Annotated in this window: 35 protein-coding genes, 1 pseudogene and 5 CRISPR repeat arrays (2 of these 41 only partly in view); of the genes and pseudogenes, 17 read left to right on the top strand and 19 right to left on the bottom strand. The window is 49.2% G+C overall.

Going from position 1 to position 57,671, the window contains the following annotated elements; genetic code table 11:
* The 12 genes from addB to cas2 all read left to right on the top strand — a co-directional run.
* Positions 1-16: the 3' end of a helicase-exonuclease AddAB subunit AddB gene (addB, locus tag MGLY_RS08590; RefSeq protein ID WP_156273066.1), read on the top strand. The gene continues 3,446 nt to the left of window position 1, outside the view; the window shows 16 of its 3,462 coding nt (coding positions 3,447-3,462); the start codon falls outside the window, past its left edge; the stop codon is at positions 14-16.
* Positions 17-28: 12 nt separating this feature from the next.
* Positions 29-4,099, top strand: coding sequence for a UvrD-helicase domain-containing protein (locus MGLY_RS08595; protein ID WP_156273068.1), 4,071 nt, complete (start codon positions 29-31; stop codon positions 4,097-4,099).
* Positions 4,100-4,135: 36 nt separating this feature from the next.
* The gene (locus MGLY_RS08600; RefSeq protein WP_156273070.1) at positions 4,136-5,554 is read left to right on the top strand and encodes an N-acyl-D-amino-acid deacylase family protein; all 1,419 of its coding nucleotides are present in this window, start codon (positions 4,136-4,138) and stop codon (positions 5,552-5,554) included.
* Positions 5,555-5,890: 336 nt separating this feature from the next.
* Positions 5,891-6,634 carry a CRISPR-associated endoribonuclease Cas6 gene (gene cas6, locus MGLY_RS08605; RefSeq protein ID WP_246187481.1) on the top strand — a complete coding sequence of 248 codons (744 nt, stop codon included), beginning with the start codon at positions 5,891-5,893 and terminating at the stop codon, positions 6,632-6,634.
* Positions 6,635-6,677: 43 nt separating this feature from the next.
* Positions 6,678-8,831 carry a TM1802 family CRISPR-associated protein gene (locus MGLY_RS08610; protein ID WP_170290987.1) on the top strand — a complete coding sequence of 718 codons (2,154 nt, stop codon included), beginning with the start codon at positions 6,678-6,680 and terminating at the stop codon, positions 8,829-8,831.
* 138 nt (positions 8,832-8,969) lie between these two features.
* On the top strand, positions 8,970-10,190 hold the full coding sequence (locus MGLY_RS08615) for an ISL3 family transposase (protein WP_156273076.1): 1,221 nt from the start codon (positions 8,970-8,972) through the stop codon (positions 10,188-10,190).
* 43 nt (positions 10,191-10,233) lie between these two features.
* Positions 10,234-11,205 carry a CRISPR-associated protein gene (locus MGLY_RS08620; protein WP_156273078.1) on the top strand — a complete coding sequence of 324 codons (972 nt, stop codon included), beginning with the start codon at positions 10,234-10,236 and terminating at the stop codon, positions 11,203-11,205.
* Positions 11,206-11,233: 28 nt separating this feature from the next.
* Positions 11,234-11,968 (top strand): CRISPR-associated protein Cas5, encoded by a 735-nt coding sequence (gene cas5, locus MGLY_RS08625; RefSeq protein WP_170290988.1) that lies wholly within the window; start codon positions 11,234-11,236, stop codon positions 11,966-11,968.
* Complete coding sequence (gene cas3 / locus MGLY_RS08630) at positions 11,962-14,385, top strand: CRISPR-associated helicase Cas3' (protein ID WP_246187482.1); 2,424 nt, start codon at positions 11,962-11,964, stop codon at positions 14,383-14,385. Before cas5 ends, cas3 begins: the two co-directional genes overlap by 7 nt.
* A 71-nt stretch (positions 14,386-14,456) precedes the next feature.
* Positions 14,457-14,963 carry a CRISPR-associated protein Cas4 gene (cas4, locus tag MGLY_RS08635; protein ID WP_156276321.1) on the top strand — a complete coding sequence of 169 codons (507 nt, stop codon included), beginning with the start codon at positions 14,457-14,459 and terminating at the stop codon, positions 14,961-14,963.
* A gap of 32 nt (positions 14,964-14,995) precedes the next feature.
* Positions 14,996-15,991 carry a type I-B CRISPR-associated endonuclease Cas1b gene (cas1b, locus tag MGLY_RS08640; RefSeq protein ID WP_156273084.1) on the top strand — a complete coding sequence of 332 codons (996 nt, stop codon included), beginning with the start codon at positions 14,996-14,998 and terminating at the stop codon, positions 15,989-15,991.
* 14 nt (positions 15,992-16,005) lie between these two features.
* Positions 16,006-16,269 (top strand): CRISPR-associated endonuclease Cas2, encoded by a 264-nt coding sequence (cas2, locus tag MGLY_RS08645; RefSeq protein WP_156273086.1) that lies wholly within the window; start codon positions 16,006-16,008, stop codon positions 16,267-16,269.
* Positions 16,270-16,559: 290 nt separating this feature from the next.
* Here cas2 and MGLY_RS08650 read toward each other — a convergent pair.
* From MGLY_RS08650 to MGLY_RS18790, 10 genes and pseudogenes are all read right to left on the bottom strand, one after another.
* Positions 16,560-17,806: pseudogene (locus tag MGLY_RS08650) on the bottom strand (IS110 family RNA-guided transposase).
* Positions 17,807-18,115: 309 nt separating this feature from the next.
* Positions 18,116-19,279: a CRISPR direct-repeat array (repeat unit 30 nt; unit sequence GTTACCATCCTACCTATGAGGCATTGAAAC).
* Between the two features lie 185 nt (positions 19,280-19,464).
* Complete coding sequence (locus tag MGLY_RS08655; RefSeq protein ID WP_156273088.1) at positions 19,465-19,767, bottom strand: hypothetical protein; 303 nt, start codon at positions 19,765-19,767, stop codon at positions 19,465-19,467.
* Positions 19,768-19,778: 11 nt separating this feature from the next.
* Positions 19,779-20,579, bottom strand: coding sequence for an ExeA family protein (locus tag MGLY_RS08660; RefSeq protein ID WP_156273090.1), 801 nt, complete (start codon positions 20,577-20,579; stop codon positions 19,779-19,781).
* Between the two features lies 1 nt (position 20,580).
* Entirely contained in the window at positions 20,581-21,837 is a 1,257-nt protein-coding gene (locus tag MGLY_RS08665; protein ID WP_156271578.1) for a helix-turn-helix domain-containing protein, read from the bottom strand.
* A gap of 142 nt (positions 21,838-21,979) precedes the next feature.
* Entirely contained in the window at positions 21,980-22,510 is a 531-nt protein-coding gene (locus MGLY_RS18785; protein ID WP_422880088.1) for a DUF6431 domain-containing protein, read from the bottom strand.
* 141 nt (positions 22,511-22,651) lie between these two features.
* Positions 22,652-32,818: a CRISPR direct-repeat array (repeat unit 30 nt; unit sequence GTTACCATCCTACCTATGAGGCATTGAAAC).
* A 454-nt stretch (positions 32,819-33,272) separates the two neighbouring features.
* Positions 33,273-34,703: an ISLre2 family transposase gene (locus MGLY_RS08675; protein WP_156272057.1), complete on the bottom strand. Its 1,431-nt coding sequence runs from the start codon at positions 34,701-34,703 to the stop codon at positions 33,273-33,275.
* Positions 34,704-34,792: 89 nt separating this feature from the next.
* Positions 34,793-35,005, bottom strand: coding sequence for a hypothetical protein (locus tag MGLY_RS08680; protein WP_156273092.1), 213 nt, complete (start codon positions 35,003-35,005; stop codon positions 34,793-34,795).
* 11 nt (positions 35,006-35,016) lie between these two features.
* Positions 35,017-35,817, bottom strand: coding sequence for an ExeA family protein (locus MGLY_RS08685; RefSeq protein ID WP_156273094.1), 801 nt, complete (start codon positions 35,815-35,817; stop codon positions 35,017-35,019).
* Position 35,818: 1 nt separating this feature from the next.
* Positions 35,819-37,075, bottom strand: coding sequence for a helix-turn-helix domain-containing protein (locus MGLY_RS08690; protein ID WP_156271578.1), 1,257 nt, complete (start codon positions 37,073-37,075; stop codon positions 35,819-35,821).
* A gap of 142 nt (positions 37,076-37,217) precedes the next feature.
* Entirely contained in the window at positions 37,218-37,748 is a 531-nt protein-coding gene (locus tag MGLY_RS18790) for a DUF6431 domain-containing protein (protein WP_422880088.1), read from the bottom strand.
* A gap of 138 nt (positions 37,749-37,886) precedes the next feature.
* A CRISPR array of direct repeats spans positions 37,887-40,774; the repeat unit is 30 nt; unit sequence GTTACCATCCTACCTATGAGGCATTGAAAC.
* Positions 40,775-41,055: 281 nt separating this feature from the next.
* Between MGLY_RS18790 and MGLY_RS08700 the strand changes: the two genes are divergently transcribed.
* Entirely contained in the window at positions 41,056-42,870 is a 1,815-nt protein-coding gene (locus MGLY_RS08700; RefSeq protein ID WP_156272643.1) for an IS1634 family transposase, read from the top strand.
* 203 nt (positions 42,871-43,073) lie between these two features.
* Here MGLY_RS08700 and MGLY_RS08705 read toward each other — a convergent pair whose 3' ends face one another.
* The 8 genes from MGLY_RS08705 to MGLY_RS08740 all read right to left on the bottom strand — a co-directional run bounded on the left by MGLY_RS08705 (position 43,074) and on the right by MGLY_RS08740 (position 51,575).
* Positions 43,074-43,376 carry a hypothetical protein gene (locus MGLY_RS08705; protein ID WP_156273096.1) on the bottom strand — a complete coding sequence of 101 codons (303 nt, stop codon included), beginning with the start codon at positions 43,374-43,376 and terminating at the stop codon, positions 43,074-43,076.
* A gap of 11 nt (positions 43,377-43,387) precedes the next feature.
* Positions 43,388-44,188 carry an ExeA family protein gene (locus MGLY_RS08710; RefSeq protein WP_156273098.1) on the bottom strand — a complete coding sequence of 267 codons (801 nt, stop codon included), beginning with the start codon at positions 44,186-44,188 and terminating at the stop codon, positions 43,388-43,390.
* A 1-nt stretch (position 44,189) separates the two neighbouring features.
* A complete protein-coding gene (locus MGLY_RS08715) occupies positions 44,190-45,446 on the bottom strand; it encodes a helix-turn-helix domain-containing protein (RefSeq protein ID WP_156271578.1) in 1,257 nt (418 codons plus the stop codon).
* Positions 45,447-45,588: 142 nt separating this feature from the next.
* Positions 45,589-46,119, bottom strand: coding sequence for a DUF6431 domain-containing protein (locus MGLY_RS18795; RefSeq protein WP_422880089.1), 531 nt, complete (start codon positions 46,117-46,119; stop codon positions 45,589-45,591).
* A 178-nt stretch (positions 46,120-46,297) separates the two neighbouring features.
* Positions 46,298-47,210: direct repeats of the CRISPR family, unit length 30 nt; unit sequence GTTACCATCCTACCTATGAGGCATTGAAAC.
* A 131-nt stretch (positions 47,211-47,341) separates the two neighbouring features.
* Entirely contained in the window at positions 47,342-48,100 is a 759-nt protein-coding gene (gene istB / locus MGLY_RS08725; protein ID WP_156273102.1) for an IS21-like element helper ATPase IstB, read from the bottom strand.
* Positions 48,097-49,218 (bottom strand): Mu transposase domain-containing protein, encoded by a 1,122-nt coding sequence (locus MGLY_RS08730; RefSeq protein WP_246187293.1) that lies wholly within the window; start codon positions 49,216-49,218, stop codon positions 48,097-48,099. The genes istB and MGLY_RS08730 overlap by 4 nt, the downstream gene beginning before the upstream one ends.
* Before the next feature lie 89 nt (positions 49,219-49,307).
* Complete coding sequence (locus MGLY_RS08735; RefSeq protein WP_156271558.1) at positions 49,308-50,954, bottom strand: IS1634 family transposase; 1,647 nt, start codon at positions 50,952-50,954, stop codon at positions 49,308-49,310.
* A gap of 159 nt (positions 50,955-51,113) precedes the next feature.
* Positions 51,114-51,575, bottom strand: a complete 462-nt coding sequence (locus tag MGLY_RS08740; protein ID WP_246187483.1) for a helix-turn-helix domain-containing protein — start codon at positions 51,573-51,575, stop codon at positions 51,114-51,116.
* Between the two features lie 131 nt (positions 51,576-51,706).
* A CRISPR array of direct repeats spans positions 51,707-52,333; the repeat unit is 30 nt; unit sequence GTTACCATCCTACCTATGAGGCATTGAAAC.
* 160 nt (positions 52,334-52,493) lie between these two features.
* Here MGLY_RS08740 and MGLY_RS08745 point away from each other — a divergent pair.
* Positions 52,494-54,206, top strand: coding sequence for an IS1634 family transposase (locus tag MGLY_RS08745; RefSeq protein WP_422880110.1), 1,713 nt, complete (start codon positions 52,494-52,496; stop codon positions 54,204-54,206).
* A 209-nt stretch (positions 54,207-54,415) separates the two neighbouring features.
* Here MGLY_RS08745 and MGLY_RS18800 read toward each other — a convergent pair whose 3' ends face one another.
* Complete coding sequence (locus tag MGLY_RS18800) at positions 54,416-54,970, bottom strand: DUF6431 domain-containing protein (RefSeq protein WP_422880111.1); 555 nt, start codon at positions 54,968-54,970, stop codon at positions 54,416-54,418.
* A gap of 700 nt (positions 54,971-55,670) precedes the next feature.
* Here MGLY_RS18800 and MGLY_RS18485 point away from each other — a divergent pair.
* The 3 genes from MGLY_RS18485 to MGLY_RS08755 form a co-directional block, all read left to right on the top strand.
* Positions 55,671-56,354, top strand: a complete 684-nt coding sequence (locus tag MGLY_RS18485) for a helix-turn-helix transcriptional regulator (RefSeq protein WP_170290989.1) — start codon at positions 55,671-55,673, stop codon at positions 56,352-56,354.
* Positions 56,312-56,695: a WYL domain-containing protein gene (locus tag MGLY_RS18490; RefSeq protein ID WP_170290990.1), complete on the top strand. Its 384-nt coding sequence runs from the start codon at positions 56,312-56,314 to the stop codon at positions 56,693-56,695. Before MGLY_RS18485 ends, MGLY_RS18490 begins: the two co-directional genes overlap by 43 nt.
* Before the next feature lie 152 nt (positions 56,696-56,847).
* Positions 56,848-57,671, top strand: partial view of a long-chain-fatty-acid--CoA ligase gene (locus MGLY_RS08755; protein ID WP_156273106.1) — the 5' portion only. Its footprint extends 652 nt past the window's final position; the window shows 824 of its 1,476 coding nt (coding positions 1-824); the start codon lies at positions 56,848-56,850; its stop codon lies off the right edge, out of view.

Consider the following 57,671-nt stretch of genomic DNA (forward strand, 5'->3'; position numbering starts at 1 on the left):
TTCGAAAAGCAGATAGAAGGTGAACCTGATGACCAGTGCAGGCGAGAAGCGCCGCTGGACGGAGGAACAGCTGGCCGCCATCCGGGCGCGCCGGGCCAACCTCCTGGTGGCTGCCGCCGCCGGGGCCGGCAAGACGGCCGTCCTGGTGGAACGCATTATCCAGCGCCTGACGGATCCGGAAGCACCCGTCAGCCTGGAAAACCTGCTGGTGGTAACCTTTACCGAGGCCGCCGCTGCCGAGATGCGCCAGCGGATAGGGGCCGCCCTGGAAGCGGCCGTCGCCCGGCAGCCGGAAAATGAGGCCCTGCGGCGCCAGCTCCTGCTGTTGAACCGCGCCCATATCAGCACCATCCACTCCTTTTGCCTCTGGGTCGTGCGTACCTATTTTTACCGCCTGGACCTCGACCCGGGCTTCCGGGTCATGGACCCGGCCGAGGCCGACCTCCTGCAGTTGGAGGTAATGGACCAGGTACTGGAAGAATGCTTTGCCGCTGAGCCCGGGGGTGGACCCATTACCGGCCTGGCCGATAGTTTAGGCGGCCGCGGCGATGCCAACCTGGTGGAGCTGGTGTTAAAGGTCTGGGAGTTTACCAGGAGCCTCCCCTGGCCGGAGGCCTGGCTGGAGGAAGCGGTGGCAGCCTATCGTGTGCCTGCCGGTACTCCCCTGGAATCTCTCCCCTGGTACCGGGAAATCAAAGAAGTAATTGCCTTGCGGCTGCAGGAAACGGCCTTTTACCTCCGTGAGGCCATGAGGTTGTCCGCCAGCCCCAGCGGCCCGGCCATCTACCTGGACAACCTGGAAAGGGAGGAAAGCCAGGTGGCCGGCCTCCTGGCCGGGCTGGACTGCCTTACATGGAACCAGGTGTGTGAGCGCCTGACGGCCTTTAGTTTCGGCAGGCTGAAGGCCGTCCGGGGCGGGAGCGTGGATGAAAGGCTGAAGGAAAAGGCCACCGGGTACCGGGACCAGGCGAAAAAGCTGCTCAAAGAGTTGCAGGAAGAATTCTGCCGTGATGAAGCTGCCATCAGGGCCGAACTGGATCGTGTAAGGGAACTGGTGACGGCCCTGGTGGAGGTGGTCCGCCGCTTTGACGCGGCCTTCAGGGAGTTGAAACGCCGCCGCGGCCTGGTGGACTTCGGCGACCTGGAGCACCTGTGCCTGCAGGTCCTCCTGGACCCGGAAGCCCGGCCCGGCGAGCTGCGGCCTTCGGCATTAGCCCTGGAACTGCGCCAGCGTTTTGAAGAGGTACTGGTGGATGAGTACCAGGACATAAACAGCATCCAGGACGCCATCCTGGCCCTGGTTTCCCGCCAGGAAGTAATCTCCCCCTGTGACGGCCCTGGCCAGGCTTCCGGCCAGGGGACAGCCCTGCCGGTTGCCGGGGCCCCCAATCTCTTCATGGTAGGCGATGTCAAGCAGAGCATTTACCGCTTCCGCCTGGCCAACCCGGAGCTTTTCCTGGCTAAATACCGCCAGTACCAGGAAAGGGAAGGGGAGTTAAATCGCCGCATCCTCCTTAAGGCCAATTTCCGCAGCCGCCAGGGGATAATTGACGGGGTAAACTTTATCTTCCGCCAGGTCTTTTCTCCTTTGGTGGGGGAACTGGATTATGACGCCGCTGCGGCCTTAGTTAGCCGGGCCGGCTACCCGGAGCACCCGGCGGCCGCAACGCCGGCGATAGAAGTTTACCTCCAGGAGAGACAGCTGGAAGGAGAGGCCGGGGCAGACCCTGAAGAGGATACGGCTGGCGCCGGGGAAGGGGCGGTGGAACCGGCAGGTGCGGCGGCCGGGCAAATGGACCCGGAAGATTTAACGGCCCTGGAGCGGGAGGCGTGGCTCGTGGCCCGGCGCATCCGGCAGCTGGTCCAGGGAACACCGGAACGGCCCGGGCCGGAATGCCAGGTCTGGGACCCGGAAAGGCAGGCCTACCGGGATGTAACCTATCGGGATATAGTCATCCTGCTGCGGGCCACGCAGGACCGGGCGCCGGTATTTATAGAAGCCCTGCAGCAGTATGATATACCGGCCTACGCCGACCTGGGCAGCGGTTACTTTGCCGCCACGGAAGTTGAAACCATCCTCTCCCTGCTGCGTGTGATCGACAACCCTCACCAGGATATCCCCCTGGCGGCTGTGCTGCGTTCCCCCCTGGTGGGACTGACGGCCGGGGAACTGGCCCGCATCCGCCTGGCGACCCCGGGGGAAGATTTCTTTACCGCCGTCATGAACGCCGCCGGGGTTGGGGAGGAGCAGCGTGTGACGGCTGGTGACTGCTCTGGAGATTCTGGCCTGGGTTCAGGGGCTATTTCTCCGTATGCCAGCGAATTGCCCGGCCGGAACTCCTGTTCCCCGGCAGGTGGTGTCCAGCCTCCCTGTACCTCAGCAGGAGGGGACCTGCCTCCTTCTTCCAGGGCAGAAAGGGAAGAGGGAGATGCCGCCCGGGAAAAGGACCTGGCCGCCCGCCTGCGCGGCTTTTTAGCCCGCCTGGACAGGTGGCGGACCATGGCCCGCCGCCAGCCCCTGGGGGATCTCGTCTGGCAGCTGTACCGGGAAACGGGGTACCTGGAGTTTGCCGGCGGCCTGCCGGGAGGCGCCCAGCGCCAGGCGAACTTGCGCGCCCTCCTGGACAGGGCGCGCCAGTTTGAGGGCTTTGCCCGCCACGGCCTGTTTCGCTTTTTGCGTTTTATCGAACGGCTGCAGCAGAATGAAGGCGACCTGGGTACGGCCCGCCCCCTGGGAGAAAATGAAGACGTCGTCCGGGTCATGAGCATTCATAAAGCCAAGGGGCTGGAGTTCCCGGTGGTGATTGTGGCTGACCTGGGTAAAGGCTTTAACTTCCAGGATCTTTCCGGGGATGTTCTCCTCCACGGCAAGCTGGGCCTGGCGCCTCTCTACCTGGATGCTGCCGCCGGCATTAAGTATCCGACTTTGCCCTACCTGGCGGCAGCCCACCGCCTGCGCCTGGAAGCCTTAAGCGAAGAGGTCCGCATCCTCTATGTCGCCATGACCAGGGCGCGGGAGAAACTCATCCTGGTGGGTTCGGCCCGGGATTTGCCCAAACAGGCAGAAAACTGGTGCGCCGGTTTGTTTGTTGATGAAGAACAGCTTCCTCCCATGCTCACGGCCCGGGCGAGAAGCCCCCTGGACTGGCTGGCTGCCGCCCTGGCCCGTCATACCCACGGCGCGCCTCTGCGGCAGCTGGCGGGGATAGAGGAAGGCTGTCTCCTGGATGACCCGTCTTGCTGGCAGGTAGAAGTGGTAAAGGCACCGGCCCTCCCTGCCGTTACGGGCGAGGTACCTTGGGAACCTGCCGCAGTTCCAGGATACAGCCCGGGAAATTCTCCCGGCATGGATGAGCAAGCACCCGGGGGAGAAGCTGACCACGCCCGGCTGCGGCAGGAGGTAGACCGGCGCCTTTCCTGGGTATACCCGTGGCAGCCCATGACAGCCCTGCCGGTTAAACTGGCCGTCACCGACCTGAAGCGGCGCTTTGATGTCTTTAATGAGGGCGATACCCCCGTACGACCTGGCGGCAACGGCTTTACCCGCCGGCCCCTTTTCCTCCAGGCCAGCCAGGGCCTGACGGCAGCCGAGCGTGGCACCGCCACCCACCTGGTCCTGCAGCACGTCGACTTGAGCAAACCGGTAACGGGGGAAAGCCTGGCCGGGTTGTTGCAGGAAATGGTAGGGCGGGAGATCCTGACGCCGGAGCAGGCGGCCGCCGTCGATACCAGCGCCATTGTCACCTTTTTTGCCGGTCCCCTGGGCCGGCGCCTCCTGGCACGCCCGGAGAAGGTAAAGCGGGAACTGCCCTTTTCCCTGGCCGTGCCCGCCGCCGGGCTCTACCCCGGCCTACCGGCGGAAGCGGCTGCAGACGAAATCATCCTGGTCCAGGGCATCATCGACTGCCTGGTCGACGAGGAAGACGGCTTTTTGCTCCTGGACTTCAAGACGGGCCGGATCCCCCCCGACCCCCTGGCCGCCTACCGGGAGCAGGTGCAATTGTACGCCCGGGCAGTATCAATTATCTTTAAACGTGATGTCAAGGAAGCCTACCTTTATTTCCTTGATGGAGGTGTAGAATTTAAGGTAATCGGGTAGGAATTTTGCCTGCTGGCGTCGAATACTCGCTTTACTATGAGCAAGCAAATATCCAGGCGCCAGTTTTTATTAGGTACCGGTTCCCTGATGGCCCTGGGCTACCTATCCTGGCTGGGGTTGATACCAGGGGCAATGCCGGCTACTGGCAATAAACCTCAGCCCGCGGAGCCAGCCCCGACCGGGCAGGCCCCGCCTTTACCGGAGCCAGTAGTCTGCGATTATGTTTTCCGCCACGGCCTGATCATCGATGGCAGCGGAGATAAAGCCTACCCCGGCGATCTTGGTATCAAAGGCAAGCAAATCGCGGCCGTGGGGGATTTCCAGGCCGCACCAGGGGCGGTAGAAATAGATGCCCGGGGGCTGGTCCTTAGCCCCGGCTTTATTGATCTCCATACCCATACAGAAGCTTATCTGGGCAGCGGGGGTAGGGGAGAAATGTTCCTTCTCCAGGGGGTAACGACCCACCTGGGCGGCAACTGCGGCACTTCGGTGGCCAGGGTCGGCGACTTTCTGGCCGGTATTAACAAGCTGGCCCTTAACCTGGGGATCCTGGCGGGGTACAAAAACTTGAGCCAGGCAACAGTAGCCAGGGAAGGGCGGCCCGCCAGGGCCAGAGAAGTGGCAGCAATGCAGCAAAAACTGGCTACGGCCCTGCAGGAAGGAGCCTTTGGCCTGTCAGTGGGTCTGGAATACTGGCCCCAGTCCCTGGCCACGACGCAGGAGCTAATTGACCTGTGCCAGGTGCTGAAGGAATACGGCGGTTTTTATGCCACCCATATTCGCAGCGAAGGGGACCAGGTCTTCAAAGCTGTAGAAGAAGCAATAGAGATCGGGCAGCAAGCAGGTATACCGGTACAGTATTCCCATATCAAAACTGCCGGCCGGCGCAACTGGGGTAAAATGAAACAGGTCTTAAGCCTGCTAGATGGTGCCCGGCAGGGAGGCCTGGATATTACCGCTGATGTATATGGCTATACCTTTTCCAGCTGGGATGTGGGCAGCAGCCGAAATTCTATCCATGAAGAAGACCTGCTGCTGGCCTTGCAGCACCCATCGGTAATGATTGGCAGCGACAGCGGGCTGGATCCCCGGGGGCGGGCCATCCACCCGCGGGCATACGGCAACTACTCGCATATCCTGCGGCACTACTGTTTAGAGAAGGGAGTTATCACACTGGAAGAAGCTATCCACAAAATGACCCTCATGCCGGCCCGGCGTATGGGTCTAAAGGACCGCGGCCTACTGGCACCCGGCTACAAAGCCGATGTGGTAGCCTTCGACGCGGGAACCATTGCCTCCCGGGCCACTCGGGCTAACCCCAACCAGCTGGCTACCGGGGTACGCTGGGTTCTGGTAAACGGCCAGGTAGCAGTAAAAGATGGACAGGCTACAGGGTGTTTAGCGGGTGAGGTATTGAGGCGGCAGGTCAGGAACCAAGCTCTGGGGGTGGCTTGAGTTGCAAGGATGTGTAACCTGCTGGCTCGGTTTAAACTGGATATTGATTTGGCACATGATTAAACATGTTGTCGGGGGCATTACCTGCCCCCCATTTTATAAGTAAAATTTCCCATACGGGTAGGAATTATTTCCCTTGGTGTCGAATTACTATTTTACCACGACCATACAGGCACACCTAATTTCCGTTATTCCAGAAAAATGAATTTACTAGGGAGACTTTTTTAGTGTGGCAATAAAAATTTTAAAAATGAACATATGTACCGACAGTATTTTGCGGTCGAGGGTAGGAAAATAAAGATCAAGGACGGGCGGGGTGATATTTTGCGATTGCAAGTGACTTTAGCACCACAACATGGTAGCATAACTGAAGTTATGCCCAACTATAACCATTTTTTACAATCGGCTATTTATGCTAACTTATCGCCGGCCCTGGCCAATTACTTGCATACACGCGGCTTTCGCCACGGGGAGAGGGCATTTAAGCTTTTTACCTTTTCACGTCTCATGGGAAAAAGGCTGAAAGGATTGGATAATGGCAAGTTAGTTTTTGAAGGGAAATTAAATTTAGTTATATCATCTCCTATAGATGAGTTTATCAGTGACCTGGGGTTTAATTTGCTTTGCAATGGTAAATTAAAGCTCGGGACAATTGATCTGGCTATCGAGGGGATAGAAGCCAGGCAAGAAGAAATTAAAGGCAAGGAATTAATAGTACATACTTTATCTCCAGTTGTTACTTGTAGTACCTTAATTAAGCCTGGTGGAGGGAAATATACCTGCTATTACCAGCCCGGTGAAGGGGAATTTCTCCAGCAAATTACAATGAATTTGCTGAAAAAATACTATCTATGGCAAGGTGATGTCATTAATCCAAAAGAAGCCAACCTTGAAATCAAGGCGATGGGCCCATCACGGCAGATTATTACTACTTTTAAAGGCATAATCATTAAAGGTTACATGTGCCGATTAAGGATAAAGGGTCCTATTAATTTGCTTCATTTAGCTATAGATGCAGGTTTGGGGGCAAAAAACAGTATGGGATTTGGTTGCCTGGAGGTGGAAAGGAACTGGAGGTAACTGAAGTAAATTCCTGAAATCCTTTGAGTGGGAGGTGAATTATTTGTTTATAGAAAGGCTTGTAGCCCAGGGACGGCCTTTTTTAAACTGCGATCTTAAACCTTCTGAAACTTTAAGGTTAATTTCTGATGTAGCCGGAGAAAGCCGTTGTTTAGAAAATATCATTATAATTGAGGCGGAAAAGGAAGATGATTTTAAAGCTGTTTTATTACCTCTTCAGACTTGGGGGGATTATATAGAAGAAGGTGATAGTAATAAAAGAAAGAAGAAAATTACCTTTATCCCGGATATAGAACGGGGTCTGGGTTTACCTTTTATTAAACCCGGTACTGGTAACCCTACAGCACCCCAGGGTAAGTACGGTGTTCCTGTGTACCTTATATTCCCCAAACAAGTATCAGAGTTCATAACAAATGAAAGCAAAGTCAAGGCCTTCTGGCGCGGGCGCCTGGAAAGAACTCTGGCTTTACCATGGCAACTTTCTGATACAGATGTCTTTATCCTTGGTAATCTTTTAAAAGTAGCGGCGGGACAAGTAGAAGCAAGGATTAAAGAGAAGCAAAGCCAGGGCTATGGGTTAGTGAGTCTGGTTTTTCCTAATACCAGTGGTCCCTATCGTTATAGTGATAAGAGACCGGTGAAAGGTGATCCTGACCATATCTTGGTAGGAGAAAGTGTTCTGAAACCAGGCAAGTTTATTGTAGCCCATTTACCAACGGTAGCAGAATTATTTTGGTTTTCCAAGATAGAGGAAGGTGCGGAAGAAGGAAAAAGAACAAAATGTAGTTTTTGCGGGAAAAATGGGGAAGCAGTTTCCGTTTATAGTAAGGCCTGGTCATGGCTTGCCTACACCTGGGATTGCCCACTCTCTGAAGAACTAAAAACAAAAAAAAGAGAGATTAACCTCGCTCAAGCTATTGGCGCTCTATGTCCTGATTGTTATCGAGCCCTTATCGTTGGAGCAGGTATATTTAATGAACTGGCTGGTTCCCTGGCCCCGCAGTTAACTAAAGAAATTTTTTTACCTGTTGCTTCAGCGGGAGGAAGAGAGGAAAAAGCTAAATCAAAAGTACGTTTGCCGGATATTCGTGGAGTAGCCCTGGTCTTACCTTTACTCGAAGAAGATGAAGAGGCGCCTGAATATTTTACTGAGGCATTAACAACTTTGAGACAAAAAAATGTTCGTCAAGGGAAAAAGGATAGATTTCTCAAAGCTATAACTGGTTTTGAAGCTGTATTACCTGACGAATTTAATTCTGATAACTACCGCTTGACTCTTGTTTATTTTACAGAAGCTAATGCAGATGTACATTTACGGGCAGTTATTGAAGATGTCTTACCTTCAACGGTTAGCAAATTACTGGATTTTATACCACAAGTAATAGGAGAAGCAGTTCAGATCTGGCGTTACTTAAAGGGGGGTGAAATCCAGGGTCCGCAAAATAGTAACTATGGATCATTATTTTACCTTTTAAACAGGGCTTATGGAGGTTGTTATCTATGGCATACTCTGGAAGCGATTTTGCATAAGAAACCTATTGCCTGGGACACTTTTGTAGCTGGAGCAGCTTCCAGGATGAATGGTTGGGGACGGGTACAGGATGAAAATAGGGGGGACAAGAAAAACTATTATAATCTAGAAAATGAAGTGATCTTTTACTGGACTTTCCGTTATTTCTATAGCCTTTACAATAGTGTGTTGCTGAAAGGGGGAAAGGTAATGGCGAGCTGGAGAGAAATGATAGACAAAATTTCTACTACAAAGATTGAAGAACTATCCATTAATGATGTTGAGGAATTGGGTTTTGCGGCCGGCTACTTATTAGGGCAGTTCAAGTCGTGGTATTGGAGGGCTACAGGGGGACAGAATGGCGGCAAAGATTTTATAAAACACAGGATAATGTCCTTCGGTTCCACCCTTACCCCGGATGTTATCTGGCGTAGAGGACTAAGCCGTGTGCAGGAATATGCTCTTAAGTTAAATATACCTTTATCGGATGATTTTCGCCATCGCGTTGGCGTTGTCGAAAGTGAATACCGCCGGAAAAAGGAGGAGGTAAATGCTAAAAAAGATGAATTTATCGGGGCTTTTTGGAGTGGTTATGTCCTGGCCAATACTGTAAAGAAAAATAAATTGGCTCCTCGCTATTTCGTGTGGGTAAAACCAATTATCGAAAAGGAAGTAAATTATTTCTAGCATGTTGAGATTCCATAAATGGTAATTTTAGCCTACAAGACTTGCTAACATTTATGTAAATAAATGACAACAAGAAGGAATATCGCCTTATAGTGTAGAAATGCTGGTCAATACTGGTGGTAAAGGAAGTGGCCAGCATTGCCCGACCAAAACGCCTTATTTGCCCATGCCCTGGGTCTAACCCCTCCCTGGAAGGTTACCGAAGTTATTTTCTCAAAACAAAAAGGGTGCCTCGATATCCATGTTGATTTTGAGCGCGGTGCAAGCTTTAATTGTCCAGTCTGCGGCAAACCTGGAGCCAAAGCCTATGATACGGAGAAGCAGGTTTGGCGCCATCTGGACTTCTTTCAATATCAAGCCTTCATCATCGCCCGTGTACCCCGGGTAGAGTGTAAACACGGCTGCGGGGTCAGGCGAGTTGAGGTACCCTGGGCTCAAGGGGAGGGCGGGTTTACCCTCTTGTTTGAAGCCCAGCTCATGCGCCTGGCCAAAGATATGCCTATGGCTGCCGTAGCCAGATTATTAAACGAACACGATACCCGGCTGTGGCGGGTAGTAAAACATTACGTGGTGGCCGGCAGAGCCAAGGCCGACTTTAGTGGTGTAACCCGCATCGGTATCGATGAAACCTCCGCCCGGAAAGGACACGATTATATCACCCTGTTTGTGGATTTAGATAAGGGCGCATTACTGTTTGCCACCCCGGGCAGAGCTAAGGATACCATTGCCGCTTTTGTAGAAGATTTTATCCAGCATAACGGTAATCCAGAAGCCATTAAGGAAGTGTGCTGCGACCTTTCACCGGCATTTATTGCCGGCCTTAAGGAGCACCTTTCCCATGCCACCATAGTTTTAGACCGTTATCACCTCATGCAAATAGTCAATCAGGCCCTTGATGAAGTACGACGCCAGGAGAGCCGGGAGACAGACCTTTTAAAGAAGACCCGTTATCAATGGCTTAAGAACCCTGCCAATCTGACCAGTAAACAAAAAGCAAGCATAGAGGCCCTTAGCCGTTGCCATCTAAAAACCGGGCGAGCCTATCGCATCAAGCTGGCCTTCCAGGATCTTTTTAACCAGCCTGATCGGAAGAGTGGCGAAGCCCATCTCAAGCGGTGGTATTTCTGGGCGACCCATTGCCGCCTGCAACCGATGATTGAGGCTGCTAAAACGATTAAACGCCACTGGGAAGGAGTGCTAAGTTGGTTTAACAGCCGTATTTCTAACGGCCTCCTGGAGGGTACCAACAGTCTATTGCAAGCTGGAAAAGCAAAGGCTCGTGGCTATCGTAATAAGGCTAACTTTATTACCATCTCTTATCTTATTGCTGGTAACCTGGATTTTGGTTTACCCACTTGATGTAGCGAGGAGCCAATAAATTTAATGAAGGAGTGGAGTAGACATGTCTTTATCAACAGGCGAAATTTTATTTATTAAAAGTGTTAAAGACGGCATACCTAATCGCGATCCCTTAAATGATAGTGATGCCAGGCGTATTTTTGGTGAAGAAGATGGGCGGATTTCCCTTTCTGACGTTAGTATTAAAAGGGATGTCCGGGATTACATACTGGCCAAGTACCCTGATGGTGGCCCGGAAAAGCGTTATTTTGTCTGGTGTCGCGGGGAACGTACTCCTGATGGGAAGCTACTCGGACGTGATAAGCTGGCTGAGGCCATACTTGAACGTGCAGGCCGGCAGAAAGTAGCAAACAAAAGCGAGGCTTTGCTAGAATTAGCATTTGATATGCGAGTATTTGGAGCCGTTTTTAGTGTGGAAAAGCAAAGTTTTCATAAAACAGGTCCTGTACAATTTGGCTGGGCCCATTCTTTGCATCCAGTAGAAACAAAGTATGTCCAGGGGACAGTTATTATGCCCAGTCAGGATGTAACTACAAATGAAGAGGGGACCGAGACAGGTAAAGGCCAGGGTAGCATTTGGACGACTTATACTTTACCTTTCGCCGTATTTGCTGTGCCTGGGGTAATCAATGCATCTATTGCTAAGGAAACAAAGATGGACGAAAAAGATCTAGAATTGTTACTTGAGGGGCTATGGAAAGGAACGATATATCGCCAGGCGCGTGGGAGGGGTATACAGCAACCGCTATTATTAGTTCATGTGGAATATAATGATCCCTTTTTCCGCATCGGCTACCTGGAGGACTATATTAGTTTAGAGCCGGAAAGGGATGCGTGGCTTGGTAGTACCCCTCCTACTTCTTTGGCCGATGTCGTCCTGGATGTAGAAGAACTGGCGAAGGTTATTGGATCAGAAAGTCCTTATGCAACGAAAATCAAGCAGGTCCGCTGGTGGAAAAACCCTGAATTAGCGCTAAAAGGAGAACTCCCCGGAAAAGAGGAGAACATATGGTAAGGCAACTATAAAGGGAGGTGCCACCAGGGTGGCAGACTGTATAAAAATACTTAGCTTCTCACTCCGGGGTAAAATTGCCCATTTCCGCCAGCCGGATACCGTTGTAACCCAGGCCACCTATCCTTTTCCACCGAGACCTACCTTACATGGCCTTTTGGCTTCCATAATGGGAATCGACTTTTCTACTGAGGAAGGTCGGGCTTTTTTAAGAAGCCGGCATTTTCTAGGATTATCATTGCTGGCTCCAGTCAGGACTATATGTAGTCAGATGTCACTGCTTGGCAAGGCTTTTGTAAGTGGAAATGGTAATACCTTTAACCGTCCAACAGTAATAGAAATGCTGGTAAACCCCCATTACCGAATCTTTTATAGCGGTGATTGGATCGAAAAACTGGCCACATTTATAAGAGAAAGGAGAAGTGTATACCATACTTATTTAGGTAGCGCTTATTGCTTAACTTTTCCCGAATACGAAGATATATTTGAAGCAGAGTTATTGAACCCAGATTCTAATGAATTATTTTCCATCGCTACAGTTGTACCCCGGGAGATTGTAACCAGGATAGATGTAGAAGCGGGAGCTACATATGCTGCTGCCAGGGCCATGCCGTACTGTCATAATGGCGGGAGAATATTTGAAGGTACAGTTACAGTTTTTTATGAAACTCGTGGGGGGCCTTTAAAAGTGGCTCTCAAAAATAATGCTTCTATTGAGTTTTATACGGCACGCCTTCCAGGGGGGGAGGTGGTTTGTCTGTGGTGAGAAAATATTCTTTTGCCGAATGCATTGCTCGCCCTGATGGAGTAAAAGGGGAAAAATATTCTTTACAAGAACATCTCTTAGCAGTTGCCCAAAAAATGGGAGAGGCTGAAGGTAATGCTTATGAACGGCTACGTTTTTTAGCTGGCTTATTACACGATGCTGGAAAAACCCAGACAGCCTGGCAGGAGTATGTTCGCCAGCCGGACAAGTTAAGGGGTGTACCCCATGCTTATGCTGGAGCAATGTTATTTGCCGTTTGCCTGGATCAATTATTAAAGATATGGCAACCTAAAATGAAGGAAAAACAGGCCCTCCTCCGCCTCGGGGTGGGCCTTACCCATTATCTTTATAACCATCATGGGGAAGTACCCGATATAAATGGTGAGTATCCCCCGTGGGTTGGTAGATACGTTGCTGGCGATTTAATAAATTGTGATCTAAAGGCCATTTTCACTCTTACCGGCAATTACTTTCCGGAATTAAATTACTTTGTAAGGGAAGACGGATTATTAACTGCTATAGAGAGCACGTTGGCTGATATTACCGTTCGCTGGCCTAAATGGTGTAATGAGGCAATAAAATATTCCTTCAGGCTTCTTGAACAAGGCAACCGCTATATAATAGGAGCAAGTTTAGCATTACAATTAGAAAACAGCCGCCTTATATGTGCCGACCGGGTACATGCGGCTGGATTTCTTACGGAGGATTCGCCGGAGGAGTATATAACTTCAGAATGCGCCAGGCAAATCCTTCAATCAATAGATGACTTTTGTAAAAAGCGAAGGCAGGCCTTAGAGGCAACTGGAGCTGCTAAGTTATTGCTAGATGGTAGGGAAAAGTGGCGCCAGAAAGCCCTCAAAGAATTTTCTAAAGAGGCAGGAGCAAATGTTTTTACCCTTGAGCTACCCACGGGTTATGGAAAAACACTAACTTCTTTAAGTATAGCTTTAAAGGCTATAGAACAGGGATTATGCCGTAAGATTATTTATGTAGCTCCATACCTTTCAATCCTATCCCAGGCAACAGAAGAAATTGCCCGGTCTACAGGCCTGGAAGTAATGACTCATCACTATCTTTCAGCTCTAAACAGACTATTCGAAGATGAGAAAGAGAAAGAAGAAGATATACTGTTAGAAACCTGGCGAGCGCCTGTAGTAACTACCACTTTTAATCAATTATTTCTAGCTCTTTTTCCGTCCAGGGCCCAGCATACCCTCAGGTTAGAGGGCTTAAAAGACGCTTTTATAATTATTGATGAACCCCAGATCTTGAGTGCTAATGTATGGAATCTTTTTCTGGCTTTATTAGAAGCTTGTACAAGAGAATTAAATACTAAAGTGCTACTTACTACAGCGACTTTACCAGCACTGGAAGGGGGACTTTTTGGACAAGTAGTATCCCTCGGAAAAGCTGTGCCAATCTTATCACGTTACAGTGTCACTTCTCTGAGTGAAATAAATGAGCAGCACCTTGCTGAAGAAGCAGTTCAGGCCTATAGGGATTATCGGTCGGTATCAGTTATATTGAATACCATTAAAGATGCTGCCAGGGTATATCACCTCATTAAAGAATTAATACCAGAAGAACCGGTTTTCTTTTTGTCAGGCAGGCTTACCCCACTACATAAGAAAGCCAGAGTTGATGAGATTAAGAATGCTTTGGCGACAGGTAAGGGTGTACTGGTAGTAAGTACTCAGGTGCTTGAGGCAGGCGTAGATTTAAGCTTTCGGGTGGTTTTACGGGCCCGACCAGTAATACCTTCCATTGTTCAAGCAGCTGGAAGGGCTAACCGTCATGGTGAAGGTGAAATTGGGAATTTATATGTAGTTGATTTTAGAAGGGAAAATGAAATAGATACTCGCTGCTATGTATATCGGGACCGTGATCAAAGGGAAGTAACAGATTGGTGCTTAACGAAATACACTAAATTCACGGAATCCGAGGCAGCCAGGATTATTAGGGATTATTACGATGAATGTTTCCGCCGTAATACCCATCAAGCAATTTTGGAAAAGGTTATTCAAGCTGCTGCTGGTCATTACAGTACCTTTGCTGGCTTACATCCCTTTGGCACAGAAATATTCCAATATGGTGTTTTTGTACCCCATTTAATTTGTGCTCTTCCAGAAACCCTTAAAAACGTTATGACCAAATTTAATATTGACACCCCCGAACAAATATGGGAGCGCTATGTTGCCAGAGGTTATCTTAATTCCCTAAAATTTAGGGAACGGAAAGCTTTCATGGGGCTCATGAATTATTTTACTGTACATGTACCCGAAAAAGTAGCTAGTAAGGTAGGAGAAGCTGTAGAAGGTAAAATGTTATTGAGATTAAAACAAGATGCTTATTATAAAACAGATACAGGTCTATCATTAATAGAAGCTGAAGATGAACAAGAAGTATGGTTTATATAGGCTTTTCGGAAGATAATGAGGGTCATGCCATCTTGCTATTTGCAAGTTTTAAAAACCAAGGAGTGATCTACTTGTCTGATGCCGATATTGGTGTAGGAGGAACCCTGGTATGGTACTACTATATTTGTCTCCGGCAGGTATGGCTTATTTCTCACCAAATTACACCTGATGCTGATGATGGTAATCTCATCTTGGGGCGGTTTATCGGTGAAACTTCCTATAACCGTGAAAAAAAGGAACTGGCAATAGGTAGTAGTAAAATGGATGTCTATCATTTTAATAATGGCGAAATGGTGGTGGGAGAAGTAAAGAAGAGTTCTAAGTATAATCAAAGCGCCCGCATGCAGCTTGCCTTTTATTTGAAAGAGCTTCATAAAAGGGGCATCCAGGCTCGAGGTGAATTACGTTTCCCTCAAGAAAAGAAAAAGGAAGAAGTAATTCTCGATGAGGATACTTTAGCTGAAATAGAAAGGGTTGAAAGGGATATTTTGCGTCTGGTCTATTTACAACAACCACCCCCACCGGTTAAAAACCGCTTTTGTAAGAAATGTGCCTACTCCGAATTCTGCTGGTCTTAATAATTAAAGATATCAGGGGAGGGGGAGGTAATTTGAAAAAAACCCTTTACATTTTTACCAACGGTCAGTTTCATCGTAAGGATAATACCATCTATTTTGAAACAGAACAGGGGGAAAAACGGTTTATTCCTGTAGAAGATACAGGAGAAATAATGATATTTGGGGAGGTTGATATTAATAAGAGGTTCTTAGAGTTTTTGAGCCAAAAAGAAATTATCCTTCACTATTTCAGTCACTATGGTTATTATATGGGTAGCTTTTACCCCCGTGAACATTTAAACTCAGGTTATATGATACTCCGGCAAGCTGAACATTACATAGATGAAAATAAACGTCTTAGTATAGCCCGTCTTTTAGTAGAAGGAGCAGGTAAAAATATTTTACGGGTCCTTAAATATTACAAAGCTAGAGATAAAAAAGTTGATAACTCTATAGTTACCATTGAAACTCTTCTTGGTACTATAGCAACCTGTAACGATATCCCTTCATTAATGGCCATTGAGGGGAATATGCGGGAGGCATATTATAAAGCTTTTGATGAAATCATTGAGTTGCCCGATTTTATTTTTGAAAACCGTACCCGTAGGCCCCCAAAAAATTATCTTAATACCCTCATAAGTTTTGGCAATTCTTTGCTTTATACAATATGCCTGGGAGAAATTTACCGGACCCATTTAGACCCTCGAATTGGATTTTTACATACCACCAACTTTCGCCGTTTTACCTTGAACTTGGATATAGCGGAAATCTTTAAACCGTTAATAGTAGACCGGGTGATTTTTTCATTACTTGGGCGCAAGATGATTACTACAGATGACTTCGAACGTGGTAGCGAAGGAATTTTGATGAAAGACAGGGCAAAGAGATGTTTTATAGAACAGATGGAAGAAAAACTTAAAACTACAATCAAACATCGCGAAATAGGTAGAGCGGTTTCTTATCGCCGGTTAATTCGCCTAGAGCTATATAAATTAGAAAAACACTTAATGGGCGAAAAAGTATATGAGCCTTTTATAGCGACATGGTAAAGTGGTGCATTAAATTGTTTGTGATATTAGTATATGACGTTAACGTTAAGAGAGTAGCCAAAGTATTAAAAACCTGCCGGCGATATTTACATTGGGTTCAGAATTCAGTCTTGGAAGGAGATATTACAGAAGCAAACCTGAAAAAATTAAAAGTAGAATTAATGAAGATAATAGATAAGGAGGAGGATTCGATAATTATTTATATCCTACGGACTACTAAATATTCTGCGAGACAGATTGTGGGCCTCAACAAGGGTGGAGAAAATTTGTTTATTTAAAATGAACAGCAGATCTTGATCGGGACCAAAGTATTAATGAAAATTTATTTGTCGTCGAACTCCAGTAGTGTAAAAACTAACGGAGCTCGACGACATTTTTTTATAAAGAAAAGGCATAAAATCTTGATCTTTTTACCTTAAAGTTTAAAATAACCTTAACACGAAAATAACCTAACAAATGATCTTCATCAAGTAAATAACCCTACCAGGCAGGGCGTAAAAAGGCAATAATAAGCTAGCAGATGCATGAACTTGCATCAGCCAGGTTAATCCTTTTTGAGGGTATAGTGTTAAACGACCTGGGCGACTTCCCTTACCTCGAGTCCCAGCTTCCGGGCCTCAGCAATAATTTTCTTGATCCGAAACCTTTCTTGCTTTTGTTTGGCTTTCTCAAATGCAGTCTCGTCGTAGTCTGTACCGTTTTTTAGTAAGTTGTAAATGATTACCAGGAGCTTTCTGGCTAAAGCGATAAGGGCTTTCTTGGCCCCGCGGCGTTGCTTGACCTTCCAGTACCAGGACGATAAATAGCTGTCGCGTACCCGGGTGATGGACCAGGCAACTTCGCAAAGAATTCGCTTTAGATAGGTGTTACCGTGGGTGGTGCGAGTGGACTTTTTTTTCCTGCACTTTCATTATTGCCGGGGCTTAAGCCCGCCCAGGAACAGATATGTTCCGCAGTTTTAAAGCGGCTCATATCGATGCCAATTTCCGCCAGAATAGCGGCGGCAGCGGTTTTGTCAATCCCCGGGATGCCGTCCAGTTGTTCCAGTTGTCTTTGGTATTGATTAAGTTTTTCCTCCAGCTTTTGCTCTACCAATCGAAGATGCTCGTAGTGCTGATCCAGCCAGCCCAGCAAAAGCTTGAGGAACTCCCTTTGGTGAACATCCATTTTGCCATTGACAGCCTGCTTGATTTCCTGAAGCTTACTCTTGGCACGACCCTTTACCAAAGTCTCTACTTCCCGGGCGGATATCTTCCCGTGACGGCAAAGGTGATCCATAATCGCCCGGCCCGATACCCCGAAGATATCGGTGAGGAAGGTGGAGAGCTTGAAACCGCAGCTTTGTAAGTGCTTTTCGATGCGGTTCTTTTGCGACGCAATCTCTTCGATAATACTTTTGCGGTACCGGGTTAGATTACGGAGTTCCCGGATAGGTTTGGAGGGGATAAAACTTCCTTCCAACAATCCGGCGCGTAAAAGGGTAGCTATCCATTCAGCGTCCTTCATGTCAGTCTTTTTACCGGGAACGTTTTTCATGTGCCGGGCGTTGGCAACAATCAAAACCATACTGCCGTCAAAGGCTTCTTCCAGGACGTTATATACAGGCTGCCAATAAACCCCGGTGCTTTCCATGGCCACATGGCGGCAGTTCTCTGCTTCCAGCCAGGCTTTCAGTTCATCAAGCCCGGGCAGAAGGGTGGAAAAGGTGCGGATGGTTTTTGTCGGTTCCTCGCCAATATTGCCTTTTAATAGGCAGGCAACCACGGTATCTTTATGGACGTCCAAACCACAGCAGGTTTCCAAGATGTCTTGCATAAGAACTCCTCCTGCTTCATTGGATTTCAGGGATGATTGCCCGAGAAAGTAAGAAGTTTAACACCCGTGCTGTTCCCAAGTCCTTAAGAACAAGGGGCGACAATTGGCTGTGCTCAAAGGCAATCAGGTTAGGTTAGTACTCGAGGTTATACCATCAAAATATACTCAACCTTTGTCCCTGATAAGTCCAATGTAGCAGAAAATCAGATGTTTGTAATCACTTCTTTCTATTTTCATGATTGTTTGTGCCTTCCAGGCATGGCCGGTTAGTAAGAAATTTAATGTCGTTGATTTCCTGACTTTAAATGGGTTACCATCCTACCTATGAGGCATTGAAACAGTTCATCGAGACAAAGGGCACCGGCGGGGCGAGTATGTTACCATCCTACCTATGAGGCATTGAAACATAGCTTCCTCTAGCTTCTGTCGAGCCTCTTCCTCGTTACCATCCTACCTATGAGGCATTGAAACACATGAAAAGGCAGGGCCAATATACTGATGCGCTTGAGTTACCATCCTACCTATGAGGCATTGAAACCTGAAGCGGGTCCTGAGGCTGTAATTCCGCTTGCTTGTTACCATCCTACCTATGAGGCATTGAAACACCTTCCAGACGCCTCAGCGCAAGCATACATCTCCGCCGGTTACCATCCTACCTATGAGGCATTGAAACTCCGTGTATTTCAGGAGCTTGCCGCAGTTCAGGCAACGTTACCATCCTACCTATGAGGCATTGAAACCCACCTACCGTAACCGGCTCGCACATTTCCCGTAAGGTTACCATCCTACCTATGAGGCATTGAAACACGGCATCGTGGCCCTCGTGATGGCTCTGGACAGGGTTACCATCCTACCTATGAGGCATTGAAACTCCCGCTGAACATGGTGCCTGCCGGAAGCGCCGGAGTTACCATCCTACCTATGAGGCATTGAAACAACATCTTTAAAAAGCATTTTAAATGGGCTATGTGAGTTACCATCCTACCTATGAGGCATTGAAACATCTCAGCCCGTCTGGCGGCTATGACTTTCCGGTGGGTTACCATCCTACCTATGAGGCATTGAAACGCATAGAGGAGGCAGCTTTCGGGCTGCATATCGCACCCGTTACCATCCTACCTATGAGGCATTGAAACACAACATGGAAACATATGGAACCTTATGGACAAAAAACGTTACCATCCTACCTATGAGGCATTGAAACACCGGAGCCCCGGCGGTGGAGATGGACCTTTTCTCCGTTACCATCCTACCTATGAGGCATTGAAACAAGGAGGAAACCCTGGATGAAGTTACTGAGGCTAAGTTACCATCCTACCTATGAGGCATTGAAACTGCCAGTCGCCGCATACCCATACCTCATCGCATAAAGAGGTTACCATCCTACCTATGAGGCATTGAAACCACTCGGGAACGAATTCGGTTGGCTGGCGGTGGCCAAGGGTTACCATCCTACCTATGAGGCATTGAAACTAGTATCAAGTGTCTTGAAGCCCTTATTGTCATTTAGCACATTAAATTAACCACCGTTTTTCAAATTAAAGTAACTCACGCCGCCGGCACAAACTGCAAGATTATCAAATTACAGCACCCCAAATTCTCAGGAATTGCACATTAGCACAATAAAATCCCCAAAGAAAAAAGCCGCTCAACGCGGCCTAAAAAGAAGGGGCCTTGAACCGTTCCGCCAATTTTTTATCAAGGGCAGCCAGGCGTTTTCTCTGGAAATCAAATCCTTGTTCCAGTTGCAACTGGCAAATAAAGCTGTAATAATGGGGTTCCTCGCGGGCGGTATAGAAAGACTCCAGGTATTTTAGCAATTCAGCGTAAAGGTCGCGGGCGAAATCCAATACCGGGCGTTCCAATTCCTCACCGTAGGACCCAAAAGTATTCGCCCAGAGGACGAAAGCCAGGATCTCCAGGAGACTTTCCACGTCTCTGGGGGAAGCAAGCTTAAGCATAGCCACCACCCTTAGAGGCCAATTTCGGCAGCTGCCTGGCGGACCACATCAGCACTAATCAGCTGGGCTTTAAGCTGGGCGCCCCAGAGGAGGGAAGTCAGGGCCAGGTTGTTCACCAGGCGCGGCCAGCCGCGGGAGCGAGAAGCGATGGCCTCGACGGCAGGCGGCTCAAATAAAGGCCTGGTAGCCCCCACCAGGGATAAATGGTGCTCCAGGTAGGCGCCCACCTCCTCACGGTTTAAAGGTTCCACCTGGAAGCGAACCACCAGGCGTTGGGCCAGAGACTGGGTCTGGTTCAACTCCAAGCGGCTCAACAAAAAAGGCAAGCCGGCCAGGACCAGGATAAAAGGATTAAAGGCGTCCATGGCGAAATTAAAGAGCAGGGCCAGGTCCAGCAGGAATTTGGGGTTAGCCAGGTGCATCTCATCCAGGATGAAGACGGGCGTAATCTTTTTATCCCGGAAGAACACCTGGACCGCCTGCTGGATCTGGTGAAAAAGGTCAATCTTGCGGAAAGACGGTTCTTCCCCCAGGCTCCGGGCCAAACCGCGGTAAAAATCCATGACCGTCCCTGTGGCCAGGGGCAAATAAATAACCTTAAAGAGGGCCGGGTTTAAATTAGCACAAAAGACCCGCAAGGCAAAGGTCTTACCGGCTCCCGGTTCTCCCACCAGGACCCCCATGCCCCGGACGCGGGATAAATACTCCAGCCGGGCCCTCGTTTCTTTTAAACTGCAGGAAAGGAAGGCATCCTGGGGTTTTAGCTCCTTGCCAAAAGGAGCCCCTTTTAAGCCATAAAAAGCCTGGTACATTCTAGTTTTGGCCCCCTCCCTGTAAGCTGGCAAAAGAAAGTTTGCTCTCCCGCTTTGCCCGGGCGTTAACACTGAGCGCCACCGGCTGTGCCACCGCCACCTCTTTACCGGCCACAAAAATCAAGACCCGCTCCAGTTTTTCCGGGTCAAAGCGCACCTCCACCCGGTTGCCGATAAATTGAGGCGGCACCTCAAAAAGGCGCTTGTTAATGGAGATAGTAGCATCATGATGTACCCGCCGTTCCTCCCGCTTGAAAAAAAGCGGCTCCAGAACAGCCGGGTCGCTCACCATCTTAACCTGGCTGAACTGGGACATAAACTTATCCAGGGGGCTCATACCCAAAGCACTGTGGACCTGGCGGTGATAATCTTCCTCCAGCCACTGCCAGAAAGAGCGGTTCAAGTTATCCAGAGATTTAAGGTGTTCATCTTTAACCAGGGGCAAGAAACGCTGCCTGACGGTCAAGAAGAACCTTTCGATCTTACCCTTGCTCTGCGGGTCATAGGGTTTAGTATTGATCAAGGCTATCCCCAGGGCCGCGCAGGCCAGCTGCAGCTGCTCCGAACGATAGATTTTACCATTATCCACGTAGACCATCTGCGGAATGCCCCGGCGTAAGATAGCCTCCTTGAAGACCACCTTCAAAGACTCAAACTTCTCGGAAGTAAAAAACTGGGCAAAAGTCACCAGGCGGGAACAATCATCGATAAAAGCAAAGAGGAAAGTAGCCACCTTTTTGTTGCCAACGCGAAGGTAAGGCCCGGCCGCCACATCCCCCTGCCAGAGGGTATTCACCGTATCATAGGCAAAGCGTTTCCGTTCCGGCTCCCGCCGCATCTCCCGGCCTAAAAGCCCCCTGGATTTCAGGAAACGGTAAATGGTAGCGTAAGAAACGGCGTCCGGTAAAATAACACCTTTAGCCACCAGTTGTTCATAAAAGACAGAAGCCGGACAGGAACGCTCCTCCTGGCGCAGGGCCAGGAGTTGCTCCTGTAACTCCGGGGATAAGGCCCGCGGCCTTCCCCGGTCAGAACGCCTTTTCGGTTTTAACCCCTCAAACCCCTCGCGGCGGTAATCCCTGAGCCAGCTGGCAATGGTCTGGGGGCTATAGTCGCAGAGGCCATAATACGGTACTTCATGGGGTCTGGCCGTAATACTCTCCAGGTAGGCCTTCCTGCTGGCTACCTGACCCTGCAACAACGGCGCAATCAAGCTAAAGCGAAAAAGAGCGATATTTTCCCGGTCCTTCTCGTCCATCACAACCCCTCCCCAGGATTTAAGGTTAACCGGTCCGGTCATTTACCAGTTTAACCTTAACCTGTCCCCCAGGACAGGCAAAAGGTGTGTGGTGGCTAATGTAGCAGGGAGGCTTTACGGAACCGGGGAAAGCATGGTAAAATTAATTAGCCATAAAATTGCGCCGGAAATGATTATGGAACCTTTGGGAAAAGGTTTCGGCGTTGGGGAACGCGGCAATCATTTCCAGCAATTTTATGGCCCTTTGTTTAAATTCCGGCGGGATTATTTCCTGGTAACCCTGCTCCCGGAAGAAGGCCTGGATGCAATTCATGTTCTTCGCCCAACGGCGGCGGTAGAACTGGAGCAGCTGGTAGTAAATAAGGAGGCGGGCCTTGGAGAAGAAATATATGAGACAGTCCAGAATGAACTTAAGGGAATACTGGTAATACGGCAGGAGAAAGGAAGGCAAAAGAGAGAAGGTGTGCCGGCAGGAGCGGCACCAAAAGCGGCAGATGGGCAGCTGTAGCCACTTTTCCGAGTCACTACCGGCATTACGCCAGTAAAAACCATGCCGCTTTAGAGCCTGCCGGGCCATACAGATAGGGCAAGACTCTATGACGGGAAACTCATTTTTCTTACCCCGGGCAGCATAATCCTCCAGGGAAATACCGAAATTGTATACCAGTTGCATAAACAGCCCCCCAGAATAATTTGCTAAAATTATATCACTTTGGGGGAACTGTTACATGTTATCTCGATATTTTAAATTGATAAAGTTAGGACTAGTTTTAAGGATGATAGTGTGCTAAATGACAAATCTGCACCTGCATTGGTTACCATCCTACCTATGAGGCATTGAAACGCAAAACTCCTGCCCGAATCCGCGAGCCGGGCCGTCGTTACCATCCTACCTATGAGGCATTGAAACCACCGGGCAGGATAAAAACCTCCGGGCCTGTCCCGCCGTTACCATCCTACCTATGAGGCATTGAAACTTCAGACAAATAACCCGATGAAAATGAAAGATTTGCGTTACCATCCTACCTATGAGGCATTGAAACCGTGACCCAGCAACGACTGCACGGCAACCAAATCCGCGTTACCATCCTACCTATGAGGCATTGAAACCAGGGCGGGCCGGGGCACCCTCGTCGCCCCGGCTAAGTTACCATCCTACCTATGAGGCATTGAAACATGACATAACGGCGCAGTAGGACTTTTATGCGCAGGTTACCATCCTACCTATGAGGCATTGAAACCTCTCTCCCAATGCTACCGCCGAGCAAAAAGCCGTCCGTTACCATCCTACCTATGAGGCATTGAAACTGCTGATAAATTGTGTTATTAAATTGACAGATGCGCGTTACCATCCTACCTATGAGGCATTGAAACCTGAACACCTCCGGTCAATTTAGCAATTTCCAGGTTAAGTTACCATCCTACCTATGAGGCATTGAAACGCGGTTCGTAGTCAGGGGCCTGGAGTAATCCAGGGAAAGTTACCATCCTACCTATGAGGCATTGAAACTCAAAAGCGGATAGGAAACGCGCATATCTTTTGGGAGTTACCATCCTACCTATGAGGCATTGAAACCGGATAAACTCTCATTCAAATTAGCCAGCAGGGTCCGGTTACCATCCTACCTATGAGGCATTGAAACCCGGAAAAACCTTCCGGGCCGGTCCGGGTAAAGATAAGTTACCATCCTACCTATGAGGCATTGAAACGCCTTTGCAAAAGCCGGGGCTATAAAGTCCCTTGCCGCGTTACCATCCTACCTATGAGGCATTGAAACTCGGTTAGCTCGACCGGAAAAGCCCCTTTATCATCCGTTACCATCCTACCTATGAGGCATTGAAACTGAGGACCCGCCATTACAGGCCGTAGATGATAACATGTTACCATCCTACCTATGAGGCATTGAAACGCCCGACTGCACTGCGCGTATTTTGGCTACGCGCGGAGTTACCATCCTACCTATGAGGCATTGAAACTCGTTTCACATCAATGCAGGCGGCGGGTCCGGCCCGGGTTACCATCCTACCTATGAGGCATTGAAACTTATCTAGCTTTTTTCCTGCTTATTGTATTGCTTATGTTACCATCCTACCTATGAGGCATTGAAACCGGCTTACCGGACCGTTTTTCTCCTGGCTGACGGCGTTACCATCCTACCTATGAGGCATTGAAACATTATCCTGCTGTTTATGTTGTGGCTTATCCTTTCTCCGTTACCATCCTACCTATGAGGCATTGAAACCTGTTGGTATTCGGCCATGGCCTGTCCCTGGGCCGGTTACCATCCTACCTATGAGGCATTGAAACGCAGAGCAACAGCGGACCCTGCTGGCGAATTTGACGTTACCATCCTACCTATGAGGCATTGAAACGTATCCTGGCGCTGTTGTTTATCGTTATCGGCAAGGTAGTTACCATCCTACCTATGAGGCATTGAAACTTACTACCTGCTGGTAGGGCTGGCAGGGTAGCCACGTCCGTTACCATCCTACCTATGAGGCATTGAAACTCGCTGTTTGGCTGCTTTTCCGCGACGCCCAGGAAAGTTACCATCCTACCTATGAGGCATTGAAACCCAATAACCTCGCAATTACCCCACCAATCATTATAGGGTTACCATCCTACCTATGAGGCATTGAAACACCCATATCGCTCTCTCTAGTGCCGGATTGTAGTAAGTTACCATCCTACCTATGAGGCATTGAAACTGTCAAGGACCATGCGGCCACCTGTAATTCCCGCCCCGTTACCATCCTACCTATGAGGCATTGAAACATGTTGCGGCCGGGATATAATCCTTTTTTCTTCCATGTTACCATCCTACCTATGAGGCATTGAAACTCCTTTTCTTCATATGATTTGCCACCTCATTTCTACCGTTACCATCCTACCTATGAGGCATTGAAACAACTTGTCCCCGCGCCACAGTGGTACCAGAGCCTCAAGTTACCATCCTACCTATGAGGCATTGAAACCTCGGTGCCCCGGATGCCGTACGCCTCCAGCACCAAGTTACCATCCTACCTATGAGGCATTGAAACTGCCGGAAATCCCTAAAGTTGAAACAAGGCAGGTTTGTTACCATCCTACCTATGAGGCATTGAAACATAAGGGTTAACTGATGGACCACGTTCCCGTCCGGTTTCGTTACCATCCTACCTATGAGGCATTGAAACTTCAAATTCTTCCCTAGATAAAGTTAGGCCATGTATCCCGTTACCATCCTACCTATGAGGCATTGAAACTCCTACCCGTCAATTATATATTACCACGAATGTCACGTTACCATCCTACCTATGAGGCATTGAAACCTCGTCAACCGCACCTTGTCTAGATTAAAGGATACGGTTACCATCCTACCTATGAGGCATTGAAACATAAGGGTTAACTGATGGACCACGTTCCCGTCCGGTTTCGTTACCATCCTACCTATGAGGCATTGAAACTTCAAATTCTTCCCTAGATAAAGTTAGGCCATGTATCCCGTTACCATCCTACCTATGAGGCATTGAAACTCCTACCCGTCAATTATATATTACCACGAATGTCACGTTACCATCCTACCTATGAGGCATTGAAACTGGGAGGCGGTGCGGTGAATAAAGCTGATTTTTGCAGTTACCATCCTACCTATGAGGCATTGAAACTAATACTTGTGCCGGGCTTAATCCTTGTTCCCGGCAAGTTACCATCCTACCTATGAGGCATTGAAACGGGGTGGGTCTTAAAAAAGCGGTGGCCCTGGCAATTTGTTACCATCCTACCTATGAGGCATTGAAACGGATAAACTCCGGTTCGGGCCGGAAAACAATCCAGGGTTACCATCCTACCTATGAGGCATTGAAACTCGTTTAAGAAGCGAGGTGGAGGACCTGGAACGGCTTAGTTACCATCCTACCTATGAGGCATTGAAACTTCGGCACGGCGGCCCTGCTTTTAGGCCCGGTATGGCAGGTTACCATCCTACCTATGAGGCATTGAAACAGCTGCCGACCGGTACGACATACCGCAAAATCATTGGTTACCATCCTACCTATGAGGCATTGAAACTGTATTTCAAAATATAGAACAAGTGTTCATCATTTAGTTACCATCCTACCTATGAGGCATTGAAACGTGAAGTCATTTGGCCCAGAGTTTGCGGCAACGGTGAGTTACCATCCTACCTATGAGGCATTGAAACTCCTGTCCCGGTGTTCATAAGTGCCGTCGTCCAGCCGGGTTACCATCCTACCTATGAGGCATTGAAACCTATAGCGGACCGCAGTATTACCATCCAGGACAAGGAGTTACCATCCTACCTATGAGGCATTGAAACTGGCTCCCGGCAAAACGTAAACTTCCGGGCCGCTTCCGTTACCATCCTACCTATGAGGCATTGAAACTTATCTAGCCTTTTTCATGCTAGTGGTGCTTTTAATGGTTACCATCCTACCTATGAGGCATTGAAACCTGGTTGAGGGGACCGTCACGGTCACCCATGCCAGGTTACCATCCTACCTATGAGGCATTGAAACCTTTCGTTTATTATTTTATCGACTAAATTTTAGTATGTTACCATCCTACCTATGAGGCATTGAAACGTCGTTATCGTTGCCTTATTTGCGGCTTACCTAGTAGTTACCATCCTACCTATGAGGCATTGAAACCCGGGCCGGGTTTCCCGGCCAAACTTCTTAAACTCCAGTTACCATCCTACCTATGAGGCATTGAAACGGAGGTGGTGAGAATGCCCCTTAAAAAGGGTAAATCGTTACCATCCTACCTATGAGGCATTGAAACTGGTATCCTCTCCAGCTTGCGGAATATTTTTGCCCTAGTTACCATCCTACCTATGAGGCATTGAAACCTCATTTATCACCCCTCCTTTTATTTTACCTTACAAAAGTTACCATCCTACCTATGAGGCATTGAAACATAAGACTGCTATTGCGATTAATCCAGCAATGACTAGTTACCATCCTACCTATGAGGCATTGAAACATAAATGGCTTCCGCCAGGGCCAGGGCCATCCGGTCCGTTACCATCCTACCTATGAGGCATTGAAACTAAAAGTACTCCTGGGTCTTCGTTTCTTCATCCTCAGTTACCATCCTACCTATGAGGCATTGAAACATGATTTTTTCTCCCTCCCTCGTGGTACACTATCTGTTACCATCCTACCTATGAGGCATTGAAACCCGGAGGGGGTGTCAATGATTGGAATCGCTGTTCAAAGTTACCATCCTACCTATGAGGCATTGAAACTACATCCCTCCATATTTCGCAATATACTTTCTCGCTGGTTACCATCCTACCTATGAGGCATTGAAACTTTTTTCGTTACTTCGCCGGCAGAAAATTCCCCATTGTTACCATCCTACCTATGAGGCATTGAAACGAATACTGGCCCGCCGGGAGCCTATCCTGGCAAAATGTTACCATCCTACCTATGAGGCATTGAAACAAGGCATCCATGCCGGTGACGACAAAATCGATATGCGTTACCATCCTACCTATGAGGCATTGAAACGCGCCCCCTGGACAGCAGCCCTACCTATAATCCGACCGTTACCATCCTACCTATGAGGCATTGAAACAGTTGTTTCGGCAAACTGGAAATGCGACCCTTGCGGGTTACCATCCTACCTATGAGGCATTGAAACCTGATATGGCGGCTACCCTGCAGCAGGCTCCATGCAGTTACCATCCTACCTATGAGGCATTGAAACACCGTCTGGACATACTCCTTCCAGCCCCCCGAAGCAGTTACCATCCTACCTATGAGGCATTGAAACACATGGTCGCTCCACAGTGCAGTTCCAGACAGGGTTTCCGTTACCATCCTACCTATGAGGCATTGAAACCAAAAACTTCTGCCTTTCAAGCTCCCGCAGGATAAGTTACCATCCTACCTATGAGGCATTGAAACGTGTATTCGCGATACACATACACAAACCCCTGCTCAGTTACCATCCTACCTATGAGGCATTGAAACACGCCTGGGCCAGGGATGTGGCACACAAACTGTTCAGTTACCATCCTACCTATGAGGCATTGAAACCCGTTTTTGCGGCTCTCCTTGTCTTGGTAGCCTTCTGTTACCATCCTACCTATGAGGCATTGAAACTCGGCCACAACGCCAACTTTCACCTGGGAACCGCCAAGTTACCATCCTACCTATGAGGCATTGAAACTTCGTCAGGAAAGAAAGGCGGTGAGAACATGGCAGGGTTACCATCCTACCTATGAGGCATTGAAACAGGATATTTGCATAGACGAGGCCAGCCAGTTTACTGAGTTACCATCCTACCTATGAGGCATTGAAACTCCGCTGTCAGCATGGGCAATGTTTCAATCAGCTTCGGTTACCATCCTACCTATGAGGCATTGAAACCGGTTCCGCAGGGCATTGTAGCGGCGCTGTATGGGGTTACCATCCTACCTATGAGGCATTGAAACTTTTGCTTACCATGTCTTAGCCCCACCCATTGTTTTAGTTACCATCCTACCTATGAGGCATTGAAACTTTGCGGTAGCTACAGTAACAACATCCGAACTGGACAGTTACCATCCTACCTATGAGGCATTGAAACTCCTGTCAGCCAGAAGCAAAGCCGGGTTGCCGCGCCAGTTACCATCCTACCTATGAGGCATTGAAACACGCTAAGGACGCTATTATGGCGGCGACTACTGAGGAGTTACCATCCTACCTATGAGGCATTGAAACAAGATATAGACTCCTATGTACTTCTCATTGCGGAGAATGTTACCATCCTACCTATGAGGCATTGAAACTGCGAGTGGCGGCTGGAAAGAGTTTGTGCAGACAGTGTTACCATCCTACCTATGAGGCATTGAAACAGGTTACGTAGTAGCGGTTCGCCGTCGCTCCCGCAGCCGGTTACCATCCTACCTATGAGGCATTGAAACTGGCTACAACTTGGCATTATGTCCGCAACACGTCTACGTTACCATCCTACCTATGAGGCATTGAAACTACGGAAAACCGAAATGAGCATCTCATCTGCGGTGAGTTACCATCCTACCTATGAGGCATTGAAACAGCCATACCATAGTCAACATTGAGGCTGGCTTTATGTTACCATCCTACCTATGAGGCATTGAAACTGCGGCAGGTATTAAATGAGCAGCTTGACCGTGAGCATAGTTACCATCCTACCTATGAGGCATTGAAACCCGGTGATGTAGTCGGGCGTGGTGCGGACGGCGAGCCCGTTACCATCCTACCTATGAGGCATTGAAACCCGGAGGTATGGGTATTGCTGGTGAGGCTGGAGAAGGTTACCATCCTACCTATGAGGCATTGAAACTGGTATCCCCCTACGGGGATTTCCTGAAAATGAAAAGTTACCATCCTACCTATGAGGCATTGAAACCGCCCTTTTCTGCCTCCTCCTTTCCAGCATCCTTTCGTTACCATCCTACCTATGAGGCATTGAAACTAATAAAACCCATTCTCGCGTGTTGACCGGAAGCGGCCCGTTACCATCCTACCTATGAGGCATTGAAACGTCACTTCAATGCGCAGAGGGATCATATCGTCACCTCGTTACCATCCTACCTATGAGGCATTGAAACTCCGATGCAGATCCACGCCGTCGCCATCCAACCAGGGTTACCATCCTACCTATGAGGCATTGAAACGGCCTTGCCCCATGTTTCCCGCTTCTGGGTTGACCATGTTACCATCCTACCTATGAGGCATTGAAACATCTATAAGACATACCGAACTGGGCGATATCGCTGCGTTACCATCCTACCTATGAGGCATTGAAACTTCAGTGCCGCGGTCATGCGGTCATGAAGCTGCAAGACGTTACCATCCTACCTATGAGGCATTGAAACATCGCCGCGGTGTCTCAACAGGGTGTGGTGCCCTGGAGTTACCATCCTACCTATGAGGCATTGAAACCCGGGTCATCGATGATCGCTACATGGGCGCCGCGGCCTGGTTACCATCCTACCTATGAGGCATTGAAACAAATCCGCCGGGCATGGGAACAGGGGAAAGCCATTGTTACCATCCTACCTATGAGGCATTGAAACATGCGGCGAAGGTCTCCTCATCGAGGTTGAGCAACGCGTTACCATCCTACCTATGAGGCATTGAAACACCATCTCCAGCTCGGCGGTCAAGGCCGCCTTTTGCGTTACCATCCTACCTATGAGGCATTGAAACGACGATTGGTGATATGGGCGGAGGTGGTGGAGATTGGTTACCATCCTACCTATGAGGCATTGAAACGACGAAGGTGCGGCGGCTGCTCTCCGGGCGGCGGAAGTTACCATCCTACCTATGAGGCATTGAAACCCGTCAATCCAGATGATGCCGTCGTTGTCTGGCCGGTGTTACCATCCTACCTATGAGGCATTGAAACCCCAGCTTCAGGCCGCTTATCTCGGCCCCCTCCCGGGTTACCATCCTACCTATGAGGCATTGAAACATGACATACTTGCCGCCCCATTCGGGAAGCACCACTAGTTACCATCCTACCTATGAGGCATTGAAACTCTTTATAACTCGCATATTTTATGCCCACATTATAGGTTACCATCCTACCTATGAGGCATTGAAACACGGGCTCCAGGGCTATAGGTATTATCCGGGCCGCCCGTTACCATCCTACCTATGAGGCATTGAAACTCGTCCCGCCCGTATCCAGGGCTACCGTATACCCTAGTTACCATCCTACCTATGAGGCATTGAAACTTGCCTGGGAATTTGTAACGCCGGTCACGCCTGCGAGTTACCATCCTACCTATGAGGCATTGAAACGGTTACTGCAATGATAAAGAAGAGTCCCTGGAACAGTTACCATCCTACCTATGAGGCATTGAAACTGCTACCGGGCAGCTGGCGCAACAGGCATCCGCTAAGTTACCATCCTACCTATGAGGCATTGAAACTACTCTTCCACTGCCTGTTGAAAGCCCAGAGCGGCCCCAGTTACCATCCTACCTATGAGGCATTGAAACTACGTCACTGCATAAAATATAATTAGCCCACGGAAGTTACCATCCTACCTATGAGGCATTGAAACGCGATATAGGCGTCTACCTCCAACCCTACTGGCCCCGTTACCATCCTACCTATGAGGCATTGAAACTCCAGGGCCTCGCTGAGAATGGCATGAAGATACGTAAGTTACCATCCTACCTATGAGGCATTGAAACACTTTGAGCCGGAGCAGCTGAATAAGGCCGCGGTTCCGTTACCATCCTACCTATGAGGCATTGAAACCCTGGATCCCAGAACAGCCCCTGATCTCCCTTATGCGGTTACCATCCTACCTATGAGGCATTGAAACGACGGCAAGAAGTCCAGGGAGCTGAACTTCGGGCGCAGTTACCATCCTACCTATGAGGCATTGAAACAAAACATCTAATCCATAAGTATAGGTTACAACAAACGGGTTACCATCCTACCTATGAGGCATTGAAACCCCGGTAGCCAGGGCGCGGCAGGACATACTACAAAAAGTTACCATCCTACCTATGAGGCATTGAAACTGCGATCCGCTTCTTCGTTGCCGAGGTTGCCGCGCCGTTACCATCCTACCTATGAGGCATTGAAACCCCCGCACCATTCGCATTTCCTTGACAGTTTGGCAAGTTACCATCCTACCTATGAGGCATTGAAACTTGGAAACCGTGCCAATCTAATTAAGTTGCAGGGCGCGTTACCATCCTACCTATGAGGCATTGAAACCCAGTTACATCCCAGGTCAATCTCTCCGCCTTTGCGCAGTTACCATCCTACCTATGAGGCATTGAAACAGGGTGAATGGGTGCTTGGAAGCACCGGAGTGTGGGGTTACCATCCTACCTATGAGGCATTGAAACATCAACCTCCTGCAAAATAAGTCTGACAGTTACAATCAGTTACCATCCTACCTATGAGGCATTGAAACAAGGCACCCAATTTGCCGACCAGCAGCTGGAACAAGCGTTACCATCCTACCTATGAGGCATTGAAACTTGCCACATACTCGCCAACCGTTATCACCCGGCTTCGTTACCATCCTACCTATGAGGCATTGAAACACCGTCGCTGGTAGCAATAATAGTCCCGGCCTCGTCGTTACCATCCTACCTATGAGGCATTGAAACGTCCAGGGCCTCGCTGAGAATGGCATGAAGATACGTAGTTACCATCCTACCTATGAGGCATTGAAACCTTGATGAGGTACCTGATAGCCGTCGCCAGGGTGAGTTACCATCCTACCTATGAGGCATTGAAACAAAAGTATCAAGCAGAGCTAAAGCTACCCCCCGTGAGTTACCATCCTACCTATGAGGCATTGAAACCTCCTTGCAGGCGCCGGTATTTTTTAGTACCGCCAGTTACCATCCTACCTATGAGGCATTGAAACTCACCGCAATTTCTCAAGCATATCCAAAACTGCTTTGTGTTACCATCCTACCTATGAGGCATTGAAACTCCTTCCACCGTCACCGCCTATGAATTGACCTGCACCGTTACCATCCTACCTATGAGGCATTGAAACAGGTCAAACGCCATCTCCGCCTCTATACGGTCCGAAGCGTTACCATCCTACCTATGAGGCATTGAAACTGGTTAGCACGCTCTGCGTCTGGCTGGTGAGAAAGCTCGTTACCATCCTACCTATGAGGCATTGAAACCTGTACTGCTACCCCGGCTCCTAACGACATAACCGAGTTACCATCCTACCTATGAGGCATTGAAACCTATCCGGCAAGACCTTGCCGGCAATACTCTGCAACGTTACCATCCTACCTATGAGGCATTGAAACTGGTCTTTCTCTCCCCCACCGCGATCGGCACTGGCTCGGTTACCATCCTACCTATGAGGCATTGAAACACTAATGCTGTGCCAGTATACCTGACCGATGATAAAGTTACCATCCTACCTATGAGGCATTGAAACGAAGCTAAACCCTATGCTACCTCCTTCATCGACAGCGTTACCATCCTACCTATGAGGCATTGTGTCATTTAGCACATTAAATTAACCACCGTTTTTCAAATTAAAGTAACTCACGCCGCCGGCACAAACTGCAAGATTATCAAATTACAGCACCCCAAATTCTCAGGAATTGCACATTAGCACAATAAAATCCCCAAAGAAAAAAGCCGCTCAACGCGGCCTAAAAAGAAGGGGCCTTGAACCGTTCCGCCAATTTTTTATCAAGGGCAGCCAGGCGTTTTCTCTGGAAATCAAATCCTTGTTCCAGTTGCAACTGGCAAATAAAGCTGGTACGTGTCAAGATGTAGTAGGCAAAAAGAGACCTCACATAAAAATCCCATATATATCCAACACCTTTTCCGGCTCCGGAGTATTGTGCAGTAATTCTCTGCGCCTGTCAAGGTTAAAGCCTGCGGCCGCCTACGGCGACCTTGACAGGCTTCGCGAATTACTGCCTGCTCTAATTAAGCCGGAAAAGGGGTTAGAATATAGCTCCACTAATTCTTGTTAGTTGCCTCAAGGTATATTTAACCCAATCTGTTCCCGCCTCAGGGCCAACAAGGGCTGGTACTCTCTTCCTTAACCATGCTTCTACGTCTTCTTTAACTATCTTCTTTTCTTTTATTACTTTAACGGGATTCTTTTCTACTTGTGGCATCTTCTTTTCTAGCCATGCGGCTAATTCTCCATTGGCTTTGAGCATAAGTAATGCTACCATGGCCGTTGCTCCTGCTTCGCTCCAGCTCATTCCCCTCTTTTTCATGCGAATGGCTATTTTTTTGTCTACTGTTGTTTCGGCTACGCCCATCCCGTATAACTTTAGCCCTTCCAGTTGTCGTGGTAACCGCAAGCGGTAATCTAACAGGTTATCGCGATATCTTTGACAGTAGTCATATACTTTTTGGCGTTGTTGCTTGTTTTTGCGGTTCGGTGCTTCTTCTATGAGTGCTTCCATGGTGTCCAAAAAGACCTGCTCTTGACCTTTGGCTAAAATCTCCATTAATCCTCGCGCTGTTTCGTTCCCATAAGCCTGCCTTATATCCCGGTGGAGGTGGTAGCGGTCCAATTGTACAATGGCTCCTGGTAACTGTTCTTTGGCTGTCTTCTGGATCCAGCTGGCTCCGTCGCCATTGACCACATATATTGTTTTTTCGTCTATCTCGTAGTACCTGGCTATTTCCGTGGTGAGGGCTTCCCAAAATTGTTCTCCATCTTCATAGATGCCCATTACTACCCGCGGGTTCTTGAGATGCCGGGCATTCCCTTTTTCTATCCACCCTTCGTATACTATTCCTACTTTTACTTCTATCCGCTCTTGCTTGCTCCTTTGCAGGGGAATCATTATGCCATCGGCTTCGATAAATAGTGCCGGTACTTTTTTCTTTTTGCCTTGGGGCTCTTCCCCGCTCACGAATAGCTTGTTGCGCAGGGCTTCTTGCAGTCCTTTTTGTTCCAGTCCATTTCGTTTTACTTCGCTATGGATGGTCATATGGCTTAATTGGCCCATCCCTGCTTCGGCCATTATTTCCGCTGCCTGCCTGAAGGGTAACCGGGTTGCCAGCGATACGGCTAATTTGAGCAGTCTTCCTGTCAGGCGCTTTCCTTGGCGTAAGTTCAGGGCTTCGTCTAACAGAAACCTTCCCTCGCCTCTTTTCTTTTTGCGCGTCGCTTTGACATATAGTCGGCGCTTAAAGGTTATATCCCCGTACAGGCAGGTGATTGTGCGGTAGCGGAAGCCAGCTATCCTATATCTCTTGGGTTTTGCTGGCATAAGGGCATCATCCAGGGCTTCCAGTACGGCTACCAATAATCGCCTGGCTATTTGCAGGATAACTTCTTCTAGAGTGTTGAAATTCTCGATACCATCTAATAAACTAAAGATGGTAGCGGTACTGGTATTACCGTTTACCATAAAGAGACCTCACTCCTTTTACGGTGTTTTTCTTCTTGTGAGGTCTCTTTTCTCTTTTTTGCTCCTTTTTCCTCCTGCCTACTGTAATTTTACACTAACATAAAGCTGTAATAATGGGGTTCCTCGCGGGCGGTATAGAAAGACTCCAGGTATTTTAGCAATTCAGCGTAAAGGTCGCGGGCGAAATCCAATACCGGGCGTTCCAATTCCTCACCGTAGGACCCAAAAGTATTCGCCCAGAGGACGAAAGCCAGGATCTCCAGGAGACTTTCCACGTCTCTGGGGGAAGCAAGCTTAAGCATAGCCACCACCCTTAGAGGCCAATTTCGGCAGCTGCCTGGCGGACCACATCAGCACTAATCAGCTGGGCTTTAAGCTGGGCGCCCCAGAGGAGGGAAGTCAGGGCCAGGTTGTTCACCAGGCGCGGCCAGCCGCGGGAGCGAGAAGCGATGGCCTCGACGGCAGGCGGCTCAAATAAAGGCCTGGTAGCCCCCACCAGGGATAAATGGTGCTCCAGGTAGGCGCCCACCTCCTCACGGTTTAAAGGTTCCACCTGGAAGCGAACCACCAGGCGTTGGGCCAGAGACTGGGTCTGGTTCAACTCCAAGCGGCTCAACAAAAAAGGCAAGCCGGCCAGGACCAGGATAAAAGGATTAAAGGCGTCCATGGCGAAATTAAAGAGCAGGGCCAGGTCCAGCAGGAATTTGGGGTTAGCCAGGTGCATCTCATCCAGGATGAAGACGGGCGTAATCTTTTTATCCCGGAAGAACACCTGGACCGCCTGCTGGATCTGGTGAAAAAGGTCAATCTTGCGGAAAGACGGTTCTTCCCCCAGGCTCCGGGCCAAACCGCGGTAAAAATCCATGACCGTCCCTGTGGCCAGGGGCAAATAAATAACCTTAAAGAGGGCCGGGTTTAAATTAGCACAAAAGACCCGCAAGGTAAAGGTCTTACCGGCTCCCGGTTCTCCCACCAGGACCCCCATGCCCCGGACGCGGGATAAATACTCCAGCCGGGCCCTCGTTTCTTTTAAACTGCAGGAAAGGAAGGCATCCTGGGGTTTTAGCTCCTTGCCAAAAGGAGCCCCTTTTAAGCCATAAAAAGCCTGGTACATTCTAGTTTTGGCCCCCTCCCTGTAAGCTGGCAAAAGAAAGTTTGCTCTCCCGCTTTGCCCGGGCGTTAACACTGAGCGCCACCGGCTGTGCCACCGCCACCTCTTTACCGGCCACAAAAATCAAGACCCGCTCCAGTTTTTCCGGGTCAAAGCGCACCTCCACCCGGTTGCCGATAAATTGAGGCGGCACCTCAAAAAGGCGCTTGTTAATGGAGATAGTAGCATCATGATGTACCCGCCGTTCCTCCCGCTTGAAAAAAAGCGGCTCCAGAACAGCCGGGTCGCTCACCATCTTAACCTGGCTGAACTGGGACATAAACTTATCCAGGGGGCTCATACCCAAAGCACTGTGGACCTGGCGGTGATAATCTTCCTCCAGCCACTGCCAGAAAGAGCGGTTCAAGTTATCCAGAGATTTAAGGTGTTCATCTTTAACCAGGGGCAAGAAACGCTGCCTGACGGTCAAGAAGAACCTTTCGATCTTACCCTTGCTCTGCGGGTCATAGGGTTTAGTATTGATCAAGGCTATCCCCAGGGCCGCGCAGGCCAGCTGCAGCTGCTCCGAACGATAGATTTTACCATTATCCACGTAGACCATCTGCGGAATGCCCCGGCGTAAGATAGCCTCCTTGAAGACCACCTTCAAAGACTCAAACTTCTCGGAAGTAAAAAACTGGGCAAAAGTCACCAGGCGGGAACAATCATCGATAAAAGCAAAGAGGAAAGTAGCCACCTTTTTGTTGCCAACGCGAAGGTAAGGCCCGGCCGCCACATCCCCCTGCCAGAGGGTATTCACCGTATCATAGGCAAAGCGTTTCCGTTCCGGCTCCCGCCGCATCTCCCGGCCTAAAAGCCCCCTGGATTTCAGGAAACGGTAAATGGTAGCGTAAGAAACGGCGTCCGGTAAAATAACACCTTTAGCCACCAGTTGTTCATAAAAGACAGAAGCCGGACAGGAACGCTCCTCCTGGCGCAGGGCCAGGAGTTGCTCCTGTAACTCCGGGGATAAGGCCCGCGGCCTTCCCCGGTCAGAACGCCTTTTCGGTTTTAACCCCTCAAACCCCTCGCGGCGGTAATCCCTGAGCCAGCTGGCAATGGTCTGGGGGCTATAGTCGCAGAGGCCATAATACGGTACTTCATGGGGTCTGGCCGTAATACTCTCCAGGTAGGCCTTCCTGCTGGCTACCTGACCCTGCAACAACGGCGCAATCAAGCTAAAGCGAAAAAGAGCGATATTTTCCCGGTCCTTCTCGTCCATCACAACCCCTCCCCAGGATTTAAGGTTAACCGGTCCGGTCATTTACCAGTTTAACCTTAACCTGTCCCCCAGGACAGGCAAAAGGTGTGTGGTGGCTAATGTAGCAGGGAGGCTTTACGGAACCGGGGAAAGCATGGTAAAATTAATTAGCCATAAAATTGCGCCGGAAATGATTATGGAACCTTTGGGAAAAGGTTTCGGCGTTGGGGAACGCGGCAATCATTTCCAGCAATTTTATGGCCCTTTGTTTAAATTCCGGCGGGATTATTTCCTGGTAACCCTGCTCCCGGAAGAAGGCCTGGATGCAATTCATGTTCTTCGCCCAACGGCGGCGGTAGAACTGGAGCAGCTGGTAGTAAATAAGGAGGCGGGCCTTGGAGAAGAAATATATGAGACAGTCCAGAATGAACTTAAGGGAATACTGGTAATACGGCAGGAGAAAGGAAGGCAAAAGAGAGAAGGTGTGCCGGCAGGAGCGGCACCAAAAGCGGCAGATGGGCAGCTGTAGCCACTTTTCCGAGTCACTACCGGCATTACGCCAGTAAAAACCATGCCGCTTTAGAGCCTGCCGGGCCATACAGATAGGGCAAGACTCTATGACGGGAAACTCATTTTTCTTACCCCGGGCAGCATAATCCTCCAGGGAAATACCGAAATTGTATACCAGTTGCATAAACAGCCCCCCAGAATAATTTGCTAAAATTATATCACTTTGGGGGAACTGTTACATGTTATCTCGATATTTTAAATTGATAAAGTTAGGACTAGTTTTAAGGATGATAGTGTGCTAAATGACACCTTATGTGGCTGCGTTACCATCCTACCTATGAGGCATTGAAACCCATGATGGGGAAATAGTTCGCGGGCAATCTCTTTGTTACCATCCTACCTATGAGGCATTGAAACCGGTCATCTTCAATAATTCCGGCCTTCTCAAGAATGTGTTACCATCCTACCTATGAGGCATTGAAACACCGCCCGCTCAAACTGCTGCTGGCTTTTTTGGTACTGTTACCATCCTACCTATGAGGCATTGAAACATAAAATAAGCCAACTTTCCGCTGGCTCCGGGCCAGGTTACCATCCTACCTATGAGGCATTGAAACCTGATCAACACCAGATACGAGGCCAAACTGCCGACAGTTACCATCCTACCTATGAGGCATTGAAACTCAATATGGTAAATGGGCAAGGCTCCTTTGACGTTCGTTACCATCCTACCTATGAGGCATTGAAACTGGCTGTTGCTAGTAAAACTGGCTACAAGCCGAATGTTACCATCCTACCTATGAGGCATTGAAACCGGTGGTGGCGAAGGCTACGGGATTCGGGTTATCTTCGGTTACCATCCTACCTATGAGGCATTGAAACTTGCGGCGGGAGGCTGTGGTAACCATGGACGCCATATTACCATCCTACCTATGAGGCATTGAAACACACTATCAATGTTGACAACATAAATAGCCGTCCCTCCGTTACCATCCTACCTATGAGGCATTGAAACCCGGGCTCGAAGCGGGGAACGTTGGCGGCGACCTGGGTTACCATCCTACCTATGAGGCATTGAAACGAGTACCTGGCTGGTGCTATACGTGCTCTTCCGCAGGTTACCATCCTACCTATGAGGCATTGAAACTTTCCGGTGGCGAAAGTGCCACCACCTCAAGCAGGCGTTACCATCCTACCTATGAGGCATTGAAACCCACCTTCTCCACAATCGCCTGCCGCCGGTATCTCAGTTACCATCCTACCTATGAGGCATTGAAACACCTGCAACCGGGCCACTTCGTAGCCCATGTAGGTGCGTTACCATCCTACCTATGAGGCATTGAAACTTGGATCTTTGTCTACGTAGTAGTCTGTAATGATCCGTTACCATCCTACCTATGAGGCATTGAAACCCGGTTTCAGGGTTCCATTCGAGTAGGGTAATCGTCATGTTACCATCCTACCTATGAGGCATTGAAACTTGCGGCGGGAGGCTGTGGTAACCATGGACGCCATCGTTACCATCCTACCTATGAGGCATTGAAACTCCAGTCTATCCTACAGGATCCCGGCCTGCCGGTGGGTTACCATCCTACCTATGAGGCATTGAAACCGGCTGGAAAGCCTGGCTTCCCGCCAGCTTAATCAAGTTACCATCCTACCTATGAGGCATTGAAACACCGACCGAACTGCCCGGGGCCGAAGTTCCCGTGGGAGTTACCATCCTACCTATGAGGCATTGAAACCGACCTGGGTATCCGGCTTTTGCGGCAGGCTGGCCGCGTTACCATCCTACCTATGAGGCATTGAAACTGGCTTACTACCAGTGCATCCGCCGATGTTGGCGGGTTACCATCCTACCTATGAGGCATTGAAACAAAAGAGAGGTTGGATTTATCATGACGAGGTCTGTAGTTACCATCCTACCTATGAGGCATTGAAACTTACCAAAGCCGCTCAGAACTAAGGGTGCTATTAGAGGTTACCATCCTACCTATGAGGCATTGAAACCTGGATGAGATCGCACGCAAGCCTGTTACGGTAGTATGTTACCATCCTACCTATGAGGCATTGAAACCCCCAGTAGTTTTCAAGAAAATCCACCTCCTCCTGGTTACCATCCTACCTATGAGGCATTGAAACAGGGAGGCCAAGGTAAGAGACGCGATTACTCAAGCGGGGTTACCATCCTACCTATGAGGCATTGAAACATGAGCAATGCGGAATGGGCCGCCCTGGCATTGTGGTTACCATCCTACCTATGAGGCATTGAAACCGGCCCTCCTGCACCTCGCCGTCCGGGCCGCCCTGGCGTTACCATCCTACCTATGAGGCATTGAAACTCATTGGGACATGGAATAACATCTGGCTCACGGCTTGTTACCATCCTACCTATGAGGCATTGAAACAAGACGTCTGGCGGATGACGGTCGGGGCGCTGACGTCTGTTACCATCCTACCTATGAGGCATTGAAACGGGATAGCAACGGGGCATTAATTGATGTTGCGGCCAAGTTACCATCCTACCTATGAGGCATTGAAACTCAGGTAAATGCCGTATTCCCCTGATTAAATGAGTAAGTTACCATCCTACCTATGAGGCATTGAAACGAATTGGCGGTTCTCCAGGGGTTTCCGGCGGTTATGTTACCATCCTACCTATGAGGCATTGAAACCAATTTTGAACGTAGGTAATTTTTATAGCGGAAGTGTAGGTTACCATCCTACCTATGAGGCATTGAAACTATAATGAGATTGTCCGCTAACGCCTGTTTTAGTTAAGTTACCATCCTACCTATGAGGCATTGAAACATGACCGGGACCCGGTAGGTTTAATTCTTACTCAGAGTTACCATCCTACCTATGAGGCATTGAAACACAACCTGAGCGATGCGACCACTCTGGCAACGGCTATGTTACCATCCTACCTATGAGGCATTGAAACTATACATCCTAACGGGTTTAGGGATTTTTTGGTCTGCGTTACCATCCTACCTATGAGGCATTGAAACTCGAAGTAAGTACACTGCGCCTTGCATTTCTGGCAAGTTACCATCCTACCTATGAGGCATTGAAACCTCGCAAAGGCATATCTCATGCCAGCCGATATTCTCCGTTACCATCCTACCTATGAGGCATTGAAACGGGTCCCCTACAACGTATCCCGCTCCTGAATGATAAGTTACCATCCTACCTATGAGGCATTGAAACAGGCTGTTTCCTACCTGTTCAAACGTAAAATCGGCCATGTTACCATCCTACCTATGATGTCATTTAGCACATTAAATTAATCACCGTATTTCAAATTAAAACCCAACTTTGACACTAAAACTTCTATTTCAAGGGCTTAAAGACCACCAAGACTAGTAATATCAACGATCTTTCTCTACCGAAGTCGGCAAAACGTAGTGAAAACAAATCTGCCTTAGAGTATTTTCACGCCGGGCATCTCTTGGTATAATAGTAATGACGATAACCGAGGTGATGCCCCTTTGTTCCCCCGTATTATCACTACCAGGCGCGGCGGCCATACCTACCATTATCTGGTCCTGGTAGAATCCTACCGGGAAAAAGGCAAGGTAAAACAGCGCCAGGTTGGGCATTTAGGCAACATCGACCAGTATTCCCAGGAAGAGATACAGCGGCTTATTAATAAACTGCGGGAATTCCTTAAGGAAGATGAGCTGGGCACTGTTAAGGACCTCCAGACCTTCGGCACCAAGCATTATGGTATCCCCTATGTGGTGAATTTTTTCTGGGAGCGACTGGACCTGGACGCCTTCTTTAAAAACTATCTCCAAAATCGTCAAGTAGAGATGGATGTGGCCTTATGCACCAAGATTATGATTTTAAACCGCCTCATCGCTCCTAAAAGCAAGCTTGGAGTATCCCAATGGTTAAGGCAAATTTACCTGCCGGAACTGGAAGAGAAACAGCCTGAGTTGCATCATTTTTACCGTACTCTTGACGTCCTGGAAGAAATGAAGGATTATCTGGAACGCCACTTGTACAACCGGCTTACGGATCTCTTGAGTTATCAGCTTAACCTGGTGTTTTACGACTTGACCAGCAGCTACTTTGAAGGTACCCATTGCCCCCTGGCCAGGTTCGGTTATTCCCGCGACCACCGGCCGGACTGCCGGCAAATTAATATTGGCCTCCTGGTGACTCCGGAAGGCATGCCTATTGCCCACCAGGTATTTGAAGGTAATATACCTGATAAAGTAACCGTGGCTGGCGCCATCGAACAACTTAAGCAAAAGTTTGCCATCAAGAGCTGTATTTTCGTGGGCGACCGGGGTATGCTGACCAGTCATAATTTAGAAGAACTCAAGGAGGCTAACTTCCGTTATATCCTGGGCTTTCATAAACGCGGCCGGGAAGTGAGCGATGAACTACTGGCCAGGTACCAAAACCTCGAAGAATACCAGCTAATAGACGGCGATAACCCCCTCTTTTATGTGGAAGTACCACCAGAGCAGGTACAGGCTCCCCCTAAAGAAAACTTGGTAGAGGGAGAAGAGGAAGAAAAGGAAAACTTCGAGCCTCCGGTTCGCTATATCCTTTGCCACAATCCTCTCAAAGCCCAAGAGGATTATGAATTTCGGGTCAAAGCGATAGAAGAAGCCAGGATAAAATTGCAAGAGCTGAAAGACAGGCTGGCCCGGGAAACCCCGCGGCGGGGGCGCAAGCCTACCACAAAAGGAGTCATGCTTAAAGCAGCTGCTATCCTTAACAAGAAGGGCCTTGCTCCAATTTTTGATATTACTTATGACGGCAAGTCTTTCAACTTTGAAATTAATGAGCCGGCTCTGGCTAAAGAGGCTTTGCGGGACGGCAAATTTTTAATCCAGACTAATGCTGACCTGCCAGCTGAGGAGGTAATTGCCGCCTATAAAAACCTGCTCCAGGTAGAAACCGCCTTTCGCCATATCAAGGACTTCATTCGCTTGAGGCCTATCTACCACTACAACGAAAGTCGGGTTAAGGGACACATCTTTATATGTGTGCTGGCTTATCTCTTTGAAAAATGGCTGGAGGTGATACATCGCCGATATATTGAAGATGAGATTTTTAAGGCGAAACAAATCCCTGATCCTGAAAGTCAAGAAAGAGAGTTACGCCGCTGGAAGGTTGCCCATAAAAGCGGCCGCCGTATCCTGGAATTATTAGAAGAGATAAAGGCTGTTGACCAGCAGTTTCTTGATAAGCGGATTTATAGTATCACCCAGCCCGGACAAAGCCAGAGTGAATTGTTAAAAATTTTGGGCCTTCCACTTCCACCTAAAATTTTAACCTTCAGGTAGCCACTAAGAGCCCCAGAAAGGGGTTGTAGTGACAATTGTCCCTATGGACCCCTTGATTTTTAAGGGGCGGTGTCAAAGTTGGGTTAAAATGACTCATGTCGCTAGCACAAACTGCAAGATTATCAAATTACAGCACCCCAAATTCTCAGGAATTGCACATTAGCACAATAAAAGCCACAAAGAAAAAAGCCGCTCAACGCGGCCTAAAAAGAAGGGGCCTTGAACCGTTCCGCCAATTTTTTATCAAGGGCAGCCAGGCGTTTTCTCTGGAAATCAAATTCTTGTTCCAGTTGCAACTGGCAAATAAAGCTGTAATAATGGGGTTCCTCGCGGGCGGTATAGAAAGACTCCAGGTATTTTAGCAATTCAGCGTAAAGGTCGCGGGCGAAATCCAATACCGGGCGTTCCAATTCCTCACCGTAGGACCCAAAAGTATTCGCCCAGAGGACGAAAGCCAGGATCTCCAGGAGACTTTCCACGTCTCTGGGGGAATCAAGCTTAAGCATAGCCACCACCCTTAAAGGCCAATTTCGGTAGCTGCCTGGCGTACCACATCAGCACTAATCAGCTGGGCTTTAAGCTGGGCGCCCCAGAGGAGGGAAGTTAGGGCCAGGTTGTTCACCAGGCGCGGCCAGCCGCGGGAACAAGAAGCGATGGCCTCCACGGCAGGCGGCTCAAACAAAGGCCTGGTAGCCCCCACCAGGGATAAATGGTGCTCCAGGTAGGCGCCCACCTCCTCACGGTTTAAAGGTTCCACCTGGAAGCGAACCACCAGGCGTTGGGCCAGAGACTGGGTCTGGTTCAACTCCAAGCGGCTCAACAAAAAAGGCAAGCCGGCCAGGACCAGGATAAAAGGATTAAAGGCGTCCATGGCGAAATTAAAGAGCAGGGCCAGGTCCAGCAGGAATTTGGGGTTAGCCAGGTGCATCTCATCCAGGATGAAGACGGGCGTAATCTTTTTATCCCGGAAGAACACCTGGACCGCCTGCTGGATCTGGTGAAAAAGGTCAATCTTGCGGAAAGACGGTTCTTCCCCCAGGCTCCGGGCCAAACCGCGGTAAAAATCCATGACCGTCCCTGTGGCCAGGGGCAAATAAATAACCTTAAAGAGGGCCGGGTTTAAATTAGCACAAAAGACCCGCAAGGTAAAGGTCTTACCGGCTCCCGGTTCTCCCACCAGGACCCCCATGCCCCGGACGCGGGATAAATACTCCAGCCGGGCCCTCGTTTCTTTTAAACTGCAGGAAAGGAAGGCATCCTGGGGTTTTAGCTCCTTGCCAAAAGGAGCCCCTTTTAAGCCATAAAAAGCCTGGTACATTCTAGTTTTGGCCCCCTCCCTGTAAGCTGGCAAAAGAAAGTTTGCTCTCCCGCTTTGCCCGGGCGTTAACACTGAGCGCCACCGGCTGTGCCACCGCCACCTCTTTACCGGCCACAAAAATCAAGACCCGCTCCAGTTTTTCCGGGTCAAAGCGCACCTCCACCCGGTTGCCGATAAATTGAGGCGGCACCTCAAAAAGGCGCTTGTTAATGGAGATAGTAGCATCATGATGTACCCGCCGTTCCTCCCGCTTGAAAAAAAGCGGCTCCAGAACAGCCGGGTCGCTCACCATCTTAACCTGGCTGAACTGGGACATAAACTTATCCAGGGGGCTCATACCCAAAGCACTGTGGACCTGGCGGTGATAATCTTCCTCCAGCCACTGCCAGAAAGAGCGGTTCAAGTTATCCAGAGATTTAAGGTGTTCATCTTTAACCAGGGGCAAGAAACGCTGCCTGACGGTCAAGAAGAACCTTTCGATCTTACCCTTGCTCTGCGGGTCATAGGGTTTAGTATTGATCAAGGCTATCCCCAGGGCCGCGCAGGCCAGCTGCAGCTGCTCCGAACGATAGATTTTACCATTATCCACGTAGACCATCTGCGGAATGCCCCGGCGTAAGATAGCCTCCTTGAAGACCACCTTCAAAGACTCAAACTTCTCGGAAGTAAAAAACTGGGCAAAAGTCACCAGGCGGGAACAATCATCGATAAAAGCAAAGAGGAAAGTAGCCACCTTTTTGTTGCCAACGCGAAGGTAAGGCCCGGCCGCCACATCCCCCTGCCAGAGGGTATTCACCGTATCATAGGCAAAGCGTTTCCGTTCCGGCTCCCGCCGCATCTCCCGGCCTAAAAGCCCCCTGGATTTCAGGAAACGGTAAATGGTAGCGTAAGAAACGGCGTCCGGTAAAATAACACCTTTAGCCACCAGTTGTTCATAAAAGACAGAAGCCGGACAGGAACGCTCCTCCTGGCGCAGGGCCAGGAGTTGCTCCTGTAACTCCGGGGATAAGGCCCGCGGCCTTCCCCGGTCAGAACGCCTTTTCGGTTTTAACCCCTCAAACCCCTCGCGGCGGTAATCCCTGAGCCAGCTGGCAATGGTCTGGGGGCTATAGTCGCAGAGGCCATAATACGGTACTTCATGGGGTCTGGCCGTAATACTCTCCAGGTAGGCCTTCCTGCTGGCTACCTGACCCTGCAACAACGGCGCAATCAAGCTAAAGCGAAAAAGAGCGATATTTTCCCGGTCCTTCTCGTCCATCACAACCCCTCCCCAGGATTTAAGGTTAACCGGTCCGGTCATTTACCAGTTTAACCTTAACCTGTCCCCCAGGACAGGCAAAAGGTGTGTGGTGGCTAATGTAGCAGGGAGGCTTTACGGAACCGAGGAAAGCATGGTAAAATTAATTAGCCATAAAATTGCGCCGGAAATGATTATGAAACCTTTGGGAAAAGGTTTCGGCGTTGGGGAACGCGGCAATCATTTCGAGCAATTTTATGGCCCTTTGTTTAAATTCCGGCGGGATTATTTCCCGGCAACCCTGCTCCCAGAAAAACGCCTGGATGGAGTTCATATTCTTCGCAAAACGGCGGTGGTAAAACTGGAGCAGCTGGTAGTAAATAAGGAAGCGGACATGGGAGAAGAAATACATGAGGCAGTCCAGGATGAACTTAAGGGAATACTGGTAGTAGGGCAGGAGGAAGGAAGGCAAAAGAGAGAAGGTGTGCCGGCAGGAGCGGCACCAAAAGCGGCAGATAGGCAGCCGTACCCACTTTTCCGAGTCACTACCGGCATTACGCCAGTAAAAGCCATGCCGCTTTAGCGCCTTCCGGGCCATACAGATAGGGCAAGACTCTATGACGGGAAACTCATTTTTCTTACCCCGGGCAGCATAATCCTCCAGGGAAATACCGAAATTGTATACCAGTTGCATAAACAGCCCCCCAGAATAATTTGCTAAAATTATATCACTTTGGGGGAACTGTTACATGTTATCTCGATATTTTAAATTGATAAAGTTAGGACTGGTTTTAAGGATGATAGTGTGCTAAATGACACTATGAGGCATTGAAACACCTGGTTGTCGCCAAGACTGCGGAAGGGTACTTTTCGTTACCATCCTACCTATGAGGCATTGAAACCCCTTCTAGGTAAGCCTTTTCAAGTTCCTCCTCGCGTTACCATCCTACCTATGAGGCATTGAAACTCTACTTCCGGTTGTCCCGTTTCTGGGGCCGTCTCCTGTTACCATCCTACCTATGAGGCATTGAAACCCAGGAAGATGGCCGAGTACAGCGCCGGGATCAAGGGTTACCATCCTACCTATGAGGCATTGAAACCCGGGCTCGTTGTAATGATTTCTCATACTTCTTTCTTAGTTACCATCCTACCTATGAGGCATTGAAACGCGTATCTATCCCGGAAGCAATGGAAAAGGCCAGCAAGTTACCATCCTACCTATGAGGCATTGAAACGCCGTTTAATTCCCAGGTAATATCCAGGAATAGGTTTGTTACCATCCTACCTATGAGGCATTGAAACAGCAATGAGGTGGTGCTGGTGTACCCTGTTACGGCTGAGTTACCATCCTACCTATGAGGCATTGAAACGCATACTCGGATTACCACCTTGGAGCCCGGCTTTATTGTTACCATCCTACCTATGAGGCATTGAAACTTCGGCTTTTGAATTTAAAGACAGAAAAAAGGTTAAAGTTACCATCCTACCTATGAGGCATTGAAACCAATATGACACCAAAAGGAATTCAAGAATTACTGGGTTACCATCCTACCTATGAGGCATTGAAACGAGCAGGCCGGCGTAAAGCTGCCAGCACGGTTTATGTTACCATCCTACCTATGAGGCATTGAAACAAGTAGAACTCGAAGTCAGGCCCGCTGCCATCATACTTATGGATTAGATGCAATGTTACCATCCTACCTATGAGGCATTGAAACCCAGAGGTCGGCCCGTTCGCCCTGGGCCAACTCTTTGGTTACCATCCTACCTATGAGGCATTGAAACATAGACGCAATATTGTTGATTGTCAATAGAAATGACCCACTATGTGCAAATAAAATTGACCCACTGGAGAACAAAAATAATAAGCTTCAAGTCATGCGCCAAAAGGAACGAGATGTAACTCAGTTGCCGAATTAACGGTCGTTGGCTGCTTTCAGTTTACCCTTGAGCCGGTAGCTAGTGCCGTTAATATAGAAAATAAGGGCGTGATGCACAAGCCGGTCAATTATGGCCGCGGCTACCACCTGGTCGGAAAATATCTCCCCCCATTCGTTGAAGTTATAGTTGCTGGTCAGGATAATACTCCCCTTCTCGTAACGCATGGAAACCAGGCGGAAGAGAAGGTTGGCCTGTTCTTTAGTTACGGGCATGTAGCCGAGTTCGTCGATGATTAGAAGGTTGAGCCGGGAGTACCCCAGCAGCTTATCGAGAAGGCCGCCGTCTTTGGCGCTTAAAAGTAGTTCTTCTAAAAGCTTCTGGGCGGTGATAAATGCTACGCGATATTTAGCCATGCAGGCCTTGATGCCTAAGGCTACTGATAGATGGGTCTTGCCGACCCCAGGGGGACCCAGGAAGACGATATTCTCCTTTTTTTCCACGAAATCCAGGGAGCCTAAAGCGATAATTTCTTTTTCCCGGATGGAGGGCTGGAAGCTAAAGTCAAACTCCTCCAGGGTTTTGATGAAGGGGAAACGTGCTTTATTGATTTTCGTCTTGACCGTGCCCTCGTTTTTCCTTTTTAACTCCTCTTCGAAGAGAAGGGAGAGGTATTCGATATAAGAGAGGTTGTTTTGCGAAGCCTTCTCCGTTACCTCCTGGTAGTGGGCGAGCATCCCTTTTAGTTTTAAGGCCTGCATCTGGCTTTCCAGGTAAGCGGTTAATTTGTTGCTCATGATACTGCCGCCACCTCGCTCTCCTTTAGGGCATAACAGGAGAGGTCCCGTTTGATTTTACCTGGCGGCATATTGCCACTTGCCGGGTCACAGGCACAAGAAAGCGGAGTGATTTCCTTGCACTCTAAAAGCCTTTTTATGCTGTTTTTGTGATAAGAGCCGATTTTCAGGCATTCTTTGATGGCTGCTATGATATCTTCCCGGCTATATATCTCCTGGTAGCTTAAGATTTCTGCCAGGTGCCAGTAGAGGTTGGCCCCGTTCTTAGCACGCAGGCCTGCCAGGTATTTTTGACCGTCTGCGCCAAAGGCGCTGATAAACTCCTCCACCAGGGCCGAGCGCAGTTTTAGTTTCTTTTCCTGGTATTGACGGTTGATGGTTTCGTGTTCGGGGTGAAGGGGACGGACGGTTTGCTTTTTAAGTTCAAGTTCGAACTCCGCTAAAAGCGTCCCTGCCTCGTCATATACCTTCAGGCGCCGGCCGTAGATGTTTTCGACCCACACCCTCCTTAAGCAGTAGCGCAGGGGTACGGGGTAGAGATTGCCGTCGTGGGATATATAGCCATCATTACTCACCTTCCGGGGTTCTTTATGGTGTAATAAGGCCGGTTCGACAGCCGGTATTTGGAGAAGGCACCCTTTTTCCTCGACAAACATCTCCGCCGGCGGCCGGCCTAAGCTGCTGTGGGGCCTTTTATTGTAGGCTTCCTGGAACTCTGAAAGCTTTACAGCGAATTCGTTTAAGTCCCCCACCTCCAGGCCCCGCAGCAGGTGTTCCTGGACGTAGTAAAAGGGGCGCTCTACCTTGCCCTTGGTCCGGGGACGGTAGTTTTCGCAAGCTGAGGGCTGGATGCCATACAGCCCGCAGAATTTGAGAAACTCGTCATTGTACCGGATGATACCGTCTTTCTGGTGAGTGATAACCATTTGCTTGCCGTTGTCAATCACCAATTCCGGGGCATAACCGCCGAAGAAGTCAATGGCCTCAACCAGAACCCGGATCACATCGGCGGTGGTGATGCTTAATGAGAAGGTGTAGAATTTCATCCGGCTAAAAGACAGGACCACCTCGTGGAGATATATTTTTACCGGCTTCCCGTCTACCGGTAACGTCCACACCTTCCAATCGTACTCCTGACTTTATCAGTTGAATCCCTAGAACCCGCATAAAACCTAGAAAAATAGAAAACAAGACGCGCATTTTGCCACTACAACCGGTCCTGCCAGCGGGCAGCAAACTCCTCTACACGGGTAATGTTTCCCGGCGGTGCAATCCGCATTAGGCGCAGGATCTTTTTGCTCAACTCTGTACTCTGGGTCTTGATAAAGAACACCTCTCCTTTGATCTCTACCTCGGCAAAGTTGAGGGAGTTTAACGCTTCCCGGATTTCTGCCGGCGAGGCATTTTCCACCGCTTGCCGGAGCTTGAATTCCAGAGTGCGTTCGAGAAGAAAGGCGAGGAAGCAAATTACAAAGTGTCCTTTAATCCGCCTTTCGGTCCAGTGAAAAACCGGCCGGACTTTCAGGGTGCTTTTCATGACGCGAAAAGATTCTTCAATCCGCCACAGGTTATGGTAAGCATCCAGGATGTCTTTGGCACTCATTTCTTTCTCGCTGGTCTGGATGCCGTAGTAGCCGTCAAATTGTTTGTCCCGGGCAATGGCTTCTTCGTCCAGTATCCACGTGCCCGTACAGTCTATTTCTTTGAGGTATTTCTTGCCGCCACGTTTGTTGCTGGCCTGGATTTTGGCCTTGCTTTCTAAAAGGGTTTGGGCTTTCTCGATTAACCTTTCCCGGTCGGCCCGGTCTTTTTCCGCCCGCCGGCTGGAGTAGGTGACGATCAGTTTTTCGGGTAATTTGTATTTTTTCCCTTCAGCGGTGAATTCGTTTATGTACTCGATAACCTTGTAGCGAAGGACTTCTCCTTCATCGTCCTTTATCTCCTGGTAGCCATTTTCGTCCAATATCATATCGGTAATCTCTTTTTTCATGCTCTTGATGCGGGCGGCAAAGATGTAGCTGTAGCCCCGTTCCACTATGCGTTTTAAGTTAAGCTTGCTGTTGATCCCCCGGTCGGCGACGATGATCACCCGGCGCAGGCCAAAACGTTTTTCCAGCTTTTCTAAGGCCGTCTCCAGGGTCTTGCCGTCAAAGGTATTGCCGGGGAAAAGCTCATAGCCAATGGGCCGCCCCTCGCAATCAATAAGCAGGCCCAATACCACCTGGACTTCGTTGAACTTACCGTCTTTACTGAAGCCGAAATCGCGTAAAGTGTCGGCTTCGACGCTGGCAAAGGAAAAGGTCGTTACATCATAAAAAACCACATCCACCTGCATGTTAAAAAGGTGGCGGTTCTTTTGGAACATCTCCTCCTCCAACAACTCTTTATACTCGCAGAGTAAATCCAAGGAGCGGTAGAGGTGGTTTAAGGCTACGTCGGGTAAACTGGCATAACGGTGCTGGTAGTTGTAGGTACCTAATTTACTCCTGGGTTCAAGGAGGTGCTGGATAGCCATAAGAAAACTGGCGTCGCTTAATTCGAATTGTACCTTACGTTTGGCACTGATCTTCTTTAAAAGTTTGGGTAGCTCAAATTGGTTCCAGATCTTCTGGTAGACCACATAGCCCCAGTTCTTGATCTGCGCCTCGGAAAAGCTGGCTAAACTGGTCACCTCCCTGGCCTTGGACAATTCTAAGAGGCGCTTACCAAGTCTTTGAAAGCTGGGGTTGTTTTCAATCTCGTCCAGGCGACCGAGATTGAGGAGGACCTTGTGTTTAACAGCTCCATTTTCCCGGTAAGATTGGACTAGCTGGACGTACTGGTGGTTTTTGGTTTTAGTTATTTTGATGAACATGCTTAAATGATACCACTAACATTGCCTATTGTCTAGATAATATTTGGTATTTCACAATATTAGTTGCCACTACGTTTTTCGCTTTTTGGGCTATTTTTAACGCCCAAAGCTAGATTTTATCTGGGTTCTTGAATCAGTAAAATGTCGCAACTGATAAACTCAGGAGAAGGTGTAGAATTTCATCCGGCTAAAAGACAGGACCACCTCGTGGAGATATATTTTTACCGGCTTCCCGTCTACCGGTAACGTCCACACCTTCCAATCGTACTGCATCTGCTGGCCTGGGCTGGTTTCCACCCAGGTGGTGGTTAATTTGGCAGTCTTATCTTCTGCCTTTATGGACCTAAGATAACGGTGGACGCTGGCCAGGGAGCCTTGATAGCCCTTATCTTTCAGTTCTTTGTAAATCCTTGTGCCGATATATCCTTTGGCAAGCATAATCTTGATTTCTTCCAGAAACCTGTCCAGTTCTTTGACATACTCCCTGGCTTTAAACTGAGGCGGGTTGGCTTCTTTCAGGTACTTTTTGACGGTATTCCTGGATACCCCAACTGTCTTGGCTATTTGCCTGATGCCGACCCCTTGGGCATGCAGTGCCTTGATGCGTTGCCATTTGTACATGCTGACCACCTCTTTTTCCTCCCCCTCTCAGGGGAGATTTTATCATTAGGTGGGTCAGTTTTATTTGACGATCTGGGGTCAATTCTATTTTACGATCTACACGCAATATAAAAACTCGGTTCGCTCGCCAAGTTACCATCCTACCTATGAGGCATTGAAACAGAGAAGAAGGGTTTTGAATACCCTCTTCTCCCGCGTTACCATCCTACCTATGAGGCATTGAAACCCGAAAATCCGAACACGATGAGCATCCACCTTGCCCGTTACCATCCTACCTATGAGGCATTGAAACTTCAAATTGCGCCCATTTTTCATCTTCTGTTTTCCGTTACCATCCTACCTATGAGGCATTGAAACATCCTCCAATAACCAAGGTTAAAATTACATTCCATTTGTTACCATCCTACCTATGAGGCATTGAAACATGTATACGCCGAAAAGGTCGGCCTAAAGCCTGAAGGTTACCATCCTACCTATGAGGCATTGAAACTGGTGACGCTTACCAAAAACGGCATCCCGCTAATCAAGGTTACCATCCTACCTATGAGGCATTGAAACGTTGCTAACCCAACCATAGCCATGGTAGGAGAAGCAGGTTACCATCCTATCTATGAGGCATTGAAACATTACACAGACCCGTTTATAGACCAGTCCATCACCGTGTTACCATCCTACCTATGAGGCATTGAAACACCTTTACAAGGGCCTCACCCAGATGTTCCCCCGGAGTTACCATCCTACCTATGAGGCACCCTAGTTCGACAGTTGCTAGGCAAAAATGACTGCTTTCTAGATGAAGAGGCCTTATAAATCAAGGGTTTCCGGTTTCGGGAAAGCTCAAAAATCAAAAACTGCCTAGGCACACGATTTCGGAATTAAAGCTTGATAACGACATAGTACATGCGCTATAATATAGACATGTACATAAGAACTATTTCCCGCAAAAACAAGGACGGCTCTGTTGTCCGTTATATCCAGCTTGCCCACAACGTCTGGGACCCCAAGGCCGGCTACCCGAAAGCCAAAGTACTCTTCAACTTCGGCCGCGAAGAGGATGTAGACCGGGAAGCCCTGGTCCGCCTGGTAAAGAGTATTACGCGTTTTTTGGGACCGGAAGAGGCTTTACGCACCCAGGCAGAGTTAAACGGCAGCGCTCCCCTAACTTTTGTCTCCAGCCGGCCTATAGGTGGCGCCTGGGTGTTAAACGAGCTCTGGAACCAGCTGGGTATCAACCGCGTTTTAGCCGGGCTGCTGGCCAAACGTAAGTTCCAGGCGCCGGTAGAACGAGCCATCTTCGCTATGGTAGCCAACCGGGCTTTGAACCCGGCCAGTAAACTTAAGACCGAGGATTGGGTCAGCCACGATGTTTTCATTCCCGGCCTCCCGGACGTGCCGGTGCAAAACCTTTACCGAGCCATGGACTTCTTACTGGAGGCTGCTGAAGAACTGCAAAAGGATATCTTCTTCTCCGTGGCCCACCTCTTCAACCTGGAAGTCGATCTCCTGTACTTCGATACCACCTCCACCTACTTTGAAGTGGAAGAGGAGGATAATCCGGAGGACCATAAGCAGCACCTTCGGCGTAAAGGCAACTCCAAGGACCACCGGCCGGATTTACCCCAGGTGGTAATCGGCCTGGCTGTCACCAGGGAGGGCCTGCCGGTACGCTGCTGGGTCTGGCCGGGTAACACCGCCGACATGGCGGTAATCGAGCAAGTCAAAAAGGACCTGGTGGGCTGGCAACTGGGCCGGGTCATCACTGTTGTCGACCGCGGTTTTGCTTCGGAAGACAACCTTCGTTACCTCCAGCGCGCCGGCGGCCACTACATTGCCGGCGAAAAGATGCGCAGCGGCAAGGATACGGTGGCAGAGGCCCTGGCCCGGCCGGGCCGCTACAAAACTGTCAAGGATAACCTTGAAGTTAAAGAAGTTATCGTCGGCGACGGCGAAAAAAGGGTCCGCTACGTCCTGGTACGCAACCCCAAAGAAGCAGAAAAAGACAGACTGGAGCGGGAGAAAATCCTGGCCCGCCTCAAAGAAGAACTAAAGGCCATTGGCGACCTCAAAGGCGAACCCCATACCAAAGCTTGTTGTCAACTCATCGCCCATCCCACCTATGGCCGCTATCTCAAGACCGACAAGAAAGGGCAACCGTATATCGATATGGCCAAGGTGAAAGCCGAAGAAAAGCTGGACGGCAAATACCTGTTAAGGACCTCGGACGATACTTTAAGCCCGGAAGACGTAGCTCTCGGCTACAAGCAGCTTCTCGAAGTAGAAGAGGCCTTCCGCACCATGAAGCAGTCCTTAGAGCTGCGGCCTATTTATCATCGTCTGAGCGATCGCATCCATGCCCACGTCCTCCTGTGCTGGCTGGGACTGCTCCTAATCCGGGTAGCTGAAACGAAGGTTGAGGATAGCTGGCGGAACATCCGCCAGACCCTGGAACGCATGCACCTGGGCGAATTTATTGCTCCTGACGGCAGGGTACTCCAGAGGACGGAAACGACGCCACAACAGCAGCATATCTTTAAGGCCCTTGGGATAAAGGCACCGCCGCAAATAATCGCGGTCGAAACAAAAGGCCAAAAGAGGTCCCTAGTAACACGCGCCCAAAAAGCCGATCCCTGAAACCCTTGCGCAACAAGCTGTTGCGCTTATTGTTCACCTAGCAACTGTCGAACTCGGGCGTGTGTGAGGCTCCAAAAGATAAAAAAGGCGCCGGCAACTAAAATTTTAGGTACCCAAAAACCATGACCGGCAAGAAAAATTACCGCTCAATCAGGCAAAAAGAATAAAAAGCCCTCCAAGGGCATACGGGCAGAAAATCGCCATATCGATTAAGATTTGCTCATAAAGTGGCGGGTCTGAAAAGCAAAGTATAAAAGGCTGAAGGGTTCCAGGTGATAGCTAGAGGAAAGTGTGGTAATAAAGGCCCTGGCCCAGGAGGCCGGGTCCGAGGCGGCCAGAACAACGCCTTCCGAGCCCCAAAAGCCAGTAATGAGGGGGCTGTTTTCCAGAAGGCGGTTACAGTAAAAACAAACATGTTGATAAGCCATCTCGGCCCTATTGGAAGTCATGTTAACCTTTATGGCAATATAGGCCATAGGTAGGTGATTAACTAGCCGTTGGTAAAGGACATAAAAAATGCAGGCCAGACTGTACTGAAAGCGCGGGGCCAAAAAGGAGGGTAGCAGCGAGACCGTCTTTTTACAGGCTGGACAGTAGTAACGCTGGATAACGATGACGTAGGAAGCCGTTAATGTTAAGGCATTACGGTAGAAAAAACCATGCCTGCGGAGCCGGCCTTCATAACAACAGCAGGGATTGGGACATCCATACAGTTCAGGGAATAAATTTTCCTTTCCCCGGCGATGATATTCCTGTACAGTTATAGTTAACCATTTTCAGCTGGGAAAAGAAGACGCAGGGGTTAGGGAAAACCATCAGAGCGTCTTCTTTTCTTTTCCCCCCAGGATAAAATATCGTAACAAAAAATTTATTTTATCCAGAGGGATGAAAACTAAACCAAAATAATTTGACTAAAAACCTTTTATTTCGGGTAAGAGAATTTGACGTATAACATCATAGCAAGCCTACCGACCAGAAAGAAATAACCGTTTACATAACTAAATCAGGCAAGAAATACCACTGCGCCGGGTGCAGGTACCTATCTAAAAGCCAGATCCCGATTAGCTTGAAGGATGCAATTAACAGGGGGTACGAGCCATGTAGTGCTTCGAGCCTACCTATGAGGCATTGAAACCGTTTTATGGAGAAGTACGGGACACTCCTTTACGAAAGTTACCATTCTACCTATCAGTCATTGAAATCGAATAAGGAGAAAGCTATAGAAAATGTTATGGGGTTAATTATTGAGAAAAACCGGGCAATCCTAGGTGAAATATGCGGATATAATTTAATTCCCGGAGTTATCCTGGCTGCCGTCGACAGCAAATGATAGAAGCCTTTTTAACTGGCATATCGAGGAAGTATTTTGTTTTAATTTCGATAAAAATTTTTCATCTTCCCAAAGGAATCAAGGAAAAATATGACGAATTAACCATAAGAATATATTTCCGGGAGGAGCAGGTATTGGCTATCGTCCTTAAGAAGAAGCAATTAGGCATAAATGACGTCAGCCGCCAGTCTTTGGCTCGGATCTATGCTATCCACCGCTGGATTGCTGCCGGTCGTTATCCCAGTGTAGACTTTATTGCCGAGCGCCTGGAGGTCTCGCCGCGGACGGTGGAGCGGGACATCCAATTACTGCGGGATTTTTTGGGTGCTCCTATTGTCTATGATCGCTGGCACAAGGGTTATCGTTATGAAAAGACCTTTAACCTGCCGCCCCTGCAGCTGACGGAAGGAGAACTTCTGATCCTCTACCTGGGCCAGCAGCTATTAAGCCAGGTCGGCGGGACACCTTTCGGCCAGGTGATCCGGGGTGCTATGGCTAAGCTGAAGGCAATGCTACCGGAAAAAGTAAGCATGGACCTGGGCTGCCTGGAGCAGGATATCTCCTTTGGGATGGAACCCCTGCGGGGAGATGCCGAACAGTTACTTGCTGTCTATGGTGATATTTTTCTAGCCATCCAAGAGAATCGCTCGGTGTATATTACATACTATACTGCCAGCCGGGACGCCATCACCGACCGGTTGATTGACCCCTACCACCTGCGCTTTTTTCACGGCGCCTGGTATGTGATTGCACTTACTGTCATTACCGCCGGGAAGTGCGCCTTTTTGCCCTGGATCGTATTCGCCAATGGCAGGTGACGGAAAAGAGATTTAATGTGCAGCCGGATTTTTCCCTGGAAAACTACCTTCAAGACTCCCTTGGGATCGAGCGGGGACCGCGGGTATATGAGGTGGCCATCCGTTTTACTGCGCAACAGGCACGGTGGATACGCGAACGGCAGTGGCATTCCAGTCAGGAAATGGAAAATTTATCCGATGGGGGACTAGTTTTAAAAATGCGTCTCAGCGGCCTGCAGGAAGTCAAGCGCTGGGTGCTCGGTTTCGGCAGCCAGGCCGAGGTCCTGGCACCGCCGGAACTGCGCCGGGAGGTGGCCCGGGAAGCGGCAGCCCTGGGTGAACTGTACCAGAGCAAATCCTAAGAAGAGACGTCTGAGCCCTGCTTAAGGTTGCTTTTTAATATTGCGGGGACGATTTTCTATACCTAGAGGTAAAAGTAAAATTCCCTGCCCGGCAGGAAAACTCAAAATGGCAGGGAATTTTTATTTATAACTTTTAAAGGAGGTTCTCGGGGATGTTACTCTGGCAACTACCGCAGCGACACCAGCAACTTACTGGACACCCGGCCCTGGTCTACCAGGGGGAGCAGGTTACATATAGTGAGCTGGTTAAATGGATCGATGCCTACGCCAGGTTATTCCAGGAACTGGGCGTAAGGCCCGGTGAGAGGGTAGCTATCTGCGCTCCCAATTGCCCGGAGTTTATTTACAGTTACTTGGGTGCCATGAAGGCCGGGGCAATCGTTGTACCCTTGAACCTGATGCTGACCCGGGAGGAGATCGCCTTTATTATCCGGGATGCGGGCTGCAGCACTATGGTCATTCACCGGGTGATTGTGGAGCGTATGGGCCTGGCGCCGCAACATGCGGCAGCCTTGGGCTTAAAACACCTGCTGGTACTCGATAATAAAACCGCAGCCAGGGCCCAGGCTGCACCGCCGGCAGTGCCGGTGACGGCATCAGAGGAAGATATCTGCGTTTTCCTCTATACCTCCGGTACTACCGGCCGGCCGAAAGGGGCCATGTTGACTCACAGGAATTTTTTGGCGGATATTGAGGCTTTGGATGCTGTTTCCAACTTGGGGCCGGATAATAACTTCCTTTGCGTTTTACCTATGTTCCACAGCTTTGCTTGGACGACCTGCGTCCTACTGCCCTTATACCTGGGCAGTACCATTACTATTAAAGAAAGCTTCCAGCCCAAGGATACCCTGAAAACCCTCTCCGAGGAAGATATTACCATTTTTTGTGGCGTGCCTTCCATGTATGCCGTCCTCCTGCGTATGGGCGAGAAGGGCCAGTTTAAGACCCTGAAGTTTGCCATTTCCGGGGGGGCGCC

Source organism: Moorella glycerini (genome assembly GCF_009735625.1).
Lineage (GTDB): Bacteria > Bacillota > DSM-521 > Neomoorellales > Neomoorellaceae > Neomoorella > Neomoorella glycerini.

Excerpts from the sequence above, each read along its gene's own strand:
- MGLY_RS08595 (WP_156273068.1), top strand. The coding sequence starts at position 29 with ATGACCAGTGCAGGCGAGAAGCGCCGCTGGACGGAGGAACAGCTGGCC.
- MGLY_RS08600 (WP_156273070.1), top strand. The coding sequence starts at position 4,136 with ATGAGCAAGCAAATATCCAGGCGCCAGTTTTTATTAGGTACCGGTTCC.
- MGLY_RS08620 (WP_156273078.1), top strand. The coding sequence starts at position 10,234 with ATGTCTTTATCAACAGGCGAAATTTTATTTATTAAAAGTGTTAAAGAC.
- MGLY_RS08655 (WP_156273088.1), bottom strand. The coding sequence starts at position 19,767 with ATGCTTAAGCTTGCTTCCCCCAGAGACGTGGAAAGTCTCCTGGAGATC.
- MGLY_RS08660 (WP_156273090.1), bottom strand. The coding sequence starts at position 20,579 with ATGTACCAGGCTTTTTATGGCTTAAAAGGGGCTCCTTTTGGCAAGGAG.
- MGLY_RS08665 (WP_156271578.1), bottom strand. The coding sequence starts at position 21,837 with ATGGACGAGAAGGACCGGGAAAATATCGCTCTTTTTCGCTTTAGCTTG.
- MGLY_RS18785 (WP_422880088.1), bottom strand. The coding sequence starts at position 22,510 with ATGCAACTGGTATACAATTTCGGTATTTCCCTGGAGGATTATGCTGCC.
- MGLY_RS08675 (WP_156272057.1), bottom strand. The coding sequence starts at position 34,703 with ATGGTAAACGGTAATACCAGTACCGCTACCATCTTTAGTTTATTAGAT.
- MGLY_RS08680 (WP_156273092.1), bottom strand. The coding sequence starts at position 35,005 with ATGCTTAAGCTTGCTTCCCCCAGAGACGTGGAAAGTCTCCTGGAGATC.
- MGLY_RS08685 (WP_156273094.1), bottom strand. The coding sequence starts at position 35,817 with ATGTACCAGGCTTTTTATGGCTTAAAAGGGGCTCCTTTTGGCAAGGAG.
- MGLY_RS08690 (WP_156271578.1), bottom strand. The coding sequence starts at position 37,075 with ATGGACGAGAAGGACCGGGAAAATATCGCTCTTTTTCGCTTTAGCTTG.
- MGLY_RS18790 (WP_422880088.1), bottom strand. The coding sequence starts at position 37,748 with ATGCAACTGGTATACAATTTCGGTATTTCCCTGGAGGATTATGCTGCC.
- MGLY_RS08705 (WP_156273096.1), bottom strand. The coding sequence starts at position 43,376 with ATGCTTAAGCTTGATTCCCCCAGAGACGTGGAAAGTCTCCTGGAGATC.
- MGLY_RS08710 (WP_156273098.1), bottom strand. The coding sequence starts at position 44,188 with ATGTACCAGGCTTTTTATGGCTTAAAAGGGGCTCCTTTTGGCAAGGAG.
- MGLY_RS08715 (WP_156271578.1), bottom strand. The coding sequence starts at position 45,446 with ATGGACGAGAAGGACCGGGAAAATATCGCTCTTTTTCGCTTTAGCTTG.
- MGLY_RS18795 (WP_422880089.1), bottom strand. The coding sequence starts at position 46,119 with ATGCAACTGGTATACAATTTCGGTATTTCCCTGGAGGATTATGCTGCC.
- istB (WP_156273102.1), bottom strand. The coding sequence starts at position 48,100 with ATGAGCAACAAATTAACCGCTTACCTGGAAAGCCAGATGCAGGCCTTA.
- MGLY_RS08735 (WP_156271558.1), bottom strand. The coding sequence starts at position 50,954 with ATGTTCATCAAAATAACTAAAACCAAAAACCACCAGTACGTCCAGCTA.
- MGLY_RS08740 (WP_246187483.1), bottom strand. The coding sequence starts at position 51,575 with ATGTACAAATGGCAACGCATCAAGGCACTGCATGCCCAAGGGGTCGGC.
- MGLY_RS08745 (WP_422880110.1), top strand. The coding sequence starts at position 52,494 with ATGTACATAAGAACTATTTCCCGCAAAAACAAGGACGGCTCTGTTGTC.